The sequence below is a fragment of the Arthrobacter sp. 179 genome (assembly GCF_052379645.1).
In the GTDB taxonomy this organism is placed as follows: Bacteria; Actinomycetota; Actinomycetes; order Actinomycetales; family Micrococcaceae; genus Arthrobacter_H.
On sequence record NZ_JBQSYU010000002.1, the window covers coordinates 171,474 to 221,811 of the forward strand.

Below are 50,338 nucleotides of genomic sequence, written 5' to 3' on the forward strand. Positions count from 1 at the left end.
GCGTGGACACGGTCTCACTGACCACCGGCGGGCATTGGGAAGCAGCCAACGCCCTCTACACGACGATGGGTTTCCAGCGCGCCACCGACCGGGACTGGTTCGTCCCCGACACCGACATCCTGCTCAAGGTCTACATCCTGCCGCTCTAACCGGCAGCGGCCCGGCCGGCCCAAGCAAGTAGGGTCGGCCCATGCCCACCGCGTCGCCCCGTGCCCGAAGGACCTACCCGGTCTTCGTGCTTCTGGCCTTCGTCTCGATGGTCGGGGACGCGATGGCGCTCTTCGCCCTGACCCTGGCTGCGGCCGACCAGCTCGGGTCCTGGGGTGTCACGATACTGTTCCTCACGGGGTTGATCCCCCCGATCCTGGCGGCCCCGCTGGTGGGCCGGCTGGTCGACGGGACGAACCTGCGCAGGATCTGGGTGGCCAGCCTGCTTGCCCACGTCCTGCTCTTCGCCCTGATGGCCCTCGTCGATGACCTGCGGGTCAGCCTGGTGTTGATGTGCGGGGCCAGCATCAGTGCCGTCATCAACGCCTCGGCGATCTTCAAACTCATTCCCTCCCTCCGGGGGCCGCTGCCGCTGGCGCGGGCCAGCAGCCTGATCGTCTCCGCCGGATCGTTGGCGGGCATCCTGGCACCGCCGATCGCCGCCCTCGCCTATACCGCCTGGGGTATTGGCCCTCAACGCCCTGGGCTTCACGGTGCTGGCCCTGGGGGCGGGGCTGGTGGTGCCGCGCCGTGCGGTACGGGTCGACCTCAAGGAACCTCGCGCCGGTGGCGTCGGAGCCGGAGCACGGATCCTGTTCACCGACCGGTTGCTGGCCCTCCTGCTGATCCCCATGGCCGCCGTCGTGCTGTTCACCTCCGCCGAAGGAGTCGCAGGGGTCTTCTATCTGCGCTCGGTGGCCGGGAACGACACCCTCTATGCGGTGATGCTCGGGGCCTGGTCGGTGGGCGCGCTCATCGGCGCCCTAACCGGCGGGAGCAGGTTCCTGGGGGCACGGGTGAGGACCCCGGTGCTCCTGGGCGGTGTGCTCATCGGCGCAGCCATCCTGGCGGAGGGGCTGTGGCCAGACGCCCTGGTCATCCTGGCGGTGTTCCTGCTGGGCGGATTCGGCAACGGGATGCACAACACAGGGGTGCGCAACGCCGTCTATGCCCGGATCCCCGAAGCCCACCACGGGGCCGCCTGGGCGTACCTGACCGTGGTCTTCAAGATCATGGTCGGGCTGGGGTTCCTGCTGGGAACCCCCGGCCTGGTGGTGGACAGCGACCGCCTGATCATCATCGCCGCAGGAACCGGCTCGTTGGCCGCAGTGCTCCTGGCCCTGGTGGGGATCAGGGCGGCGAACCGGCACCGGCGGACGCCGGTCCTGAACTAGACTGGTGGGGAAAACCCACCATCCATGAATTCGGGGAGATACATGCCTGCGATCAGTCGTGAGGAAGTTGCCCATCTGGCGCAACTGGCCCACCTGGAGATGAGCGAGACCGAGCTGGAGAAAATGGCCGGCGAACTCGGTGTCATCGTCAACGCGATCAAATCCGTGAGCGAGGCCGCCGGCGACGACGTCCCGGCCACCAGCCACCCGCTACCGCTGACCAACGTGATGCGCGAAGACGTGGTCGGCCGGACGCTGACGCAGGATCAGGCGCTGCAGAACGCGCCCGACGCCGAAGACGGCCGATTCAAGGTTCCGGCCATCCTGGAAGGGGAGTAGGGCATGAACGAGATCATCAAGCTCTCCGCCGCCGAACTGGCGGCAAAACTCCGTGACGGATCGCTCACCTCCGTCCAGGCCGTCCAGGCCCACCTGGACCGCATCGCAGCGGTCGACGGCGGGGACCGCGGGATCCACGCCTTCCTTCACCTGAACGGGGAGGAGGCGCTCGCCGTGGCCGCCGAAGTCGACGCGATTCGCGGCGCGGGAGGGGCCGAGGCCGAGGCGTTGCACCCGCTGGCCGGCGTACCGATCGCCATCAAGGACCTCATCGTCACCCAGGGCCAGCCCACCACCGCGGGCTCGAAGTTCCTCGAGGGATGGATGAGCCCCTACGACGCCACCGTGATCGAAAAGATCCGTGCCGCCAAGCTGCCGATCCTGGGCAAGACCAACCTCGACGAATTCGCGATGGGTTCCTCCACCGAACACTCGGCCTTCGGCGACACCCGCAACCCGTGGGACCTGGACCGCATTCCCGGCGGTTCCGGCGGCGGTTCCGCGGCGGCGCTGGCCGCCTACGAGGCGCCGCTGGCGCTGGGCACCGACACCGGTGGTTCGATCCGCCAGCCGGGCGCCGTCACCGGCACCGTCGGGGTCAAGCCCACCTACGGGTCCGTCTCACGCTACGGGGCCATCGCCATGGCCTCCTCGCTGGACCAGATCGGCCCGGTCAGCCGCACCGTACGCGATTCCGCCCTGCTGCACGAGCTCATCGGCGGGCACGACCCCAAGGATTCCACCTCCATCGATGCACCGGTCGGCGGACTTGCCGCGGCCGCCGAACAGGGTGCCACCGGGGACCTGACCGGTGTGCGCGTCGGGGTCATCCGCGAACTGCAGGGCGAGGGCTACCAGGCCGGGGTCCAGTCGCGCTTCGACGAGTCCCTCGAGGTGCTCAAGGCCGCCGGCGCGGAGATCGTCGAGGTCTCCTGCCCGAACTTCGAGTACGCGCTGGGTGCCTACTACCTGATCATGCCCTCGGAGGTCTCCTCCAACCTGGCCAAGTACGACGGCGTGCGTTTCGGCAACCGTGTCCTGCCCACGGAGGGGCCGCTGACCATCGAACGCGTCATGGCCTCCACCCGTTCGGCGGGCTTCGGCGACGAGGTCAAGCGCCGGATCATCCTGGGCACCTATGCCCTGTCGGCGGGCTACTACGACGCCTACTACGGGTCGGCGCAGAAGGTCCGTACGCTCATCCAGCGTGACTTCGAGGCGGCGTTCGCCCAGGCCGACGTCCTGGTGTCCCCGACCTCCCCGGTCGTCGCCTTCGAACTGGGTTCGAAACTCGACGACCCGCTGGCGATGTACCTCAACGACGTCGCCACCATTCCCGCCAACCTGGCCGGCATCCCCGGCATCACGGTCCCCGGAGGGCTCTCCGAGGGGCTGCCGGTGGGCATCCAGTTCCTGGCCCCGGCCCACGAGGACGCCCGGCTCTACCGTGCCGGCGCGGCCTTGGAGAAGCTGCTGGAGGACCGCTGGGACGGTCCGCTGATCAACCAGGCCCCCGAGCTGGCCGAATCGTCCAAGGAAGGTGTCGCCTGAGATGGCCCATGCAACTGAAGAACTCGTCGACTTCGACGAGGCCCTGGAGCGGTACGATCCGGTCCTCGGCTTCGAGGTGCACGTCGAGCTGAACACCGCCACCAAGATGTTCTCCGACGCCCCGAACGCCTTCGGCGACGTCCCCAACACCAATGTCACCCCGGTGGACCTCGGCCTGCCCGGCGTGCTGCCGGTGGTGAATAAGAAGGCGGTGGAGTACTCCATCAAGATCGGTCTGGCGCTGAACTGCCAGATCGCCGAGTACTGCCGCTTTGCGCGCAAGCACTACTTCTACCCGGACACCCCGAAGAACTTCCAGACCTCGCAGTACGACGAGCCCATTGCCTTCGACGGGTATCTGGACATCGAACTCTCCGACGGCAAGGTCTTCCGGGTGGAGATCGAGCGGGCCCATATGGAGGAAGACGCCGGGAAGCTGACCCATATGGGGTCGACCGGGCGCATCCAGGGCGCGGATTCCTCCTTGGTGGACTACAACCGGGCCGGCGTGCCGCTGGTGGAGATCGTCACCAAGCCCATCACCGGGGCCGGCGAGCGCGCCCCCGAGCTGGCCAAGGCCTATGTGGCGGCGATCCGCGAGATCGTGAAGACCCTGGATGTCTCCGACGCCAAGATGGAACGCGGCAACGTCCGTTGTGACGCCAACGTCTCGCTGATGCCCAAGGACGCCACGAAGTTCGGCACCCGCTCGGAGACGAAGAACGTGAACTCCCTGCGCGCGGTCGAACACACCGTGCGCTTCGAGATCGAACGCCACGCAGCGGTCCTGGACGCCGGCAACCTCGTGGTCCAGGAGACGCGCCACTGGCGGGAGGACACCCGGACCACGACGTCGGGCCGTCCCAAGTCGGACGCCGATGACTACCGTTACTTCCCCGAACCGGATCTGGTGCCGATCGTCACGACCCGCGAATGGGTCGAGGAACTGCGCGCCCAGTTGCCGGAGCCGCCGGCCGAACGCCGCAAGCGCCTGCAGGCCGATTGGGGCTATGCCGACGCCGAGTTCCGTGATGTGGTCAATGCGGGATTCCTGGACGCCATCGAAGAGACCATTGCCGCCGGTGCGACCCCCGCGGTGGCCCGCAAATGGTGGATGGGCGAGATCTCCCGACTGGCCAAGAACGCCGACGTGGAGCCGATGGATCTCGGGGTCACCCCGGCGACGATCATCGAGCTCAACCAGCTGATCGAAGCCAAGAAGATCAACGACAAGATCGCCCGCCAGGTCCTCGAGTTCGTGGTGGCGGGGGAGGGGACGCCGACCGAGATCGTGGAGAAACGGTCGCTGGCCGTCGTGAACGACGACTCCGCCCTCGGTGCCGCGATCGACGACGCCATGGCCTCGATGCCCGATGTCGTCGCGAAGATCAAGGACGGCAAGGTCCAGGCCATCGGTGCACTCATCGGCCCGGTCATGAAGGCCACCCGCGGCCAGGCCGATGCCGGCCGCGTGCGCGAGATCGTGCTGGAGAAGCTCGGCGTCGAGGGCTGATCCGCCCCGGGCCCGCGACCCGGACGCCGAAACACCTGCCGAGGGGCGGGCGGAGGACCTTCCGCCCGCCCCTCGGCCTCTGCCGGGTGTGTAGCGTGGTCCCATGACCACCCAGGGCGCAGGACAACGACCCGGATCCGGGGTTCCGGCCCATGATGTCGAGGTCACCGACGCCCTGGTCCGTACCCTGCTGTTCGAACAGCACCCCGGGTTGGCCGGGTTGGACCTGGTCCGGGTGGCCAACGGCTGGGACAACATCGTCTACCGGCTGGGAGGGGAGCTGGCCGTGCGCCTGCCCCGGCGGGCCAGCGCCCACCAGCTGCTGCTGAACGAAGTCAGGTGGTTGCCCTTCCTGGCCCCGAGGCTGCCGTTGCCGATTCCGGCCGTGGTGCGCCGCGGCCGCCCGGGAAGCGGCTACCCCTACCACTGGGCCGTGGTGCCCTGGTTCGACGGGGAATCCGCCGCAAACCGTCCGGCTGCCGACCGGGATGGCTATGCCGCGGCCCTCGGCCGGTTCCTGCGCACCCTGCACGTCCCGGCCCCGGCAGACGCACCGCGCAATGCCGTCCCGGGCACCGCCCTGGCCACCCGGGCCGAGGCCTTCACCCGGCGACTGGCGGAAGCGGGCCGGCCGCTGCCCGGGCCCTGGCATGAAATCTTTGCCAACGGGGTGCAGGCGCCCGAACACCACGGCCCACCCCTGTGGCTGCATGGGGATCTGCATCCGCATAACCTCGTGACCGTGCCGGGTTCCGGCCCGGCGACGATTTCGGCGGTCGTGGACTTCGGGGACCTCACCGCCGGGGACCCCGCCTGCGACCTGGCGGCTGCCTGGCTGCATTTCACCCCGGCAGGCCGTGCCGCCTTCATCGCCGAACTCCCCCACGACGCGGACACCTGGGCGCGTGCCCGGGGATGGGCGGTGCACTTCGGGACCTTGATGGCCCTGATGCCCGAGGGCGACCCGCTGCACTCCGTGGGCCGGCATGCGCTGGGGCAGTTGGCAGTTGAGTGTGTCTGACGTGCATCATGGGAAGGGCAACGCATTCCGGCGTGGCCGGCACCGAACAGGAGAACACCAGCGGTCATGGCAACCCTAGATCCTGCTGTCGACTCCGGAATACGCAACGGTCGTGGTCATCGCGGCGATGATCTGCGGCGACTCAATACCGCGGCCGTCATGAAGCACGTCTTCGACCACCCCGGACTGTCTCGTTCGGAAGTCGCCCTGCAACTGGGGTTGAGTGCCGCATCGGTCACGAAAATGGTGGCGCAGCTGCTCGAAGCCGGCTTGTTGCGGGAGCTGGCACCACTCTCGGGCACCCAGGGGCGTCCGCGGGTGCCGTTGCAGGTCGATACGAAGACCCCGCTGGTGATGGGCATCCATCTGGGGCCTCGCACCACCGGCGTCGTACTCATGGGCCTGGACGGCAGCGAACATGCCTCGGTGTTGGTTCCCCATACCGGGATGCCACCGGAGGAGTCAATGGATTTGATCGTCGCGGCCGCCGATGAGCTGCTTGCGGAGGATACCCGCGGCCGGGTCGTCATCGGGACGGGGATCGCGACTGGCGGCATCGTGGATCGTGCCGCGGGACTGATCATCGACAACCCCGGCGCCGGGTGGAAGAACGTCGACGTCATGGCCCTGCTCGAGGGCAGGTTGCCCGGGCCGCTGATCCTGGAGAACAACGCCCGCGCAGCGGCCCAGTCCGAATTGCTCTACGGGCACGGGCAGCGGACCAACGACTTCGTGTTGATGGTGGTGACCGCCGATATCGGCTCGGTCATGGTCGATGCCGGCAGGATCCGGTCCGGGTTCAGCCAAACCGCTGGACAGATCGCCCATCTCTCCGTCGACGACGGTGCCCGACCCTGCCCCTGTGGCCGGACCGGATGCCTGGCGGTCATGGCGTCGGATGACGCCGTCGCAGACACCGCGGTGGAGCGAGGTCTGCAGGGGTCGCCGAACATCGACGAGATCCTGTTCCAGGCGGCGGAGGGGGAGTCGGGGGCCATCGCCCTGCTGGAGCAACGCAACCGGTGGGTCGGCCGGGCCGCAGCCCAGCTCATTGACATCCATGATCCCGAGCTGCTGGTGGTGGTCGGCACCCCGGCGGAATCACCCCTGGTGTTCGCTTCTCTCGTCGATGAAGTGGCCCGGAGGGCACAGACGGGTAAGAGAGCGGCCGAACGAGTGGTTCTTTCCACGGACCACGTCTTTTCGCTCTCCCTCTTCGCCGCGTCGACGCTGGTTGCCGCGGTGCTGGCGGACCCGTTGGGGATCACCGGGCTGGCCACTCCCGACCCGGTGTAAGGCCGAGCCCAGGAATCGTGCAGGGCAGGACCGTGTCACTCGTTGCCGTGCACCGAGCCGGTTTCAGCTGTCGAAGCCGCCGGTAACCTCCTTCGCCAATTGAGGTACTTCCTTGACAGGCTCTGCCGTATCTGATTTATTTTAGAGCATAAATTAACTAGGTGAAGCGGATCACATCTTGTCGTGCTCCGCCGGAGACCACCTAATCAGCTCGATCACCACAGATCATTTGAACGGGAGTGGAGCATGCCGAAAAAGAAGATGTTTGCCTTGGTCGCGGCATCATCAGCGTTGATGCTGATGGCCAGCGGCTGTGCATCCGGTGCGGGGAACGCAGCGGGGGCCGGGGAGGAAAGCGCCTTGTCCTTCCAACTCAGCGAACCCAAGTCATTGGTGCCGCATGAGGATCCGGGCAGCCAGGTCGCCATGGCCACCTGCGCGAACCTGATGGAGGTGAACACCGAATCCCAGGAACTGGAACCACTGGCTGCGACCTCGGTGACCAGTGATGATGCCCAACACTGGAAGATCGAGCTGCAGGACGGATGGACGTTCCAGGATGGCGCACCGGTGACTGCCGACTCGTTCGCCAAGGCCTGGAACAAGACGGCCACCGGTTCCAATGCCTGGCAGGGCAACGGCTCCTTCACCGCCTTCGAGGGGTATAAGGACCTGAACCCGTCGGACGGCTCCAAGCCCACGACGGATGAACTTTCCGGTGTCGAGGTCGTTGACGACCAGCACCTGGAAGTCGCACTCAACGCACCCAATGCCGACTTCCCCAAGCTCCTGAGCACCTCGGCCCTCTGCCCCTTGCCGGAACAGGCGTTCAGCGACCCGGAGGCCTATGAGGAGAACCCCGTGTCCAATGGGCCTTACCAGTTCGTCTCCTGGAACCACAACGAAGAAGTAGTGCTGGAGAAGTGGGACGGCTTCAAGGGGGCCGATGGCTTCTCCGGCGGCGCCGACAAGCTCACCGGCCAGATCTATACGGCGGTGGACGCGGCCTACACCGATATGACGGCCGGAAACCTGGACATGATCCGCAACGTGCCCGCCACGATGGTCTCCAAGGCCAAGAGCCAGTTGGGCGAGGATTCCCTCTACGAGGTCGAAACCGGCTCCAAACAGTACACGTTGCAGATCCCGGAGTACATCAAGGATTTGCGCGACCCGGATCTGCGGAAGGCCATCTCGATGTCCATCGACCGCGAATCCATCGCCAAGTCCCTATTGCAGGGCTACGCCTCGGCGTCGGACTCGCTGGTCCCGCCGTCGCTGGATTCCTATGAGGAAGGCGCCTGCGCTTCGTGCACCTTCGACGCCGACGAGGCGAAGAAGCTGCTGAAAAAGGCCGGTGGATTCGACGGAACCCTGGTGATCGAACACAACTCGGCATCCGACCAGCAGCTGGTCCAGGCCATCGCCAAGCAGATCAAGGAGAACCTGGGCATCAAGGTCCAGCTCAAGCCGGTTCTGGGTACCGAGCTGCAGTCGCGTCGCAACAACCAGGAACTCGATGGAGCCGTTTTCGGCCTCTGGGGCTGGTCCTATAAGAGCCCGGACCAGTACCTGAGCCAGTACGAAACGGGCGGCGACGGCAACGAGACCACGGGATATTCCAGTAAGCCGGTGGACAAGCTGGTCAGATCGGCACGGGCCTCGCAGGACGAAGCCACGGCAGCAAAGACGTACGCCGAGGCCGAGTCACTGATCGTCAAGGACATGCCGGCCATCCCGCTGTTCATTCCCACCGACTTCGGCTTGCACACCGAATGCGCTGATATGAAGGAAGTCCAGGGGGATCTGCAGTTCTACCGCGCGGGGTATGGCTGCTAGGTAGTGAATCATCCACGGGTCCGATGCGTCGCTGAGCAGTAGACACCGGCGCATCGGACCCCGTCCCACCACTCCCATCACACCGCGAAAGGACCATCCGCATGCTCGGCTACACCATACGCCGCATAGGGCAGATGATTCCGGTGGTCATCGGCGCCACCTTCCTGATCTACGCCTTGACCTTCCTCATGCCCGGAGACCCCATCGCGGCGTTGACCGGCGCCCGCCCCCTGCCCGAATCAACAGTGGCCCAGATCCGACAGGCCTACCATCTGGATGACCCGTTCCTGGTGCAATACGGAAACTACATGTGGGGCCTGTTGCACGGGAACTTCGGGATTGACTTCTTCGGTCGACCGGTTTTGGGCCTGATCCTGGAGCGACTGCCGACGACCTTCGCCCTGGCCCTGACGGCGTGGGTCCTGAAACTGGTGATCGGACTGGCCATCGGCGTCTACGGCGGGCTGCGTCACGGGCGTGCCGGGGACCACTTCGCACTGGTCTTCACCGTCGTGTTCCTCGGTGTGCCCGGATTCGTGATCGCCCTGGGCGCCCAGACGGTGTTCGGTGTCCAACTGGGCTGGGTCAACCCGGCGGGAATCAGTGCCGGGTGGCCGATGGCCTTCATCCTGCCGGCGTTGGTGATGGCCTTCGAAGCAGCCGCCGGCCTGGCACGACTGACCCGCACCTCGCTGGTGGGAGTCCTTCGGTCGGAGTACATGCGTACGGCACGAGCCAAGGGCCTTTCCCCGCGACGGGTCATCTGGGGCCATGCCCTGCGCAATGCCATGATCCCCGTGGTCACCTATCTCGGGCTGAGCCTGGCCGGGATGCTCGGCGGCGCAGTGATCATCGAGGCCATCTTCAACATTCCCGGCATCGGCGGGTTGATGGTGACCTCAATCAACAACAAGGAGGGGACCATCGTCGTGGGCATCGCCACGATGCTCGTATTGGTCTACCTCTTCTTCAACCTGCTCGTGGATCTCCTCTACGGCGTGATTGATCCGAGGGTACGAGTATGAGCCAGACCACCGAGCCGACCGCTTCCGCCGTTGCCGCCGGCGAACCGGCCACCTTCCCGCCGCGGCGGCGCAAGAAGACGAACCGGGGGCCCATCTGGTTGAGGCCGCGCTTCCTGATTTCAGGGACGATCGTGGCGCTGATGCTGCTCATGGCTGCTTTCCCCCAGCTCTTTGCCGGGTTCGGCAGCGACCCCAACGCGAACTGCAACGTGATGGAAACAAACCAGGCGCCCAGTAGCGAGCACATCTTCGGCGTCGACATCCAAGGATGCGATTACTACACGAACGTCATCTATGGTGCCCGCGCCTCGATCCTGGTGGGCATCGTGGTCACCGCGATCTCCTTCGTCGTTGCAGCCATTCTCGGAGCCCTTGCCGGCTACTTCGGCGGTTGGGTCGACGTCATCATCTCGCGGGCCTGCGACATGGCCTTCGGCCTTCCGTTCATCCTGGCGGCCATCGTCGTGTTGCAGCTGTTCAGCGAACGTACCGTCTGGACGGTGATCTTCGCGCTGGCCCTGTTCAATTGGCCAGGTGGCGTCCGCTTCATGCGCTCCTCCGTCATGGAGGTACGCAACCGAGAGTATGTCCAGGCCTCGATGCTGCTGGGTGCCAGCAAGACCAGGATCATCAAGTCCCACATCATCCCGAACTCGTTGACCCCGTTGCTGGTCCTGCAGACACTCGGAGTCGGCGGAGTGATTTCCGCCGAAGCGGGGCTGACCTTCATCGGCATCGGCCTCACCCCGCCCTCGGTGTCCTGGGGACTGCAACTGGCTGCGGCACGCGACTACATCTCCGCCGCCCCGCACCTGCTGGTCTTCCCGGCACTGTTCCTGACACTCACGGTGCTCGGCTTCGTGCTCTTCGGGGAAGCACTGCGCGATGAATTCGACCCGAAAGGCAAGTAAGTGAGAACGCAACAGACGCAACAACCCGACCCGGCGGGGGACCACCCGCTGCTCCGAGTCAGGGACCTCGACGTCGAATTCGACACTTCGAAGGGCATTGCCACCGCCGTCAGCGGCATGAACTTCACCGTCCAGCGCGGTGAGGCGCTGGGCATCCTGGGTGAATCCGGATCCGGGAAATCGGTCACCGCCCGAGCGGTGATGGGCATCCTGGACATGCCACCGGCCAAGGTCCCGCGTGGAGAAATCCTGCTTGAAGGGGAGGACCTTTTGACGATCAGTGCCAAACGGCACCGTGAACTGGTCGGATCCAGGGTCTCGATGGTCTTCCAGGATGCCCTGACGGCACTGAACCCCGTCCACCCGGTCGGACGCCAGATCGGTGAGTTGTACCGGGTCCACCGTGGATACTCCCGCAAGGATGCCAAGGCAGCAGCAATCGACATGATGGACCGGGTGCGGATCCCGGCCGCTGCTTCTCGGGTGAATGACTATCCCCACCAGTTCTCCGGCGGCATGCGTCAGCGCATCGTCATCGCCATGGCCCTTGCCCTGGACCCTGTGCTGCTGATCGCCGATGAGCCTACTACGGCACTGGACGTCACCGTTCAGGCACAAATCCTCGAGCTGCTCAAGGAACAACAGGTGGAGAGGAACATGGGGCTGATCCTCATCACCCATGACATCTCGGTGGTCAAGGAAGTCACCGATCAAGTGGCGGTGATGTATGCGGGACGCATCGTCGAGCATGGAGCCACCGATGAGGTGCTCAACCACCCGGGGCACCCCTATACCCAGGGACTCCGTGCATCGGTTGCCGGCGAGGAGCTGAAGGGGCAACGCTTGCCGGCGATTCCGGGCACACCACCGGATTTGCTGCGTTTGCCCGACGGGTGCTCCTTCGCCAACCGGTGCCCCTTCGTCACGGACGAATGCCTGGAACAGGTACCGCCGTTGGAGTCGGTGGGCGCCGGGCGTCAGAGCGCTTGTTTCCACACCGAGGAGGTCTTGGACCATGTCACTGCCTGAAGCAACGATCCAGAACGGTACGCCCGGGAGGGCGGCCGCCCCGTTGATGGAAATGCAGGGGATCAAACAGCACTATCCGGTACACCGCCATCTCCCGATCGGACCACAGAAGGTGGTCAAGGCCCTGGACGGGGTGGACCTGGACGTGCGTCCCGGGGAAACCATGGGCGTCATCGGGGAGTCGGGCTGTGGAAAATCAACGTTGGCCCGGGTCATGTCGGGTCTGGAAAAGCCGACCGAAGGGCGGGTGCTTTTCCGGGGGCAGGACATCAATGAGCTCAAAGGGGCGGAAAAGCGCGAGATGCGTCGGAACATCCAGCTGATCTTCCAGGATCCGTTCTCCTCGCTCAACCCGCGCATGACCGTTGAAGAGCTGGTCGGTGAGCCCTTCGCGATCCATTCCGAAATCGAGCCCCGGGCCGGGCGACGGAACAAGATCCGCGAACTCCTGGAGCTGGTCGGTTTGAACCCCGACCATGCGGACCGATACCCGCATAACTTCTCCGGAGGCCAGCAACAACGCATCGGGATTGCGCGGGGAATCGCGCTGAACCCCAAGATGCTCATCTGCGATGAACCGGTCTCGGCACTGGACGTCTCCGTCCGGGCCCAGATCGTGAACCTGCTCGACACGCTGCAAAAAGAGTTGGGCCTGAGCTACCTTTTCATCGCCCACGACCTGCAGATCGTCCGACACATCTCCGACCGGGTCGCCACCATGTACCTGGGCAAGGTCGTGGAACTGGGCCGCTACGACGAAGTCTACGACCGCACGGGCCACCCGTATACCCAGGCGCTACTCTCCGCGGCGCCGGAATTGCGCAAAAACGACGGTGCCGACCGCGAACGCATCGTGCTCCAGGGTGACCCGCCCTCGCCCATCGACCCGCCGTCGGGGTGTCGGTTCCATACGCGGTGTCCGCTGGCCCAGGCGATGTGTGTCGACCAGGAACCCGAGCCCGTCGAAATTTCCGGAACCCATGCCGCCCGATGCCATTTCGCCGACACAGTGTCGGCGCAGTGAAGGCAACCGGCGGCACCTGCGGCGACATTTTCATCAATAATTAAGGAGTTAGATTCGTGGATCTCAAAGTAGGAGTGGTCGGTTTCGGCCTGCGCTCGGGACTGTTCCGGCAGGCGCACCGCCCCGGTGAAGGGTCGGTCGTCACCATGGTGTGCGATACCAGCGAACGCGGCCGCGCAGATGCGGCAGCCAAACTGCCCGAAGCCACCGTCACCGCGGACCTCGATGATCTGTTGACGGCCGGACTGGACGCCGTTTTGGTACTGACCCCGGACAACCAGCATGCCGCCGTGGCTACGCGCACCCTGGAGGCAGGCATCGCCACGTTCTGCGAGAAGCCGTTGGACGTCACGCTCGAGGCCGTGGATTCCCTCCTCGACACTGCTTTCCGGACCGGGACCAAGCTCTACGTCGGACACAACATGCGCCATATGCCGGTGATCCGCCAGATGCGCGAGATCATCCAGGCGGGAACGATCGGGGAAGTCAAGGCCGTCTGGTGCCGTCATTTCGTGGGGAACGGCGGTGACTACTACTTCAAGGACTGGCATGCCGCGCGGGCGAACAGCACCGGTCTGCTGCTGCAGAAGGGCGCCCACGACATCGACGTCATCCACTGGCTGGCCGATGCCTACACGGAACGCGTATCGGCCGTCGGCACCCTGGCGGTCTACGGCGATGTGACGTCACGGCGGGATAATTCCGACCGGCGCATGGGCGACTGGTTCTCGCTGGAGAACTGGCCGCCGTCCGCGCAGCAGGACCTCAACCCGGTCATCGACGTGGAGGATGTTTCGATGATGAACATGGTGCTGGAGAACGGCATCCTGGCGTCCTACCAGCAGTGCCATTTCACCCCCGACTACTGGCGGAACTACACGGTGATCGGTACGCGCGGTCGATTGGAGAACTTCGGGGACCATGCGGGGGACCGGATCAAGGTGTGGACCAGCAGGACCCAGGACGGCTACGTGGAGGCCGACCAGGAGGTGGTCATCGCCGACGCCGATGGTGGGCATGGCGGGGCCGACCCGTTGCTGATCGGCGAGTTCCTGCGTTTTGCCACCGAGGGCGGCCCGACGGAGACCTCGCCGGTCGCCGCCCGGGCTGCCGTCGCGGCCGGGGTCCTGGCGACGGAGTCGTTGCGCGGGGACGGGGCGGCACGGGAGGTCCCGCCACTGGACGAAGGCTTGCTGCGGTATTTCGCGGCCAACCAAGAGCGGGAAACGGCGGATAAGTTCGCCCTGTGAAGTAGCCCGCATCTGTCCTAGGCTGGAAAACCGGACGAAAGGAGCACGACATGAAGAAGATCCTCATGGTCCTGACCAGCGTTTCCGAACTCGGCGATACGGGTGAAAAAACCGGATACAACGTCGCCGAAGCAGCGCATCCGTGGAAGGTGTTCGCCGATTCCGGTCATATCGTGGACTTCGCGTCCATCCAGGGCGGGCACCCTCCGCAGGACGTGGTCGACAAGGAGGACCCCATCCAGGTGGCCTTCACCGAAAGCGAGACCACGCGGGCCGGGCTCTACAACACGGCCCGGGTCTCGGTGGTCGATCCCGAGCAGTACGACGGCGTCTATCTGGTGGGCGGCCACGGCACCATGTGGGACTTCCCGGACAGCGAGGGCCTGCAGCAGCTGGTGGCCGGTGTCTATGATGCCGGCGGCGTCGTCGGGGCCGTCTGCCACGGACCGGCCGGACTGGTGAACGTCGAATTGGCCGATGGTTTCCGTCTGGTCTCCGGACGCAAGGTGGCGGCTTTCACCAACGAGGAGGAAGTCGCTGCCGGCAAGGACAAGATCATCCCGTTCTTCCTTGCCGACCGGCTCGAGGAGCAAGGGGCGACCCACGTCCAGGCCGACGTCTTCGAGGAGAAGGTGGTCGTCGATGACCGGCTGGTGACCGGGCAGAACCCGGCCTCGGCCGGCGGGGTGGCCAAGGAGATGGAAAAGCTCCTGGCCAATGTCATCCATCAGGAGAAGGCGGAGGAGGAATTCGAGGCCCACGCCCTGCGCGAAGCCAAGGACGCGGAGAAGGCCGCCGAGAAGGCCGCTGCGGAGGAAGCCGGGCACTGACACGTAGAGCTGACCGGAACACGGGGGACGGGCTGTCTGGAGGGCTCTCGGTCCCGTGACCATCCGATATGGGTCGATGGCCCCCCCGCACCCGTCGGCGTGGGGGCCATCGCCGGCTCTGCCGGCTACCTCACTTCCGTGGGGGAGGGCGCAAGAGAATGACGGCTGTTCCCAGGATCGTGGTCAGGACCGCCAGTGCGGAGGTGAGCCAGACCTGGTACGGCTCGTGCGTGCCGAATAGCGGGGGAATCGTCAAGATGAGGACCGCCGCAGCCACGGCGAATGCAAGGATGGCTCCTGGGAACAACCAGGTGGGTTCATGGCTCAGGGCGGCTCCTTGGAATCAGCTGGGAATGCCCATGATGCCCAGCATGGATTTGAGACAGGGACCAGGGTCTCGACGTCAGGTGGACCCTACCATGGCCGCAGGCCGTGGCCCTTGGGCTCGGAGCATGTGCGGAGGCCAGGCAGCAAATCCCGAGGAGGCAGCCGCCCTCCTCGGCAGTACGAACCGGGAGGCCGGGCGGGAGTGCCTTCGGCAATCAATGATCGTGGGTCTCCGCGGCGCGTTCGGCCATGGTCTCCCTCAGGGCGTCGGCGACCCGCCGTACCGAGAGCCGGCGCAACGACTCGGGACGGGCCAGCAGGTCGATGCGGCGCCGGTTGGCGATGCCCTCCAGTGGCAGCAGCACCACTCCCTGACCTACCGAGGCGCCTGCCGTGTAACGGGGGATGACCCCCAGGACGTTTCCGGTACCGACCAGCTCCGCGACGGTGGCGTAGTCGTTGATCCGGTGGACTATTTCGGGGGCACCGCCGGAGACGGCGGCAATGGCCCCCAGGATGTCCGCGGGGGAGTACCCCTCGCGGCTGACCGCCCATCGCTCACCCCTCAGGTCGGCGGGGGTCACGCTCCGGTGTCCGGCCAGCCGGTGTCCGGTGGGTACGGCGATGTCCAGCGGCTCGTGGGCCAGGGGCACCACGGAGACTTGTTGTCCGGGCCAGGGTGGGGTGTGGTCCATCCGGTGGGCCAGGACCAGATCATAGCGGGACGTCAGAGCCGGGAAATCGTCCTGGGCGACGTCCTCGTCGGAGAAGAGCAATTGCGGCCCCTGGGCCGCCTTCAACCGGGCCAACAGCGGCGCGAACAGGGACTGTCCGACCGAGTGGAAGCCGGCGAGGGTGACGGGGGCGGCGGCGTCGTTCTGGTAGTTTCCGATCGCCGCCCGGGCCTCGGCCATCGAGGAGATGACGGCGGCACCGGCGTTGGCGAGGATCCGGCCGGCCTCCGTGAGCACCAGGGTCCTGCCCTCCTTGCGGGTCAACGGGACGTCGACACCGCGTTGAAGCAGGGCCAATTGCTGGGACACCGCGGAGGGGGTCACGAACATCGAGGCGGCGACGGCCCGGACGCTGCCGAGGTCACCGAGTTCGCGGAGGATCTGCAACTGATGGACTTCCATTAGTCCATCCTAAATCGTCGCTTCAGATAATGTCGTATGTTCTTAACCGTTGAAGTCGTCCTCCCGGTGTCAGACTGGGGACGGAGGCGGTGTTCGACTGCCGCCCGACGTCTGTAGCCAGTAAGGATCCCATGAAGGCACTGTATAAATCCGGTCCGCACGAGGGCCTGGAGCTTGTTGATCGTCCCGAACCCGTCACCGGCCCGCATGAGGTCAAGATCCGGGTGGAGACCGCCGGCATCTGCGGCACCGACCTGCACATCCTGGCCTATGACGATGCCGCCCGCTCCATGATCGACGCCCCGCTGATTCCCGGCCACGAGTTCTACGGCGAGGTCGTGGAGGTCGGCGAACTGGCGACCCACGTCCAGCTCGGCGACAAGGTCTCCGGCGAGGGCCACGTGGTCTGCGGGATGTGCCGCAACTGCCGCGCCGGACGACGACAGATGTGCATCAACACCGTCTCCGTCGGCGTCCAACGCGACGGGGCCTTCGCCGAATACGTGGTGATCCCCGAAACCAACGCCTGGGTCCACCGCGACGAATCCATCACCCCCGAACTCGGTGCCATCTTCGACCCCTTCGGCAACGCCGTGCACACCGCGCTGGCCTACCCGCTGGTGGGCGAGGACGTGCTGATCACCGGGGCCGGTCCGATCGGGCTCATGGCCGCCGAAGTCGTCCGCCATGCCGGGGCCCGCAAGATCGTCATCACCGACGTCTCCGCCGCCCGGCTGGACCTGGCCCGGAGCATGGGCATCGATCTGGCCGTGGATGTCTCCGCGAACCGGATCCGTGAGGCGCAACAGGAAATGGGCATGGTCGAGGGCTTCGACATCGGCCTGGAGATGTCGGGTCACGCCACCGCGCTGCCGGAGATGATCGACAACATGAACCACGGCGGCAAGATCGCCATGCTCGGTCTGCCCAGCACCGCCATCGACATCAATTGGGGCAAGGTCGTCACCCATATGCTCACGCTCAAGGGCATCTACGGACGGGAGATGTACGAGACCTGGTACGCCATGTCCGCCATGCTCGGTTCCAATGCCCAACTGCGCGAGCGCATCTCCTCCATCGTCACCGACCGGCTTCCGGCCACCGAATGGGAAGCCGGATTCGAAGCCGCCCGGGCCGGCCAAGGCGGAAAAGTCATTCTCGACTGGACCGTGTTCAACTAAACGTCTGTTCCGAAAGGAAGAACCATGTACTCCACCCTCAAGGACCAGCTCACCGCCGAACTGGCGGAAATCAGCGACGCCGGAACGTTCAAGCACGAACGCCGGATCGACTCCGCCCAGTCCAGCCACATCGCCGCCGGGGCCCTTGGCGCCCCGGCGCGCGCCGTGCTGAACTTCTGCGCCAACAACTACCTGGGGCTGGCCGATGACCCCCGGCTCGTCGAAGCGGCCAAGACCGCGCTGGATGAGCGCGGCCTCGGCATGGCCTCGGTGCGCTTCATCTGCGGCACCCAGGACCTGCACCTGGAACTGGAACGGAAGGTCTCGGAGTTCCTGGGCACCGAAGACACCATCTTGTTCTCCAGCTGCTTCGACGCCAACGGGGGAGTGTTCGAATCCCTCTTCGGCCCTGAGGACGCCGTGATCTCCGATGCCCTGAACCACGCCTCGATCATCGACGGAATCCGTCTGAGCAAGGCAAAGCGGTTCCGCTATGCCAACCAGGACATGGACGACCTGCGCGGGAAGCTGACCGAGGCCGCGACCATGAACGACGGGGCAGGGCCCCGCCGATCGGTCATCGTCACCGACGGGGTCTTCTCCATGGACGGCTTCCTGGCCCCCCTGCAGGAGATCTGCGACCTGGCCGACGAATTCGGGGCCCTGGTGATGGTCGACGACTCCCACGCCGTGGGCTTCATGGGGGCCACCGGTGCCGGGACCCCGGAACACGCGGGGGTGTCGGAGCGGGTCGATATCTACACCGGGACCTTCGGCAAGGCCCTCGGCGGTGCCTCCGGCGGCTACGTCGCCGGTCGCTCCGAGATCGTGGCGATGCTGCGCCAGAAGGCCAGGCCGTACCTCTTCTCCAACTCGTTGGCCCCGGCCATCGTCGCCGCGACACTGAAGGCGTTGGAACTGGTCGTGGATTCGGGGGAGCTGCGCACCCGGCTGTTCGAGAACGCCGCACTGTTCCGTCGGCGGATGACCGAGGAGGGCTTCGAACTGCTCGACGGCGAACACGCGATCATCCCGGTGATGTTCGGTGACGCCGCGAAGGCCGCCGCCGTGGCCGACACGATGCTCGAGCACGGGGTGTACGTCACGGCGTTCAGCTTCCCGGTGGTCCCCCGCGATGCGGCCCGCATCCGCGTCCAGCTCTCGGCAGCGCATTCACCGGAGGACATCGAGGCCTGCGTGCAGGCCTTCATCTCCGCCCGGTAGCCGGGGCACCGCACCATGAAGGAGGCCGATCCGCAGTAGCGGATCGGCCTCCTTCGTCCCTGCCTACGGGTGGGTGGCGGTGTTCGGTGGCAGATCCGGCTCAACCGGGGCCGCATGGACTCCATGCGGCTTCGCCTTGGCTGCCTTGCGTTGTCCACGCTTCTCCAGCCGGCCTTCGACCAGCTGGTACAACACCGGGACCAGGATCAACGTCAGTGCCGTGGAGGAGACCAGCCCACCGATGACCACGATGGCCAGGTCCTGGGAGATGAACCCGCTGGATCCGGTCACGCCCAGGGCCATCGGCGTCAGGGCGAAGATCGTCGCCAGCGCGGTCATCAGGATCGGACGCAACCGCTGCCGGGCCCCGTTGATCACGGCATCCCGGACGCTTTGGCCCTGGCGTCGGTACTGGTTGACCAGGTCGATCAGCACGATCGCATTGGTGACCACGATGCCGATGAGCATCAACAAGCCGATCATCGAGGCCACCCCCAACGGCTTGCCGGAGGCCAGCATGAGCAGGATCGCCCCGGTGGCCGCGAACGGGATCGACACCAGCAGGATCAGCGGCTGGAGCAGGGACCTGAACTCGGCCACCATCAGCAGGTAGACGATCGCGATGGCGACCAGCATGGCCAATCCCAGCTGCTTGAAGGAGTCCGTCTGCTGGGCGCTGACTCCACCGATCTCCACCGAGGCCCCCGCCGGCAGGTCGATGTCATCGACGGCGTCCGTGACCGAGGAGGTCACCGCTCCGAGTTCGCCATCTTCGGGGGTCAGCGAGACGGTGGCCACGAGCTGGCCGCCCTGCCGGCTGACCGAGGCGGGCACGCTGGTGGATTTGATGTCGGCGAGCTGGGAGAGCTTCTTCATCCCCGTGGCGCTGGGGACCGGGGAGTCCTTGAGTTCCTTCAACGTGGACACCGAGGTCCCGCTGTCGACGTAGACCGAGAGGTCCTTGCCGTCGAGCCGGATGCTGTCCACGGCCTGCGGGTTGGCGGCGGAGGCCACGATCCCCGAGACCTGCATTTCGGTCAGCCCGGACTTCGCGGCCTTCGCGCGGTCGACCACGACCTCGATCGTCGGCTGGTCGGCCGCCAGGTCGCTGGCGATATCCGTGGTGTGGGCGGTGTCCTTGAGCGCGGAGAGCACCTGGTCGGAGGCCTTGGTCAGGGCCTTCTTGTCGTCGTGGGCCTTGACGATCACGTCCACCGTGCTGCTGCCGTAGGCGGCAGCTTCCCCCACGGAGATGTCCTCGCCGTCGGGCAAGGCATCTAGGCGCTTCCGGATGCCCTCGCTGATGGCGCTCTGGTCCCCATCCGGATCGGTGTTCACCGTGTACGACGTCGAATCGGCGCCGCCGCCGAGCATGGCGGCTAGGCCTTCGCCGCCCACCCCCGCGGTGAGCAGGACGCTCTCGACGCCGTCGGAATCCAGCAGGGCCTTTTCGGTGGCCTCGGCCTGGCTGCTGATCGTCTTCAGATCGGCCCCGGTCTCGAACTCCTGGGTGACCTGCAGGCTGTTCTGCCCGGTGCTGCCCAGGAAGTCGACCTTCAACAAGGGCAGGATGCCGGCGGTCAGGACCAGGATCATCACGGCGCCGACCAGTGTCCAGACTGGGTGGCGCTGGGTGCCACGCAGGATCGGCAGGTAGGCGCGCTGCAGCCGGCTCTTGCGTTCCTTCACCTCGGAGGCGGCGCGGACCTCTGCGGGGTCGACGTCCTGCTGGGGCTGGTGCATGAACCAGTAGGCGAGGATCGGGACGATGGTCAGCGCCACGAACAGCGAGGAGAGCATGGCGATGGCGACCGTGAGGGCGAAGGGCCTGAACAGTTCCCCGACCACATCGCCGACCAGGGCGATGGGAAGGAAGACCATGATCGTGGTCAGGGTCGATGCGGTGATCGCCCCGGCCACCTCCTTCACCGCGGTCAGGATGGCGTGGCGTTTCTCCTCGCCGTAGCCCAGATGTCGTTTGATGTTCTCGATGACCACGATCGAGTCGTCCACCACACGGCCGATGGCGATGGTCAAGGCGCCCAGGGTGAGCATGTTCAGCGAATAGCCGCCCACATTGAGTCCGATGAACGTCACCAGCACGGAGATCGGGATGGAGATCGCGGTGACCAGCGTCGAACGCACCGAGAGCAGGAAGACCAGGATGACGATGACGGCAAAGGCCAGTCCCAGCAGGCCCTCAATGGCCAGGTGGTTGATCGACTGCTCGATGAAGGGCGCCTGATCGAAGATCGGGGTGATGGCGGCGCCGGCGCCCAGCGCGTCCTTGAACCCATCGAGCTTGTCGTTGACCGCGTGGGAGATGGAAACGATGTCGGCATCGGGCAGCGCGGTGACCTGGACGGAGAGGCTGGGCTCGCCGTTGGTCCGGGTGATGGAGGTCTGCTTTTCGTTGGTCACCTTCACCGAGGCGACGTCGCCGATGGTTTTCACCGGCCCGCTGGCGGGGGCCGCGGGGGCGGCAGGGGCCTGGCCCTCCGGGGCCTCCGAGTCCTGACCCGGGGCACCCTGACCCGGGGCATCCTGCCCCGGACCCTCCTGGCCGGGGGCTCCCTGGCCGTCGGCACCGGCGGCCGGGGCGGAGGGCAGCAGGGGCAGTGACTTGAGCGCATCGAGGGATTCGATCGCGTTGCCGGCCTGGACCGACACCGACTGGTCGTCCTCGACGATGGTGCCTGCGGGCAGGGTCGTTCCATTGGCCTTCAGGGCGGAGGAGATCGCCTGCTGTCCCAGCCCGGCGGCAGCGAGCTTCTTGGCGTCGGGGTCGATCGTGATCCGCTGTTTCGTCTCACCGCTGAGCTGGACGTCACGGACCCCCTCGATGCCCTGGATCTCCGGCAGGACTGCCTTCTCCAGGCTGTGGCTCAGGTCTTCGGCGGAGGCGTCGGAGGACGCCGTCAACATGACCACCGGAATATCCGAGGTGCTGCCGGCCAGGATCTCGGGGTCGGCCCCTTCGGGGAGTTTCGAGGAGACCGAATCGATGGCCTCGCGCAGACTTGATTCGACCTTGTCCTGGTCCAGGCCGTATTCGGTGGACACCGTGATGGTGGACACCGACGGGGCCGAGGACGCGGAAACGGTTTCGACCCCGCTGACGCCCTTGACGGCCTTGGACAGCGGCAGGCTGATCTGTTCGTCGATCAGCTCGGGGCTGGACCCGACGGCGGTGGTCAGGATCGTGGTCTGGGGAATGCTGATCGGGGGGATCAGCTCCTGCTTCAGCGAACCCATCGACACGAAGCCGGCCACGGCGATGATCAGGGTCAGGAGCGCGACGACAGCCCGGTTGGCCAGACTGAGGCGGGCGAGATGGTGCACGAGTGAATCCTTCGGCAGGCAGGGGGACGGGCAGCCGGTAAGCTGTGACCGAATAAGCATAGCTTGTGGCTAAGCATCAATGGGTATGGATGCTGCGGTCCAGGACGGAACGAGGGGCATGGACGAGCGGGAAGCACTGATGGGACGCATCGAGGCGCTGGAATCGAATGCCGACAGGATGAGTCGGGATGCCTCCCTGGAGGCGCTGCTCTCCCTGCCCCTGACCGTTCAGCAGCTCAAGGCCCTGGCCGTGGTGATCACCGCCAACGGGGATGCCACATCCCAGCGGATGTCCGAGATCCTCCACGTGTCCCTGGCCACGGTATCGGGGATCGTGGACCGGCTGGTCGGCCACGGGGTCGTGGAACGGATCCGCGATGAACGCGACGGCCGTTCACGCCGGCTGGTGGCCACCGATAGTGGCCGGCAGATGCTCCACTCGGTGATCATCGACGCCGACAGGTATCGCAAGGCCGCGATGGCCCGGTTGGCGGTCCCCGATCTGCGGGCCCTGGTCCAGGGGCTCGAGGCACTGGCCGCCGTCGCCCTGGTCGACGAGGGGACCGCGCCGGGATCCGTCTAGCGGCGGTCGTGGGAGACGACGGCGAGGAAACCCCGCCCGGAGATCTCCGGGGGCGCCGCATCGTTGCCGATGACGGTGTCGAGCCGTTCAAGTCCGAGGGGTTCCTCCCCCGGACCGCCCGACACCACCGCGTTGCCGTGGAGGAACACCGCGTGCTGGTCGTCGAAGACCGGGTGCGGGCGCTTCTTCGACAGTTCGAGGATGACCACGTGGCCCCGGTGGCCGGGCCCGGTGATCAGGTTCAGATCCCTGATCGGGCCCTCCGGCAGGGTGGCCCCGGTGTCCGCCCCGCCCTCGAAACGGAACGGCCGGTACTTCTGCAACCCGTGGTCGACGCCGTCGATGGTGAGCAGCATGAATTCCCCCTCGATGACCGTCAGGATCCTTTCGCACTCCGGGAACGCGGAGAAGGTGCCTGCGCGGGAGACCTCGGCGACGCTGAGACGCCAATTCCAGTCGGTACCGGGGGCCGGGGCCCCGGTACCGGATCCCGGCGGCTGTGAACGGGCGATCTCCACGGTGGAGCCACCCCCGTTGCGCCAGCGTTCGGCGCACAGGGAGGCGAAACGGATCAGGTGGGCCGGGGTGGGGGTGCTCATGCGCAGGTCCTGACGTCGGGGGTGTGGCGACTACTGTAGTGCCGACTCCGCGGCACCGTTGGCTGCTGCCAGCACCGTACCGTCGGCGACCAGGGTGTGGACCGCCTCGATTTCGGGGGCGAGGTAGCGGTCGGTGCCCGGGCCTTCAACCACCTGGCGGATCGCCGTGCGCACGGCGTCGACGACCGGGGAGGACTTCGAGGTCGCCAGACCGCCGTCGCGCATGTCCAGGGCGCGGGCGCTGGTGAGCAGCTCCACGGCCAGCACCCGCTGCAGGCCGTCGATCGAACGGCGCAGCTTCAACCCGGCGGACCACCCCATCGAGACGTGGTCCTCCTGCATGGCCGAACTCGGGATCGAGTCCACGGAGGCGGGGACGGCCAGGCGCTTGAGTTCGGAGACGATTCCGGCCTGGGTGTATTGGGCGATCATGTGCCCGGAGTCCACCCCGGGATCATCGGCGAGGAAGGCGTTGAGCCCGTGGCTGCGGGCCTTGTCCAGGAACCGGTCGGTGCGTCGCTCGGCGATGGAGGCCAGATCGGCCACGGCGATGGCGAGGAAATCCAGGACGTAGCCGACCGGGGCGCCGTGGAAGTTGCCGTTGGATTCGACCCGTCCGTCGGTGGTGACCACCGGGTTGTCGATGGCCGAGGCCAATTCCAGTTCGGCCACGGATTCGGCGTGGGCCAGGGTGGCGCGCACGGCGCCATGGACCTGGGGGGCGCAGCGCAGCGAGTAGGCGTCCTGCACGCGGGTGAAGGCGTGCGAGCCTTCCTTCTGTTCGGCAATCAGTGTTGAACCGGACAGTACGGCGCGCATGTTCGCGGCCGAGGTGATCTGCCCCGGATGCGGGCGCAGGGCGTGCAGATCGGCGGCGAAGACATCGTCGGTGCCCAGCAGACCCTCGATGCTCATGGCCGCGGACAGGTCGGCGGTGGCGACCAGGCGGTGCAGGTCCTCGGCGGCCATCAGCAGCATCCCCAACATGCCGTCGGTGCCGTTGATCAGTGCCAGGCCTTCCTTTTCGGCCAGTACGATCGGTTCGAGGCCGGCGGCGGCCAGGGCCTCGGAGGCCTCGACGCGTTCCCCGGCGGCGTTGTGGACCTTGCCCTCGCCCATGACGGCCAGCGCGCAGTGCGACAGTGGCGCCAGATCCCCGGAACAACCCAACGAACCGTATTCCCCCACGACCGGGGTGATTCCGGCATTGAGCACTGCGGCGTAGGCGCGGGCGACCTCGGGGCGGACCCCGGTCCGCCCGGTGGTCATGGTGTGCAGGCGGTTGAGCATCAGTCCCCGCACGATCTCCCGGTCGACTTCGGCGCCGGAGGAGGCGGCATGGGAGCGGATGAGTGAACGCTGCAGCTGGGCCCGGAGCTCGACCGGGATCTGCTTGGTGGCCAGGGCGCCGAAGCCGGTGGAGACCCCGTAATGCGGCCGGGTGTCGGTGACCAGCCCGTCGATGACCCGACGGGATTCGGCCATGGCGGACAGCGATTCCCCGGAGATCTCGACCCGTGCCTCATGACGGGCGACCTGCACGACGTCGTGGGCGGCCAGTGGCGCTGGGCTCAGGGTGATGGTCTCTGCCATGGGGTGTTCCTCTCGTTGGGTGCCTCCCGGATAGAAGGGCTTGCCAAGTAGTGGCATTCACGTTTCAATAAGTGAAACGTAAATTTTGTCTGGTGGCAAGACAGTGAACCGTCTGATCCACCCGGAGGCAACGAACCAGGAGGAGACATGGCCGAACCGTCCACCCGCACGGTGGAGCGGGCACTGCACCTGCTCGGTTCCGTCTGCGACGCGGGGCATCTCAGCCTCGCCGAGGCGGCCCGACAGACCGGGCTCTCCGCCTCCACCGCCCTGCGCTTATTGCGCACGCTGGAATCCAGCGGATTCGTCCGCCGCGAACCGGAAGCCGGCTACCGGCCGGGAATGCGGATCGTCCAGCTCGGTGCCCAGGCGCTGAGCCACGAATCCCTGGTCTCGCTGGCGATGGAATCCCTCCGTCATCTGGTGGCGGCCACCGGGGAGTCCGCCTATCTCAGCGTCCCCTCGGTCGGCGGAACGGCGGCGCGGCACAGCATCTACATCGCGGTGGAGGAGGGGACGCATTCGGTGCGCCACACCTCCTGGGTCGGCCGGAGCGTCCCGCTCGACAACAGTGCCGTCGGGGCCGTCCTGCGGGGCAGGACCCCAGCGGCCGGGTACGTGGTCGTGGACCGCGGCGTCGAAAAGGACGTCACGGCGATCGCCGCCCCCATCACCGTGGGCCGCGGGGACGAAACCCGGGTGATCGCTGCCCTGTCGGTGATTGCGCCGTCGTACCGGATGGACCCCGAACTGGTCACCCGGATCGGCCGCCAGGTCGCCGCCGAAGCCCACAGCATCCTCACCACCCACCAACTCGACACCGAAGCCGGCGACGACGCCGACAGCAAGGAGCAGACGGCATGAGCCAGTCCTTCACCCAGCACGACCCCGCCCGCACCATCCGTGCCGCCCGCGGGACCGGGCTGACCGCCAAGTCCTGGCAGACCGAGGCGCCGCTGCGCATGCTGATGAACAACCTGGATCCCGAGGTCGCCGAACGCCCCGAGGACCTGGTCGTCTATGGCGGCACGGGACGGGCCGCCCGGTCCTGGGAGGCCTACGACGCCATCACCCGCACGCTGGAGACCCTGGAGGACAACGAGACCCTGCTGGTCCAGTCCGGCAAACCCGTCGGGGTGTTCACCACCAATAAATGGGCCCCGCGCGTGCTGATCGCCAACTCCAACCTGGTCGGGGACTGGGCCACCTGGCCCGAATTCCGCAAGCTGGAGGCCGAAGGCCTGATGATGTACGGGCAGATGACCGCCGGCTCCTGGATCTACATCGGGACCCAGGGGATCCTGCAGGGCACCTACGAGACCTTCGGGGCCATCGCCCGCAAGCTCACCGGGGACCAGGACGGTACCTTGGCCGGCACGCTGACCCTCACCGGTGGCTGCGGCGGCATGGGCGGGGCCCAACCGCTGGCCGTGACGCTCAACGGCGGGGTCTGCCTGATCGTGGATGTCTCCGAGGAGAGGCTGCGCCGCCGCGAAGGCAAACGCTACCTCGACGAGGTGGAGACCGACCTGGACACCGCCCTGGCCAAGGTCCTGGCCGCCCAGGCCGAGCAGCGTGCGCTTTCCGTCGGTTACGTCGGCAACGCCGCCGAGGTCTTCCCCGAGCTGCTGCGCCGACACCGGGCGGGGGAGCTGAGCATCGACATCGTCACCGACCAGACCTCCGCCCACGATCCGCTGTCCTACCTGCCGGTGGAATACACCCTGGAACAGTGGGACGCCGAGGCGCAGGCCGATCCGATCGGCTTCACCAAGAAGGCCCAGGAATCCATGGCCGTCCACGTCGAGGCGATGGTCGGATTCCAGGACGCCGGAGCCGAGGTCTTCGACTACGGCAACTCCATCCGCGACGAGGCCCGCCAGGGCGGCTTCGCCCGGGCCTTCGCCTTCCCCGGTTTCGTCCCGGCCTACATCCGTCCGCTCTTCTGCGAGGGGCTGGGCCCCTTCCGCTGGGTCGCGCTCTCGGGGGACCCGGAGGACATCCGCGTCACCGATCAGGCGCTGAAGGAACTCTTCCCGGACAACGCCCACCTGCACCGTTGGCTCGACGCCGCCGCCGAGCACGTGGAGTTCGAGGGCCTGCCCGCCCGCATCTGCTGGCTCGGCTACGGCGACCGGGCCAAGGCAGGGCTCCTGTTCAACCAGCTGGTCGCCGACGGCAAGGTCTCCGCCCCCATCGTCATCGGCCGTGACCATCTCGACGCCGGGTCGGTGGCCAGCCCCTACCGCGAAACCGAAGCCATGGCCGACGGCTCCGACGCCATCGCCGACTGGCCGCTGCTCAACGCCCTGACCGCCGCCTCCTCGGGGGCCACCTGGGTGTCCATCCACCATGGGGGAGGGGTGGGCATCGGCCGCTCGATCCACGCCGGGCAGGTCTCCGTCGCCGACGGCACCGAGCTGGCCGCCGCCAAACTCGAGGCCCTGCTGACCAACGACCCGGGCATGGGCGTCATCCGCCACGTCGACGCCGGCTACGACCGCGCCTCCGAAGTCGCTGCCGAACGCGGCGTGCGCATCCCGATGGCGGAATAGCATGAACGAGATCAGCACCGTCAATTCACTGATGGCGGCCATCGCGGACACCGGACGCGATCGGCGCCGCGGCGGCTACACCCGCCCCGTCTACTCCACCCCCGAGCTGGAACTGCGTGAATGGTTCACCACCGAGGCCACCCGCCGTGGTCTCGCCGTCGAACGCGATCCCAACGGCATCATCTGGGCCTGGTGGGATCTGCCCGGCGCCGCATCCACCGAGGGGCGCCGCGGGGCCCTGGTCACCGGTTCGCATCTGGACTCGGTCCCCGGCGGCGGGGCCTTCGACGGCCCGCTCGGGGTCGCCTCGGCGCTGGCCGCCCATGACGTGTTGGCCGCCCGTGAAGCCGCGGGGGACCTGCAGCGCCACCGGGCCATGGCCATCGCCGTGTTCCCCGAGGAGGAGGGCTCCGCGTTCGGGGTCGCCTGCCTGGGGTCGCGGCTGCTCACCGGGGCGATCGAGCCGACGCGGGCGCTGAACCTGCGCGACGGATCCGGCACCACCTTCGCCGAGGCCTCGAAGGCCCAGGGGCTGGACCCCGCGGCCATGGGACGCGATGAGGCGGCACTGGCCCGGATCGGCGACTTCGTCGAATTGCACGTCGAGCAGGGGCTGGGGCTCAATGGTGAGGACCATGTCGATGCGGCCGGCCGCGGACCCGCGGTGGCCGTGGCCTCCTCGATCCTCGGACACGGCCGCTGGCGGTTCTCCGTGTCCGGGCAGGGAAACCATGCGGGAACCACCTTGATGACCGACCGGGCCGATCCGATGGTCGCTGCCGCCCAGATGGTGTTGGCCGTCCGGAAGACCGCAGCAGGCCAGACCGGGGCGCGGGCCACCGTCGGACGATTGGAACCACTCCCCGGCGGGACCAACGTCATCGCCTCCCGGATCGATTTCTGGATGGATGTGCGCCACCCCGACGATGCGGTCACCGCCATGCTGGTGGAGCGGATCCACGGCCAGGCACAGAAGATCGCCGCCTTCGAAGGCTGTTCGGTGACCATGACCGAGGAATCCTATTCGGGCACCGTGCATTTCGATGCCACCCTCACCCGGACCCTGCAGAACTCGGTGCGCCGCACCACTGCTGCGGCCCCCGCCCTGTCCACCGGTGCCGGGCACGACGCCGGGGTGCTGGCTGCCGAGGTCCCCACCGGGATGCTCTTCGTGCGCAACCCCTCGGGCATCAGCCATTCGCCCGAGGAGCACGTCGAGGACGAGGACGCCACCGCCGGCACCGTGGCCCTGGCCGACGCGCTGGAGGACCTGCTGTGAGCGGGGCCGCGGAAGACCTCGTGAAGGTGCCGGGCCCGGTGAACGCGCATTCGCATGCCTTCCACCGGATCCTGCGCGGGCGCACCCATGAGGGGGCGACCGGTGGGGCCGGGGACTTCTGGACCTGGCGCGAACGGATGTATGCCGCCGCCGACCAGCTGGATCCGGCCGGCTACGAACAGCTGGCCACCGCGGTGTTCGCCGAGATGGTGGTCAGCGGGTTCACCGCCGTCGGCGAATTCCATTACCTGCACCATGGCCCCGATGGCACCCCCTATCCCGACCATGACATGGAACGCGCTCTGGCCCGGGCCGCCCGGGCCGCGGGAATCCGACTGGTCCTGCTGGACACCTGCTATTTGTCCGGCGGACTCGATGCCGAGGGGGCCCCGGTGGAGCTCAATGCCACCCAACGACGCTTCTCCGACGGAGACGCCGCCGGGTGGGTGGGCCGCCATGCCGCCTTGCGGGCGGCCCTGGCCTCCGAGGAACCCGCCACCGGGGCCGACGGGGCGGGCCTGGTGACTCTGGGCGCGGCCCTCCACTCGGTACGGGCCGTCCCTCTCCAGGCCCTGCCGGTCATCGCGGCGGCCCTGGAACCGGGCGAGCCGCTGCATGTGCACCTCTCCGAGCAGCCCGCGGAGAACCAGGGGTGCCTGGCCGCCCACGGGGTGAGCCCCACCGCCCTGTTGGCCGGGCAGGGGCTGTTGGGTCCACGCCTGTCGGCGGTCCATGCCACCCACCTCACCGAGGCCGATATCGCCGCCCTGGGGGCCGCCGGCTGCTCGATCGTGATGTGCCCGACGACGGAGGCCGATCTGGCCGATGGCATCGGCCCGGCGCGGGCCCTGGTCGACGCCGGGGCGAACCTCGCCCTGGGCACCGACCAGCATGCGGTCATCGACCCGTATCTGGAGATGCGGGCCCTGGAATACGGTGAACGCCTCCGCAGCGGGATCCGCGGCCGCTTCGCCCCGGCGGAGCTGTCGGCGGCTTCGCGGGCCGGGGGGCTGCGCAGCCTGTCCCTGCCCGGCAACGACGACCACCTCCTGGTTGACGCCGGTAGTCTGCGCACCGCCGGTAGCCGGGTGGCCCAGCTGCCCTTGACGGCCACCGCCGCCGACGTCCACGCTGTGGTCATCAATGGCGTCGAGGTCGCCCGGGAGGGAATCCACACCCGGCTCGGCGATCCTGCCGCCTTGTTGAGGACCTTCATCTACGAGCATCGGGAGTTCGCATGAGTGCCACCTTGGTGACCAATGTCGGGGAATTGACCACGCTGGACCCTGACGCACGGGTATTGGCCGGTGCCGCCGTGGTCATGGACCGGGGGCGTATCGCCTGGATCGGGCATCCCCGCCAGGCCCCGGCGGTGGATACCGTGTACGACGCCGGGGGCCGGGCCGCGCTGCCGGGCTGGGTGGATTCCCATACCCACCTGATGTTCGCCGGGGACCGGGCCGCCGAATTCGAGGCCAGGATGGCCGGCGCCGACTACGCGGCCGGGGGGATCAGCGTCACCATGGAGGCGACCCGGACCGCCACCGATTACGAACTCACCCGACTGCTCATGGGCCGGGTGGCCGAGGCCGCCGCCGGGGGGACGACCTACCTGGAGACCAAGACCGGCTACGGCCTGGATGTCACCGAGGAAGCCCGCCACGCCCGGATCGCCTCCACGATCGTGGACCAGGTCACCTATCTGGGCGCCCATCTGGTCCCGCCGGGCGCCGACGCCGAACAATACACCGATCTGGTCTGCTCCGACATGCTCTCCGCCGTGCGCCCCTACGTGAAATGGGCGGATGTGTTCTGCGAACGCGGCGCCTTCACCGAAGACCAATCCCGCAGGGTCCTGGCCGCCTCCCGTGATGCGGGCCTGGGCCTGCGGGTCCACGGCAACCAGCTCGGTCCCGGGCCGGGGGTGCGGTTGGCCGTGGAATTCGGGGCCGCGAGCGTGGACCATGTGAACCACCTCGACGAGGCGGATGTCGACGCGCTCGCCGGATCCTGGTCCGGTTGGGATGCCGCGAGCGGAACGGGGGAATCCGGGACCGTGGCGACCTGCCTGCCCGCCTGCGACCTCTCGACCCGGCAGCCGCTGGCCGAGGGGCGCCGGCTGCTCGACGCCGGCGTCCAGATCGCCCTGGCCTCGAACTGCAACCCGGGGACCAGCTACACCAGTTCGATGGCCTTCTGCGTTTCCACGGCGGTGCTGCAGATGCGCCTGTCCCTGACCGAGGCCCTGCAGGCCGCGACGATGGGCGGGGCCCTGGCCCTGGGGGTGCAGGACCAGGTGGGCAGCATCGAGGTCGGCAAACGGGCGGATCTGCAGCTGCTCAACGCACCGTCGGCGGCCCATCTGGCCTACCGACCGGGCATGCCGTTGACCGGGGCCGTCTGGCGGGCCGGGCAGCGGGTGGATCGGACCGCCGTGGGGTCCGCGCCACTGGCCTAGTATTCACCTATGCGTAGCAAGAGCCTGTGGCCGGAAATCCTGATCGTCCTGGGGCTCTCGCTGGGGCAGTCCGCCCTCTACGCGATCGTTTCGCTGATCGACAAGCTCAGCCGCGGCCCGCTGGGATCACAGACGACCACGCTGAATAATTCGCTCAGCAACCGGCAGTACTTTGATCTGACCTACCAGCTGATGGACATCATGTTCGCCCTGGTTCCGGTCGCCCTGGTGTTCTACCTGTTCTATCTGGCCGGCAGGAACGGGTTCCGTGCGCTCGGATTCGATCTGCGCCGGCCCGGAAAGGATTCATGGCAGGGGGTGGGGCTCTTCGTGCTGATCGGGGTCGGCACCCTGGGGCTCTACGCCGTGGGCCGGACGCTGGGGGTGACCACGGCCCTCGTCCCCGAGGCGCTGGAACCATATTGGTGGACCATCCCGGTGCTGGTGCTCTCGGCCATCCGGCACGGGATCCTGGAGGAGACGATCATGATCGGGTACCTCTTCGACCGGTTGCGGCAGCTGGGCTGGGGGACCTGGCCGATCATCCTCACCAGCGCGGTGGTGCGGGGCAGCTACCACCTCTACCAGGGGTTCGGTCCGTTCCTGGGCAACGCCGTCATGGGGGTGATCTTCGGCTGGATCTACACCCGGACGGGCCGGGTCATGCCATTGGTCATCGCCCATGCGCTGCTGGATATCGCCGGTTTCGTGGGGTATTCGCTCATCGGTTCGGCGATCGGGTTGGGAACCTAGCCACCCCTGGACCTACAGCTTGTAGGCAAACGCCTACAGGGTGTAGGTTCAATGCATGAAACGTGCACCCCTTCACCAGGCAGCAGTGGTCCAGGCAGCCGCCGAACTGGCTGACCGGGATGGCTTCGAGGCCATCACGGTCTCGGCGTTGGCCCGGGAGGTGGGCGTCCGCCCGGCCAGCCTCTACTCGCATGTCAAGGATCTGGCAGCCCTGCTGGACGGGGTGCACGAACTCGTCCTCGGCGAGGTGGCCGAGGCGGTGGCCGCGGGGATCGCTGGGCGCTCCGGATACGAGGCGCTCGTGGGTCTGGGTGAAGCCCAGCGCGACTTCGCCGGGCAGCACCCCGGCCGGTGGGCCGTCCTGGCACGGCCCGCCACGCCGAAGACCGCACGCTCCGCGGGGGCCATCCGCCTCGTTGACCTCACCTTCTCGGTGCTCCGCGGCTACCGCCTGCCGGAGACCGAACTGGTGCACGCGACCCGATTCATGGGCGCCACGGTCAACGGGTTCCTGGCCCTGGAACGGGCCTCCTCCTTCGAGCACCGCGACGAGCAGACCCGGACGTCTTGGCATCGCGCCCTGGAAGCCCTCGACCGCGCCCTGGCTAGCTGGCCCACCACCACAGAGCAGGAGCACTGATGATCACGACCGACCTCACCACAGACCTCGTCCGGGGCGCCGCCGAACTCGAGCAGACCCCCGACGGGATGCGGATCCACCGGCTGCCGGCCTGGGTGCGCCGGCAATACCCTGAACAGACCCTCATGGACCGTGAATCCCAGCCCGCGGGCGTCCGCATTGTCGTGAGGACGACTGCGACCCGGATCAAGCTCGTCTCCCATTCGACGCACACCGCGTTCCGGGGGAGCGAAAGGCCCCGTGGCCGCATCGACGTCTTCGTCGACGGCAGCCTCCAGCTCGGCGACGAACTCACCGGCGGGGACGCCGTGGAAATCGACATGGCCGCCGGCTCGATGCACCACGTGGCCGGGCCCCACCACACAACCGTCGTGGAGGGCCTCGCGCCAACGGAGAAGACGCTCGAATTCCACCTCCCCCACAATGAATCCCTGGAGTTGATCAGCCTCTGCTCCGACAAGCCGCTCCACCCCGCGCCCCGGACCCGTCCGCTGTGGGTCCACCACGGCAGCTCCATCAGCCAGGGATCGAACGCGGCATCCCCCAGCGGGATCTGGCCCGCCGTGGCAGCCCGCCGGGGCGGGGTCGAACTGCACAACCTCGGCTTCGGGGGCAGCTGCTTCGTGGACCCCTTCATGGCGCGGGTGATCCGCGATGCGCCAGCGGACGTCATCAGCGTCAAACTCGGCATCAACATCGTGAACCTGGATGCCATGCGCGTGCGGACCCTGGTCCCGGCCATCCACGGATTCCTTGACACCATCCGCGAGGGGCATCCCACCACGCCGCTGGTGTTGATCTCCCCGATCTTCTGCCCGATTCACGAAAGCACGTCGGGCCCCGGCACGATCGTCCCGGAGAGCCTGGGGACCAGCCAGGTCAAGTTCAGCGCGACGGGGACCCCAGGGGATGAATCGGCGGGACGGCTGACCTTGGAGGTCATCCGCCGCGAGATGCGCTCCCTGGTCGAAGACCGGGCGGACGATGCGAACCTGTACTTCCTGGACGGACTCGAGCTGTATGGGGCCCCGGACGAGGCCGAGCTGCCGCTGCCGGACAACCTGCATCCGGATTCCGCAACGCATCAGCTGATCGGCGATCGCTTCGCCGATCGGGTCTTCGCCGCCGACGGACCCTTCGCGGCGGTGCCGCGGCACTGATCCGGGACGGCACAGAGCGAAAACGACGGCGGCCCGCGGGCCGCCGTCGTTCGGTGTTCCACCTCCGTGAGCGGATCAGAGGGTGATGGTCCCCGAGGGGGTCTCGAAGGTCACCGTCATGATTCCCGGGGTGCCATTGGGGGCCTCCCACTGGACTTCGACATCGCCCAACGGCGACTCCGAGGGGGTGCCCAGCCATTCGCGGACCCGTTCGACCGAACCGGCGATCGCGATCCCGGAGATATGCCCCTGCGGATCCAATGCCCGGGAGGGGTGCAGGTCCTCGGTGCCGGTATCCCAGCGCAGCATGTAGGGCACCTGCGGGTCGGCGATCAGGCCCTTGATGCCGATCTGCTGCCACGTCAGTTCTTGGCCGTCGGGGAACTTGCGGTTGCCCGGGACCGATGACCGGCCCAGACGTTCCTCGAACGGGGCCAGGTCGTCAACGGCGACGCACCAACCCATCCATCCGCCACCCATCTCCGATCGGGCCCGGACGGCCTGGCCGAACGGCGCCTTGTCCGAGGACGGGTGGTCCAGGACCTCCACGACCTCCAGGTACTGGGTGTTCTTCAACGGGAAAATGACGTTCCTGGTCCCGAAGCGGGGATGAATGCCTCCCTTGACGGACTCGATCCCCAGAGTCTTGCCGACACGGGCGGCCGTCGCGGCCAACCCGTCTGGTCCACATGCGTACGAAACGTGATCCAACCTCATCATGGCTTCATGATCGCACTTTGTGAGGTGCGTCTCGACTTAGGGTGCCCTAAATCACCATGGTTCGTATTTTCCTCGACCCGTTTCCCGGGCCTCCATCGCGGCCGTCAGGAGGGGGACCGGACGGGGGAGGGGGAGGAATGTTGCGCCCTGCGGTCATATTGACGCCGCGTTGTTGCGGCGGCCGCCCCGATCCACAACACTGGAGGCAGGTCATGAGTGCCAGCGCGAAACCCCGGTTTGCTGGCCGGCAACCCTCCACTCGCGGTGGGGTGCCCCGGGTGAAGACCTGGTTCGCCTCCACAAGGAGAACGGACAAGCGCGGGTCACCTCCCGGCGTTCCCTTCCGGGACCGCCGTGGAACAGGGGCCCCTGAGTCGTAGAAGGGGACAGAAATGTCTGCATCATGGTCTTTTGAAACCCGCCAGGTCCACGCCGGACAGGCACCGGATCCCACCACCGGGGCCCGGGCGCCGCCGATCTACCAGACGACGTCGTATGTCTTCCCCAGCGCCGAGAGTGCCGCAGCACGCTTCGCGCTGAAGGAACTCGAGCCGATCTACACCCGCATCGGCAACCCGACGCAGGAAGCCGTCGAAACCCGGATCGCCGACCTCGAAGGCGGGGTCGGGGCCCTGCTGCTGGCCTCGGGCCAGGCGGCGACCACGCTTTCGATCCTCAACCTCGCGGGAGCCGGGGACCATATCGTGGCCAGCCCGAGCCTCTACGGGGGAACGCAGAACCTGTTCAAGCACACGTTGAAGCGCCTCGGCATCGAGGTCACCTTCGTGGAGGATCCCGACCACCTGGATTCCTGGCGGGCCGCGGTGAAACCGAACACCAAGGCATTCTTCGGTGAGGTCATCTCCAATCCGCGCCAGGACGTCCTGGATATCGAGGGCGTCAGCACGGTGGCCCACGAAGCCGGGGTCCCGCTCATCGTGGACAACACCCTGGGCACCCCGTACCTGGTCCGCCCCATCGAATTCGGTGCCGACATCGTGGTGCACTCGGCCACGAAGTACCTGGGCGGGCACGGAACCTCCGTCGCCGGGGCCATCGTTGATTCGGGCAACTTCGACTTCGCGGCCGACCCGGAACGCTTCCCGGAATTCAATACCCCCGACGAGTCCTACAACGGGCTGGTCTTCGCCCGCGATCTGGGGGTCGACGGCGCCCTGGGGGCGAACCTGGCGTTCATCCTCAAGGCGCGCGTCCAGTTGTTGCGCGATCTGGGTTCGGCGGTCTCCCCGTTCAACGCCTTCCTGATCGCCCAGGGCCTGGAAACCCTGAGCCTGCGCATGGAACGCCATGTGGCCAACGCGCAGAAGGTCGCCGAATGGCTCGAGGCCCACGCCCAGGTCGACTCCGTCGCCTTCGCCGGCCTGCCCTCCAGCCCCTGGTACGAACTCGGCCGCAAATACGCCCCGCGGGGCGTCGGCGCGGTCCTGGCCTTCGAGATCTCCGGCGGCGAACCGGCCGGCCGGGCCTTCGTCGACGGCCTCGAACTGCACTCCAACGTCGCCAACATCGGCGATGTGCGCTCGCTGGTGATCCACCCGGCCTCCACCACGCACTCCCAGCTCTCCGACGCCGAACGCGCCGCGGCCGGGGTGGGAGCCGGACTGGTGCGCCTGTCGGTGGGCATCGAGCACATCGACGACATCATCGCCGACCTCGAGGTCGGTTTCGCCGCCGCGGCCGCCGCCGGGGACGAAGCCGCAGAGGCCGCCCCGGAAGTCCAGGCCGTCCGGTGAGCCAGGGCGTCGGCGACGTGAGGGAACGACGTCAGGCCCCCGGGGCGCCGTTGATCCGTGACGGCATCCTCAAATGCGTGCCCATCGGCGGCTACCGCTTCGAGACCGGCGGCTGGCTGCCCGAGGTGATGATCGGCTACGAGACCTGGGGGACCCTGGACGCCCGGGCCTCCAATGCGGTGCTGTTGCTGCACGCCCTGACGGGGGATACCCATGTCTCCCGGGGGCACAGCCAGGAAGAAGGCTGGTGGGAAGGACTCGTGGGTCCGGGAAAGACGATCGATACCGACAGGTTCTTCGTCGTGGCCCCGAACATGGTCGGCGGCTGCTATGGCTCCAGCGGGCCCTCCAGCCTCGACCCCGACGGGCAGGCCTGGGGCTCCCGGTTCCCGTTCACCACGGTGCGGGATTCGGTGCGCACCGAGGCCCGGTTGGCCGACTACCTGGGCATTTCACGCTGGCACTCCGTCCTGGGCGGTTCCCTCGGTGGAGCGCGAGCGTTGGAATGGGCGGTGGAATACCCCGAACGCGTGGCCCGGTGCGCCGTCATTGCGGCCACCGCGGTCGCCTCCGCCGAACAGATCGCCTTCGGGCAGATCCAGACGCAGGCCATCCGGCTGGATCCGGACTTCTCCGGTGGCGACTTCTACGGAGCGGCGCCCTCGGCCGGCGCCCTCGACGCCGTCGGCACCGTGGCCCGGGGCAGTGGCACCGGCCCCCTCGCGGGGCTGGGGATCGCCCGCCGGCTGGCCCACATCACCTACCGTTCCGAGCCGGAACTGGAGATCCGTTTCGGGCACGAGGGCCAGGCCGAGGAGGACCCCTTCGGCAGCCCCGGCTTCGACCGGGGCCGGTACCAGGTCGAAAGCTATCTGGACCACCAGGCCGGCAAGCTGGTGACCCGCTTCGACGCGAACTCCTACATCGTGCTCACCGAGGCACTGGTGGGGCATGACGTCGGACGGGGACGGGGCGGGGTCGAGGCCGCCCTGGCCCGGACCGGCGGGGTGGAATTCCTCATCGCCGCCGTCGACAGCGACCGGCTCTACGGCCCGCAGCAGTCCGAGCGCCTGGCCGCTGCCCTGCCGGAGACACCGCAGGTCCAGTACATCCATTCACCGATCGGCCACGATGGCTTCCTGACCGACATCGAACAGTTGAACCAGGTCCTTCGTTCGGGGTTCTACGCCTGAGGGCCCCGCCCCGGGAACCTAGTCCGCGTCGTTGCGCGGATCCCCGGCACCCACGCTGTGGGGGGTCCCGCCCGGGGAAAAGGGCATGGCCTGCGGGCGTTTGGCCGTGATTCCGTCACCGCTGGACTGGTGCCGAAGCCGCCGCAGCACCCAGGGCGCCAGATGCGTGCGCGCCCAGACCAGGTCCTCACGCCGGGCCACCCTCCAGGGCTTGGGCTCCGAGGGGCTCGGCTCCAAGGCCGTGAGCTCGTGTTCGACGTTGAGGGCATCCAGGGCCATCATCGCAATGGTGTGGTGGCCCAGCGGTGAGAAGTGCAGCCGGTCCGGGGCCCACATCCGGGGTTCGTGGAGCTGGCGCATCGCCCACATATCGGCGACGACCGCGTCATGGCGGGCGCCGATGGCCCGCAAGTTCTCGTTGTAGATGGCCACCCGGCCGCGCATCGAGCCCAGGACCGGGGTTTCACCGATATCGGGGCCGTTGAACAGCAGGACCGTGGCCCCGGTGGCCGAGAGCTCGCCGATGAACCGGTCCATGGTCACCGCCAGGGCATCGGGATCCCCACCGGGGCGCAGCACGTCGTTGCCCCCGGCGCAAATGGTGATCAGGCCCGGGCGGAGTTCCAGGGCGGGTTCCAGCTGCTCCTCATGGATCTGGTCCAGCAGCCGGCCGCGGATCGCCAGGTTGGCATAGGCGAAGTCCTCCGCCTGCCGGCTGAGCTGCTCGGCGACACGGTCGGCCCAGCCACGGTGTCCGCCGGGGCTCTGCGGATCCGGATCCCCGATGCCCTCGGTGAAGGAGTCGCCGAGGGAGACCATGCGGCGCCAGGGGTGGCGGATCGCGTCGCCGGGGGACGTGGACGAGGGGTCGGACTGGTCCGGTGCGGAGGAAGCATCATTGTTACTCACGGGTACATCATTTCACCGGGCGCCCGGGTTTACCACCCCGGGACACGACCGGCAGGCACGCCGGAAGCGATGCCGCGTCCTGTGGCCGGGCGCGCCGGCGTGATTCAATGGCCGCATGACTGAGACTTTGCCCCAGCCCGTCGTTGCCTGGTCCCGCCCCGAATCCGAGCGGGAGGGCACCCCCCCTGCTGGTCCTGTTCCATGGCTACCTTTCCCATGAGAAGGACCTGATCGGCCTGGCCCCGATGCTGCCGGAGGAATTCACCCTGGCCTCGGTGCGTGCCCCCTACGCCATGGGCCCGGGCTACACCTGGTTCCCGCTGATGGAGGACCTGGACTACTCGCTGGAGAAGGTCGTGGAGTCGGTGCAGCAGGTGTGGGCCTGGCTGGAGGAGGTGAAGGAACAGCACGCATCGGTGACGCTCCTGGGCTTCTCCATGGGGATGGCCGTGGCGACCTCGGTCCTGCGCCACCGACCGGAGGAGATCGACGCCGTCGTCGGACTGTCGGGATTCGCGATCCAGGCCGCCGGACACGAATTCTTCAACGACCAGGCCACGAAGGCGGCCCGGACGCCGATGTTCTGGGGACGCGGACAAGCCGACCCGGTGATCACCGAGGAGAAGATCGATTTCACCCTGGACTGGGCCGGGGAACACACCGACCTGACCAAGATGCTCTATGCCGGAATGGGCCACAGCGTATCGGAACCGGAAATGAAGCATGTGGGCGAGTTCCTGCGCCACCACGTGCTGGACTAGGACCCGGCGGAGTCGCGCCTACTCGGAGGTGACGATCACCGACTCGTCGGCCAGGGCGATCACATCGTCGATCTTCAACTGCCGGCCCCGGCGGGTCTCGATCTCACCGTTGACCTGAACCATCCCGTTTTCGATGAGCTCCTTGGCATGGAAACCGTCCTCGGCCAGGCTCGCCAGCTTCAGTAGCTGCCCCAAACGGATCGAATCGTCGCGGATGCTGATGGGCCGGGGCTGTTCTGCTGTCATGAGACCATCTTGCGTCACGAGCAGGTCCGGCCGCCACCGCGGCGATAGCATGTCCAACGATGACCCCAGTGATTGCTCCGCGGGCGAAGGCCCGGCACCTTCCGTTATGGGCCGGTCTGGTCCTGGCCATCATCGGGGGACTGATGATGCCCATCCAGGGCCGGATCAACGGCGGGCTCGCTGAACGGATGGGGGACCCGAACGCCGCGGCGGCCATCAGCTTCGCCGGCGGGACCGTGGTCATGATGCTGGCCTCGGTCCTGCTGCCGCGGGGGCGGGCCGGACTGGTGGCCATGCGCCGGGCCGTGGCCGGACGAGAATTCCCACGCTGGTACCTGCTGGCGGGGATCAGCGGCGGCTACATCGTCTTCGGACAGAGCCACGCGGTGCCCCTGATCGGCGTCGCACTGTTCACCGTGGCCATCGTGACCGGACAGACCATGAGCGGGCTGATGGTCGACCGGGTCGGATTCGGCCCCGGGGGCAAACGCTTCATCACCGCCCGGCGGATGGCCGGGGCCGTACTGATGATCATCGCCGTACTGTGGGCGGTATCGCCCCGGCTGGAATCCTCCGCCGACGGGCTCTCCTGGCTGGTGCCGGTGCTCCTGCCGTTCACCGCAGGGCTGTTCATGGGGTTCCAGCAGGCCATGAACGGGACCCAGACCGCCGCCTACGGCACCCCCATCACCGCCACCCTGGTCAATTTCCTCGTCGGGGGAACCGCCCTGTTCATCCTGTGGGGCCTCAGCTCCCTCGGGGGTGAACACCAGCTGTCCTTCCCCGCCGAATGGTGGCTCTACACCGGAGGGGTCTTCGGCTGCGTGTTCATCGCCATCGGCGCCCTGCTGGTCAAATCCCTGGGCGTGCTGATCTCCGGATTATGCATGATCGCCGGACAACTCGTCGGCTCGCTGGCCATCGACCTGATCCTGCCGGCCCCGGGCACCGTCATCGCCGTGGCGACGTTGCTGGGCACCCTGCTGACCCTGGCCGCCGTCGTCCTGGCCAGCGTCCCGGCCGGACGGCTGGCCCGGCCCACGCGGGGGCGCCGGTAGGTGAAATTGCCTGCGGACACGGCGATCACGTTAGGCTTGGCCGATATTGTTACCCCGCTACGGACCGCAACCAGCGGCCTCGTAAACCATTGGAGTTGAATTCATGGCGCCCCAGTCCCCGCTCGATCAGGTCATCTCCCTCGCCAAACGGCGCGGCTTCGTCTTCCAGGCCGGTGAGATCTACGGTGGATCCCGCTCCGCCTGGGACTACGGCCCGCTGGGGACCGAACTGAAGGAAAACATCAAGCGCGAGTGGTGGCAGTCCTTCGTGCGCGGCCGCGACGACATGGTCGGCCTGGACTCCTCGGTCATCCTGCCCAAGGCGGTCTGGGAGGCCTCGGGGCATGTGGCGACCTTCACCGACCCGCTGGTCGAGTGCACCAGCTGCCATCGACGCCACCGCGAAGACCACCTCATCGAGGCCTTCACCGCCAAGAAGAAGCGCGACCCGGTCGATGGCATGTCGGAGATCGCCTGCCCGGATTGCGGGAACAAGGGCGGCTGGACCGAACCGCAGCTCTTCTCCGGCCTGGTCAAGACCTACCTCGGCCCGGTGGACAACGAAGCCGGGCTGACCTTCCTGCGCCCCGAAACCGCCCAGGGCATCTTCGTGAACTTCAACAACGTGCTCACCACCTCGCGCAAGAAGCCCCCGTTCGGCATCGGCCAGATCGGTAAGGCCTTCCGCAACGAGATCACCCCGGGCAACTTCATCTTCCGCACCCGCGAATTCGAGCAGATGGAGATCGAGTTCTTCACCGCCCCCGAAGACGCCGGGCACTGGTACCGGGAATGGATCGACGCCTGCTGGGCCTGGTTCCTGGATCTGGGCATCAACCCGGAGAACATGCGCCAGTACGACGTTCCCGACGGGGAACGCGCCCACTACTCGGCGGGTACCGTCGATTTCGAGTACCGCTTCGGTTTCAAGGGCTCCGAATGGGGCGAGCTGATGGGGGTGGCCAACCGGACCGATTACGACCTGGGGGCCCACACCGCAGGCTCGGGCACCGAACTGAGCTACTTCGACCAGGCCACCGGCGAGCGGTTCACCCCCTACGTCATCGAGCCCTCCTTCGGCTTGACCCGCGCGATGATGGCATTCCTGGTGGATGCCTACACCGAGGACGAGGCCCCGAACTCCAAGGGTGGCGTCGATAAGCGCACCGTGCTCAAGCTGGACCCGCGGCTGGCCCCGGTGAAGGCCGCGGTGCTGCCGTTGAGCCGCAACGAGGAACTCACCCCCAAAGCCAAGGAACTGGCCGCCGAGCTGCGCAAGCACTGGAACGTGGACTTCGACGATTCCGGGGCCATCGGCCGCCGCTACCGTCGCCAGGATGAGATCGGCACCCCGTTCTGCATCACCGTGGACTTCGACACGCTCGAGGACCACGCGGTGACCATCCGTGAACGCGACACCATGAACCAGGAACGAGTGGCCCTGGACCAGGTGAAGTCCTACCTGGCCACGCGTCTACTCGGCGCCTGAGCCCCCACGGGCCGGCCACCCCACGGTGGCCGGCCCGCAGTCGTTTCACCACCTCCAACTCGCATCAGGAGCATCATGAGCAACCTCACCTACCGGCCGTGGCAAGAAGGCGACGACCTGGCCCTCCTGGAGATCCTCGGGGATCCATCCACACCACAGGCCCATATCGACCGCACGATGCTCCGTGCCGATGGTGATGACCCGTGGGCCCGCACGCTCGTCGCCGTCGACGAGGGCGTCCCGGTCGGCGCCGGCACGCTGTTCGAGTCCTCGCTGCACCCCGACCGGCTGTGGTTCTTCGTGGAGGTCGCCCCGGGCCTGCGCCGCCAGGGGGTCGCCACCGAACTGCTGCGGCGGCTGCGCGAATTCCCGGCCCCGTCGGGGGTCACCGCACTGAAGTCCAGGTACACGGTCGAAGGCGCCGAAGGTGAAGCAGCGGCCGCCTTCACGGTCTCCCTCGGCCAGGAACAGATCCAGAGGTCCCGCGGGGTCGTCGTGGAACCGGACTCCTTGCGCCTGCCGGTCTTCGAGGACGAAGGACTGACCCTGGAGGAGGCCGCCACCGGGTCGGTGGAGCTCTCCCAGGTGGTCGCGGACTTCTACAACGCGGTCCACGAGTGGGACCGGGCGCAGATGACCCTGGGCCGTGCCCAGACCATGCTGCTCAACGAGGCCACCGGGGCCAAGGGCGCCATCGTGCTGCGCGACAAGCCCAAGGAATCCGGCGGCAAGATCCTCTCCTTCGCGATCAGCTACGAGCCCGACCGCGTCGACGCCCCGGCCGATGTGCTCATGGGCTGGGACCCCTCCCTTTCCGACTCCGAGGCCCGTGAGGCGGTCCGCGGTCTGCTGGCCATGCTGGCCCACCAGTACCCGGTCAAGCTCGAAGTCGACGACGCCATGGCCCCGCTCGCGGATCTGACCGATGAACTGATCACCGCCGGATCGGCGACCGTGGTGACCACGACGATCATCGTCGCCAACTAATGCACCCAGGCCGCCGGGGAGGGCCCTTCCCGGCGGCGGCATTCGGAGGATCGGCCCGTTCTTGACACAATGGGGTCGTGAGCGTGATTACCCCCGATACCCCGACCCCGCCCCAACTGATGCTGCCCCCGCTGCAACTGGGCCATCTCACGGTGGACACCCCCGTCGTCCTGGCCCCGATGGCCGGCATCACCAATGCCGCCTTCCGGCGCCTGTGCCGGGAGTACGGCGGCGGGTTGTTCGTCTCCGAGATGGTGACCTCCCGCGCGCTGGTCGAACGCAATGAACAGTCGTTGCGGATCATCTCCCACGATGACGACGAAGGCATCCGCTCGGTCCAACTCTACGGGGTGGACCCGGCCACCGTCGGCGCCGCGGTGCGGCTGATCGTCGAGGAGGACCGCGCGGACCACATCGACCTGAACTTCGGCTGCCCGGTCCCCAAGGTCACCCGGCGCGGTGGGGGAGCGGCCCTGCCGTGGAAGACGGATCTGTTCACCTCCATCATCCAAGCCGCCACCCGCGAAGCAGCCCGCGGGGACGTCCCGCTGACCATCAAGATGCGCAAGGGCATCGACGAGGACCACCTGACGTTCATCGAGGCCGGGAAAATCGCCCGTGATGCCGGCGTCGCCGCCGTGGCCCTGCACGGGCGCACGGCGGGCCAGCATTATTCCGGGAAGGCCGACTGGGACGCGATCGCCGAACTGCGCAACGCCCTGCCCGATATCCCCGTGCTAGGCAACGGGGACATCTGGAGCGCGGAGGACGCCGTCGCCGTGGTCGAGCAGACCGGGGTCGACGGCATCGTCGTGGGCCGTGGCTGCCAGGGCCGGCCCTGGCTCTTCGGGGACCTTCAGGCCGCCTTCGAGGGATCCGATCGCCGGTTCCGTCCCGGGCTGGCCGAGGTGGCCACCAGCTTCCAACGCCACGCCGAACTGCTGGTCGAGTACTTCGAGGACGAGGGCAAGGCGCTTCGGGACATCCGCAAACACGTGGCCTGGTACTTCAAGGGCTACGCGGTCGGCGGGGACCTGCGGGCGGCCCTGGCCGCCGTGGAGACGTTGGACTCGCTGGCCGAGTTGCTCGCTGAACTCGATGCCGACGTGCCCTACCCCGGGGGCGGCGCCGAAGGCCCCCGCGGCCGGGCGGGATCGCCGAAACGCACGCATCTGCCCGACGGGTGGCTGGACAGCAGGTCCATGGACGAGGAGCACCGTGCGATGATCTCCGCCGCCGAACTGGACGTGTCAGGTGGTTGAGCGGCAGACCCGCCGCAGCCCGGCCGGCTACACGCCCTTCGACGAGGAACGCTGGGTCGGCGAACCGGAGAAGCTCGCTTACCGCACCAGCTTCGAACGCGACCGGGCCCGCGTCCTGCACTCCTCGGCACTGCGCCGGCTGGGGGCCAAGACCCAGGTCGTGGCCCCCATGTCCGATGATTTCGTGCGCACCCGGCTCACGCATTCGCTCGAAGTCGCCCAGGTCGGCCGCGAACTCGGGGCCACCCTGGGCTGCGACCCCGACGTCGTGGACACCGCCTGCCTTTCCCACGACCTGGGGCATCCGCCCTTCGGCCACAACGGCGAGAAGGCCCTGAACCAACTGGCCGCCGGCATCGGCGGATTCGAAGGCAACGCCCAGACCCTGCGGCTGTTGACCCGGTTGGAAACCAAGAAGTTCCGTGATGACGGCGAACCCGCAGGTCTGAACCTGACCCGTGCCACCCTCGACGCCGCCTGCAAATATCCGTGGCGGCGGAGCGAGGCCCCCATCGTCAACGGCCGGCAGACCGGAAAATTCGGTGTCTACGAAGATGACCTGCCCGTCTTCGACTGGCTGCGCTCGGGGCACGACGGCGGTGCCACCGTGTCCCCGGAGCCGCGGCAGAAATGCGTGGAGGCCCAGGTCATGGATCTGGCCGACGACATCTCCTATTCGGTCCACGATGTGGAGGACGCGATCGTGGCCGGCCGTTTCCAGTTGCGGTGGATCCGTGATGCGGACCAGCGGGCGCGGGTCATCGACTGCACCCAACGCTGGTATCTGCCCGAGGTCGATACCGCGACCATCGACGGCGCCCTGGCCCGGCTGGAGGCCACCGGTGAATGGGTCGAGCACTACGACCAGTCCCGCAAGGGCGCAGCCGCATTGAAGGACATGACCAGCCAGTTCATCGGCAGGTTCTGCCAGTCGGCCTTCGACGCCACCCGGGCGGTCTATGGGCCGACCCGGCTGACCCGGTTCAACGGCCACCTCATCATCCCCGAGGAAACCGATCACGAGATCGCCGCGATGAAGGGGCTCGCCGCCGCCTACGTGATGACCAGCCAGGAACGCCAGCCCATCTACCAGCGCCAGCTCGAGGTGCTGGGTGAACTGGTCGGGTTGCTGGAGGACACCGGGGACCGTTATCTCGAACCGCTCTTCGCCGAGGACTGGGCCAGCGCCACCGACGATGCCGGCCGGCTGCGGGCGGTCATCGACCAGGTCGCGAGCCTGACGGACTCCTCCGCCAAGGAATGGCACGCCACCCTGGTGCAGGGCCATTCCTTCAGCCTCGAGCTCTTCTAGACCTCCTTCAGCCAGCCCGAGACCGGTCCGCCCTGGACCAGACGTTCCAGGGGGACGTCCAGGCCCTGCTTCTTGAGCTTCATGACCAACTGGATGAACCGCACCGAGTCCAGACCCAGATCGGCCAGATCGGAGTCGGCAGTGATCTCCGCGGCGGGAATGCCCAGCAGGGCTGCGGACTCGCGGATCACGGTCTGCAGCTTCCACTGGCCGCCGAGGTGCTGCATCGTCGTCACGACGCCGCAGCGTGCCGAAACCCATTCCAACGCCCGGGCGTGGTCCTCGGCGGTGAAATCCGCTACGGCATCGGCGACGATGAAGGACTGGACATCTGACATGAATCCCTCCAGGGCCGTGGCCAAGCAGCCGATGAAGGCATAGACCCCGGTGATGACCAACTGGTCGCGCCCTTCCGCGCGCAGGCGTTCCAGCAGATCGGTGCGCTGGAAAGCGCTGTAGCGCCATTTGCGCATTACTTCGGAAGCGTCCGCGGGAGTCAGGGACCCCACGATCCCGGTATCCGCGGTGCGAGGGCCGTAGCCCCAGAAATCGGTCAGAAGGGCACGTTCGTCGGGATCCTGGTCGCCGGGCTGGGCACTGTAAACCACCGGAATACCCAGTAGGCGTGCCTGGGCGATGAGCTCGGCGATGTTCCCCAGAACGGTGTCCATCGGTTCGGCGTCAGCAGCATACTTATCCACGAAGTGGTTCTGCATGTCGTGAACGAGGAGGATGCTGCGCTCCGGGCAGGAGATCCAATCGCCTACCCGGTTCACCCCGTCCCAGCGCGGCAAGTCGTAGCGAAGCGCCTCGGGGATTTCGAGGTTCGTCGTGTCCATGGTGTTGGTGCTCATGCGTTGGTGCTCCTTTGCTCGCGCAGCAGTGTCCGCAGGCGAACCCGGCTGATTTTTCCTACCCCGGTGACGGGGAACTGTTCGGTGGTCTCGATCCGATCGGGAACCTTCATGACATCGACGCCGCAGTCCCGCAGATGGGAGGCGATCGACTTCCGGTCCACTCCGGAATTCGCGCTGGTGCCCGCACGTGCCGGGACGATGATGGCGACACTGCGTTCGCCGAGGTATTCATCGGGCTCGGCCACGACGACGGCATCGTCGATGGCGGGATGGGCCAGCAGGATGTCCTCGACCTCCTCGGCGGAGATCTTTTCCCCGCCGCGGTTGATCTGGTCCTTGGACCGCCCTTCGACGATGAGGGAGCCGTCGGCGCGCTGTCGCACGATGTCACCCGTGCGGTAGAAACCGTCCTCGGTGAACGCCTGGCGGTTGGCCTCCGGTGACCGGAAGTACCCGCGGATCGTATAGGGGCCCCGGGTCAGCAGGTGGCCGCGGTGCCCAGAGGCGACCGGGCGGTCCTGCTCGTCGACGATCCGGATCTCGTCGGCAGCGCTCATGGGCCGGCCCTGCGTGCCGATGACCGTGTCGGCATCGTCGTCGGGCCGGGTATAGCAGACCAGTCCCTCGGCCATGCCGAAGACCTGTTGCAAAGTCCCGGGGACCAGCTCCATGAGCCGTCGGGCCAGTTCGGGGACCAGCTTGGCGCCACCGACCTGCAGGAGCCGCAGGCTCGAGAGCTGTCCGATGGCGTCAGGTTCCAGCTCGGCATGGTTGACCCACAGATGCGCCAGCGGCGGAACGAGCGGGACCACCGTCACCCGGTGGAGGGCCACGAGATCAAATACGGCCCCGGGAAGTTGGTCTTCGGTCAGGACCACGGTGCCGCCGGCCAGCAGCACGCCCAGGAAGCCGGGGGAGCTCATCGGGAAATTGTGCACGGCCGGGATCACCGATAGGAAGACGTCCTGGGGCGTCAGTCCACACACCACGTTGCTCCGGCGGATTGAATACAGATAGTCGTCGTGGGTGCGGGGAATGAGTTTGGGCAGACCCGTGGTTCCCCCGGAGAGCTGCAGGAAGGCGATGTCGTCCGTCCCCGAGACGCGGTAGGTCTGCTCGAGCTCCCGGCCGGTGATCGAGGCGCTGCGGAGTTGCTCCGCGGTCATGACCCACCTGGCTGAAGCGACCTGTTCGACCACGTCGGCGGCGACCCGGGCAGCGTCGTAGTCCGCGGTCATGTCGCCAACGATGAGGGCAACGGCCTTCGCCCGGTCGGCGACGGCCGTGAGCTCGCGTTCACGACTGCTGCCCAGACAGTAAACGGGAATGGCTCCGATGCGCATCAGGGCCAGGGCGCAGACGACGAGTTCGATTCGGTTCGGGAGTTGGAGGATGACCCGGTCCCGATCGGTGAGCCCCCGGTGGGAGAACACCGCAGCCAGTCGGCTGATCCGGGCGCCGAGCTCGGCATAGCTGAGCTGTCCGTGGTCATCCACCACTGCAGGGTGATCCGGGGTGGCTCGAATCGCGGCCTCCGCGATGCGATCCAGCCGTTCTCCGGTCCAGTACCCGTCACGGCGGTAGGCCGCTGCTGCTTCGGCTGGCCAGGGCCGGCCACCGGCGGCCAGCAGGGGGGTCGCTGAGTTCATGGTCTGTGGGTTCATCGATTGCCGCCTTCCCCGAGCCCCAGCGCCGCGAGGACGGTGCGCAACTTGGCCCCGGTCTCCGCGGCCTCCGATCGGGGATCGGAGCCGGCGACGATGCCGGCTCCCGCCGAAATGAGGGCCGTGGGGCCGTCGACCAGGGCCCCACGGATGGCGACCACCCACACCCCGTTTCCCGCGCGGTCCTGCCAGCCGACGGCGCCGGTGAAGTAGCCGCGGCTAGCTTCAAAGCGTCGCAGAAGGGCGCGGGCCTCGGAGGTCGGCGTGCCGCATACGGCAGGGGTGGGGTGCAGGGTGCGGGCCAGGGCGGCGGCCGATGGCCGGTGACCCGAGGTCCCGGGGGCAGAGAGGTCCCCACGGATCCAGGTGCCGAGATGGAGCATGGAATCCGTCGTGGTGGTGTCCTGGGCCTCGACACGTACATTGGAGCAATTCGGGGCCAGACCGGAAGTGACGGCGTCGACGACCAGTCCGTGTTCACGGGCATCCTTGCTCGAGGTGCGCAGGTCTGCGGCGCGTTTCCGGTCTTCGTTGTCCTCGCCACTCCGCGGGCGGGATCCGGCCAGGGGGTGGGAGCTGACGGAGGAGCCGTCTCGTTCGAGCAAGAGTTCGGGACTCAGGCCCACGAAGGAGCGCCCGTGTTCAAGCGGGATGTGGTAGCCGAAACCATTTTCGGAGGAGGACAGGAGCCGCTCCAGGAGCCCATGGGGGTCGATCGGGCCATCGGCGGCCACCAGCTTGGAACGGGCCAGGACGACTTTTTCGAGCTGTCCGTCACCAATCAACCGCAGAGCTTCTTCGACGCGGCGTTCGTATCCGGCCACGTCCGGGATCTCAACGAGGGACTGGATGCGGGGAGTCCGGCTGTCCGGGGCCACATCGCCGGTGGCGCCGGAGTATGCCTCATTGGCACCGCAGATGAAGACGGCGGGCTCGGTGGCGTCAAAGGGCAGGCAGCCGATGACGACATCGGCATCGGGTTGCGTCTCGAAGGCCCGGGCGATCGCGTCCTCGAAATCGGGAGAAGGGACCAGATTCAGGGCTCCGCTGACCTGTCCGGTGAACCCGGGGGAGACAAATCGGGCGGTCCGGACAGCGGTGACCGTGCCGCGCCCCGATGGGGCGGCGGCGTGTTCGTTCCGGGGTGGTGCCACGCGGAGGGTGTCGGTGGTCGTACTCATCATTGACTTCCTAGGTGTACTCGGCCGGGAGGTTGGTGACGGTCCCGGGCTCTTGACGTAGCGAAGACCTCCGGGTGCGGTGGGTGATGTCTAAGTCGCCAACCGTCCGGAGGTCTTCATGTCCCACCGTAATGCCCGGCTGAACTTGCGTGGCCGGCAATTGCTCGTAGAGCGGGTCTGTGTCCAGGGGTGGGCAGTCGCGCATGCTGCGCGAGCCCAGGGTGTGTCTCGTCAGTGCGCGCACCGATGGATCAATCGGTTCCGTAGTGAGGGTTCTGCGGGCCTTCTCGATCGGTCCTCGCGCCCGCACCACAGTCCACGCCAGACCTCGGTCGAGGTTGAGGAAAGAATCGTGGCGCTGCGCCACGAGCAACGATACGGCCAGGACTGGATCGGCGCTGACCTCAACATCCCAGCTCGCACAGTCTCGCGGGTGCTGCGCCGCCACGCGGTCCCCTATCTACGCGAGTGTGACCCGTTGACCGGTGAGGTGATCCGGGCCTCGAAGACCACAGCGGTGCGCTACGAACGCGACCGGCCCGGTGAGCTGGTCCATGTCGATGTGAAGAAGATCGGCAAGATCCCTGACGGCGGTGGGTGGAAAGCCCATGGCCGCCAGATGGGGTCAACCGCGGCGAAGAAGAAGGCCCGGATCGGCTATGACTACGTGCACTCGATGGTCGACGACCACTCCCGGTTGGCGTACTCCGAGATCCTCGGTGACGAAAAGGGCACCACCTGTGCGGGGTTCTTGCGACGTGCAGCGGTGTTCTTTGATGTCCATGGCATCGCCCAGATCGAGCGGGTGATCACCGACAACCACTGGTCGTACCGCCGCTCAGAAGACTTCGCTACCGCCATCAGCGATCTGGGCGCGAAGCACAAGTTCATCAAACCGCACTGCCCATGGCAGAACGGCAAGGTCGAGCGGTTCAACCGAACCCTGGCCACCGAATGGGCCTACCGCCAGATGTTCACCACCAACGCCGACCGTAGCGCTGCCCTTGCCCCATGGCTCGAGGTCTACAACACTGTCCGACGCCACACCGCACTCGGAGGCAAACCCCCGACCAGCCGCCTGTCACCAACCTGATGGCCGAGTACA

The 50,338-nt window shown here is 67.2% G+C and carries 45 protein-coding genes and 1 riboswitch (1 of these 46 running past the window's edge); of the genes, 34 read left to right on the plus strand and 11 right to left on the minus strand.

What is annotated here, in order from left to right; genetic code table 11:
- On the plus strand, positions 1-149 hold the 3' portion of the coding sequence (locus tag ACT3UE_RS02375; protein WP_444561639.1) for a GNAT family N-acetyltransferase. The gene continues 370 nt to the left of window position 1, outside the view; the window shows 149 of its 519 coding nt (coding positions 371-519); its start codon lies off the left edge, out of view; it ends in the stop codon at positions 147-149.
- Between the two features lie 73 nt (positions 150-222).
- On the opposite strand, the gene ACT3UE_RS02380 is transcribed toward ACT3UE_RS02375, so the two are convergent.
- Positions 223-555: a hypothetical protein gene (locus tag ACT3UE_RS02380; protein ID WP_444566221.1), complete on the minus strand. Its 333-nt coding sequence runs from the start codon at positions 553-555 to the stop codon at positions 223-225.
- Between the two features lie 119 nt (positions 556-674).
- Between ACT3UE_RS02380 and ACT3UE_RS02385 the strand changes: the two genes are divergently transcribed.
- The 13 genes from ACT3UE_RS02385 (at position 675) to ACT3UE_RS02445 (ending at position 15,010) form a co-directional block, all read left to right on the plus strand.
- Positions 675-1,382 (plus strand): hypothetical protein, encoded by a 708-nt coding sequence (locus ACT3UE_RS02385; RefSeq protein WP_444566222.1) that lies wholly within the window; start codon positions 675-677, stop codon positions 1,380-1,382.
- Between the two features lie 42 nt (positions 1,383-1,424).
- A complete protein-coding gene (gatC, locus tag ACT3UE_RS02390) occupies positions 1,425-1,721 on the plus strand; it encodes an Asp-tRNA(Asn)/Glu-tRNA(Gln) amidotransferase subunit GatC (RefSeq protein ID WP_444561637.1) in 297 nt (98 codons plus the stop codon).
- 3 nt (positions 1,722-1,724) lie between these two features.
- A complete protein-coding gene (gatA, locus tag ACT3UE_RS02395; RefSeq protein WP_444561636.1) occupies positions 1,725-3,272 on the plus strand; it encodes an Asp-tRNA(Asn)/Glu-tRNA(Gln) amidotransferase subunit GatA in 1,548 nt (515 codons plus the stop codon).
- 1 nt (position 3,273) lies between these two features.
- Positions 3,274-4,785, plus strand: a complete 1,512-nt coding sequence (gatB, locus tag ACT3UE_RS02400) for an Asp-tRNA(Asn)/Glu-tRNA(Gln) amidotransferase subunit GatB (RefSeq protein WP_444566223.1) — start codon at positions 3,274-3,276, stop codon at positions 4,783-4,785.
- A 103-nt stretch (positions 4,786-4,888) separates the two neighbouring features.
- The gene (locus ACT3UE_RS02405) at positions 4,889-5,806 is read left to right on the plus strand and encodes an aminoglycoside phosphotransferase family protein (protein WP_444566224.1); all 918 of its coding nucleotides are present in this window, start codon (positions 4,889-4,891) and stop codon (positions 5,804-5,806) included.
- A gap of 66 nt (positions 5,807-5,872) precedes the next feature.
- Positions 5,873-7,102 (plus strand): ROK family transcriptional regulator, encoded by a 1,230-nt coding sequence (locus ACT3UE_RS02410; RefSeq protein ID WP_444566225.1) that lies wholly within the window; start codon positions 5,873-5,875, stop codon positions 7,100-7,102.
- 246 nt (positions 7,103-7,348) lie between these two features.
- Complete coding sequence (locus ACT3UE_RS02415; protein ID WP_444566226.1) at positions 7,349-8,941, plus strand: peptide ABC transporter substrate-binding protein; 1,593 nt, start codon at positions 7,349-7,351, stop codon at positions 8,939-8,941.
- Positions 8,942-9,042: 101 nt separating this feature from the next.
- Complete coding sequence (locus ACT3UE_RS02420; protein ID WP_444561631.1) at positions 9,043-9,966, plus strand: ABC transporter permease; 924 nt, start codon at positions 9,043-9,045, stop codon at positions 9,964-9,966.
- Positions 9,963-10,877, plus strand: a complete 915-nt coding sequence (locus ACT3UE_RS02425; RefSeq protein WP_444561630.1) for an ABC transporter permease — start codon at positions 9,963-9,965, stop codon at positions 10,875-10,877. Before ACT3UE_RS02420 ends, ACT3UE_RS02425 begins: the two co-directional genes overlap by 4 nt.
- On the plus strand, positions 10,878-11,906 hold the full coding sequence (locus ACT3UE_RS02430) for an ABC transporter ATP-binding protein (RefSeq protein WP_444561629.1): 1,029 nt from the start codon (positions 10,878-10,880) through the stop codon (positions 11,904-11,906).
- Positions 11,893-12,930, plus strand: a complete 1,038-nt coding sequence (locus tag ACT3UE_RS02435; protein ID WP_444561628.1) for an ABC transporter ATP-binding protein — start codon at positions 11,893-11,895, stop codon at positions 12,928-12,930. Before ACT3UE_RS02430 ends, ACT3UE_RS02435 begins: the two co-directional genes overlap by 14 nt.
- Before the next feature lie 56 nt (positions 12,931-12,986).
- Complete coding sequence (locus tag ACT3UE_RS02440; protein ID WP_444561627.1) at positions 12,987-14,180, plus strand: Gfo/Idh/MocA family protein; 1,194 nt, start codon at positions 12,987-12,989, stop codon at positions 14,178-14,180.
- 50 nt (positions 14,181-14,230) lie between these two features.
- Positions 14,231-15,010: a type 1 glutamine amidotransferase domain-containing protein gene (locus tag ACT3UE_RS02445; protein WP_444561626.1), complete on the plus strand. Its 780-nt coding sequence runs from the start codon at positions 14,231-14,233 to the stop codon at positions 15,008-15,010.
- Between the two features lie 542 nt (positions 15,011-15,552).
- On the opposite strand, the gene ACT3UE_RS02450 is transcribed toward ACT3UE_RS02445, so the two are convergent.
- Positions 15,553-16,473 carry a LysR family transcriptional regulator gene (locus tag ACT3UE_RS02450; RefSeq protein WP_444561625.1) on the minus strand — a complete coding sequence of 307 codons (921 nt, stop codon included), beginning with the start codon at positions 16,471-16,473 and terminating at the stop codon, positions 15,553-15,555.
- Positions 16,474-16,604: 131 nt separating this feature from the next.
- On the opposite strand from ACT3UE_RS02450, the gene tdh reads away from it, so the two are divergent.
- Together tdh and ACT3UE_RS02460 are read left to right on the plus strand one after the other, a co-directional pair.
- On the plus strand, positions 16,605-17,654 hold the full coding sequence (gene tdh / locus ACT3UE_RS02455; protein WP_444561624.1) for an L-threonine 3-dehydrogenase: 1,050 nt from the start codon (positions 16,605-16,607) through the stop codon (positions 17,652-17,654).
- A 24-nt stretch (positions 17,655-17,678) separates the two neighbouring features.
- Positions 17,679-18,878 (plus strand): glycine C-acetyltransferase, encoded by a 1,200-nt coding sequence (locus ACT3UE_RS02460; RefSeq protein ID WP_444566227.1) that lies wholly within the window; start codon positions 17,679-17,681, stop codon positions 18,876-18,878.
- Between the two features lie 63 nt (positions 18,879-18,941).
- Here ACT3UE_RS02460 and ACT3UE_RS02465 read toward each other — a convergent pair whose 3' ends face one another.
- On the minus strand, positions 18,942-22,220 hold the full coding sequence (locus tag ACT3UE_RS02465) for an efflux RND transporter permease subunit (RefSeq protein ID WP_444566228.1): 3,279 nt from the start codon (positions 22,218-22,220) through the stop codon (positions 18,942-18,944).
- 118 nt (positions 22,221-22,338) lie between these two features.
- On the opposite strand from ACT3UE_RS02465, the gene ACT3UE_RS02470 reads away from it, so the two are divergent.
- Positions 22,339-22,803 carry a MarR family winged helix-turn-helix transcriptional regulator gene (locus ACT3UE_RS02470; protein ID WP_444566229.1) on the plus strand — a complete coding sequence of 155 codons (465 nt, stop codon included), beginning with the start codon at positions 22,339-22,341 and terminating at the stop codon, positions 22,801-22,803.
- Here the strand turns inward: ACT3UE_RS02470 and ACT3UE_RS02475 are convergent.
- Both ACT3UE_RS02475 and hutH read right to left on the minus strand, forming a co-directional pair.
- Positions 22,800-23,402 (minus strand): HutD/Ves family protein, encoded by a 603-nt coding sequence (locus ACT3UE_RS02475; RefSeq protein WP_444566230.1) that lies wholly within the window; start codon positions 23,400-23,402, stop codon positions 22,800-22,802. The two genes, ACT3UE_RS02470 and ACT3UE_RS02475, sit on opposite strands and share 4 nt — an antisense overlap.
- A 30-nt stretch (positions 23,403-23,432) precedes the next feature.
- Positions 23,433-24,995, minus strand: coding sequence for a histidine ammonia-lyase (gene hutH / locus ACT3UE_RS02480; RefSeq protein WP_444561619.1), 1,563 nt, complete (start codon positions 24,993-24,995; stop codon positions 23,433-23,435).
- Positions 24,996-25,142: 147 nt separating this feature from the next.
- Here hutH and ACT3UE_RS02485 point away from each other — a divergent pair, with 147 nt between their 5' ends.
- The 8 genes from ACT3UE_RS02485 to ACT3UE_RS02520 are packed head-to-tail and all read left to right on the plus strand — an operon-like array spanning position 25,143 to position 33,840.
- The gene (locus tag ACT3UE_RS02485) at positions 25,143-25,859 is read left to right on the plus strand and encodes an IclR family transcriptional regulator (RefSeq protein WP_444561618.1); all 717 of its coding nucleotides are present in this window, start codon (positions 25,143-25,145) and stop codon (positions 25,857-25,859) included.
- A complete protein-coding gene (locus tag ACT3UE_RS02490; RefSeq protein ID WP_444561617.1) occupies positions 25,856-27,550 on the plus strand; it encodes a urocanate hydratase in 1,695 nt (564 codons plus the stop codon). Before ACT3UE_RS02485 ends, ACT3UE_RS02490 begins: the two co-directional genes overlap by 4 nt.
- A gap of 1 nt (position 27,551) precedes the next feature.
- Positions 27,552-28,829, plus strand: coding sequence for an allantoate amidohydrolase (locus ACT3UE_RS02495; protein WP_444561616.1), 1,278 nt, complete (start codon positions 27,552-27,554; stop codon positions 28,827-28,829).
- Positions 28,826-30,070 (plus strand): formimidoylglutamate deiminase, encoded by a 1,245-nt coding sequence (locus ACT3UE_RS02500; protein ID WP_444555259.1) that lies wholly within the window; start codon positions 28,826-28,828, stop codon positions 30,068-30,070. Before ACT3UE_RS02495 ends, ACT3UE_RS02500 begins: the two co-directional genes overlap by 4 nt.
- Positions 30,067-31,287 (plus strand): imidazolonepropionase, encoded by a 1,221-nt coding sequence (hutI, locus tag ACT3UE_RS02505; RefSeq protein ID WP_444561615.1) that lies wholly within the window; start codon positions 30,067-30,069, stop codon positions 31,285-31,287. The genes ACT3UE_RS02500 and hutI overlap by 4 nt, the downstream gene beginning before the upstream one ends.
- 9 nt (positions 31,288-31,296) lie before the next feature.
- The gene (locus tag ACT3UE_RS02510; protein WP_444555261.1) at positions 31,297-32,040 is read left to right on the plus strand and encodes a CPBP family intramembrane glutamic endopeptidase; all 744 of its coding nucleotides are present in this window, start codon (positions 31,297-31,299) and stop codon (positions 32,038-32,040) included.
- A 55-nt stretch (positions 32,041-32,095) separates the two neighbouring features.
- On the plus strand, positions 32,096-32,680 hold the full coding sequence (locus ACT3UE_RS02515; RefSeq protein ID WP_444555262.1) for a TetR/AcrR family transcriptional regulator: 585 nt from the start codon (positions 32,096-32,098) through the stop codon (positions 32,678-32,680).
- On the plus strand, positions 32,680-33,840 hold the full coding sequence (locus ACT3UE_RS02520; RefSeq protein ID WP_444561614.1) for a GDSL-type esterase/lipase family protein: 1,161 nt from the start codon (positions 32,680-32,682) through the stop codon (positions 33,838-33,840). The genes ACT3UE_RS02515 and ACT3UE_RS02520 overlap by 1 nt, the downstream gene beginning before the upstream one ends.
- Positions 33,841-33,915: 75 nt before the next feature.
- Here the strand turns inward: ACT3UE_RS02520 and ACT3UE_RS02525 are convergent, their stop codons facing one another.
- Entirely contained in the window at positions 33,916-34,560 is a 645-nt protein-coding gene (locus ACT3UE_RS02525; protein WP_444555264.1) for a VOC family protein, read from the minus strand.
- Positions 34,561-34,768: 208 nt separating this feature from the next.
- A riboswitch (SAM riboswitch) is annotated at positions 34,769-34,885 on the plus strand.
- Positions 34,886-34,952: 67 nt separating this feature from the next.
- Between ACT3UE_RS02525 and ACT3UE_RS02530 the strand changes: the two genes are divergently transcribed.
- Together ACT3UE_RS02530 and metX are read left to right on the plus strand one after the other, a co-directional pair.
- Positions 34,953-36,314: a bifunctional o-acetylhomoserine/o-acetylserine sulfhydrylase gene (locus tag ACT3UE_RS02530; protein WP_444566231.1), complete on the plus strand. Its 1,362-nt coding sequence runs from the start codon at positions 34,953-34,955 to the stop codon at positions 36,312-36,314.
- A 17-nt stretch (positions 36,315-36,331) separates the two neighbouring features.
- Complete coding sequence (metX, locus tag ACT3UE_RS02535) at positions 36,332-37,507, plus strand: homoserine O-acetyltransferase MetX (protein WP_444555266.1); 1,176 nt, start codon at positions 36,332-36,334, stop codon at positions 37,505-37,507.
- Between the two features lie 18 nt (positions 37,508-37,525).
- Here metX and ACT3UE_RS02540 read toward each other — a convergent pair whose 3' ends face one another.
- Positions 37,526-38,416 (minus strand): SGNH/GDSL hydrolase family protein, encoded by an 891-nt coding sequence (locus ACT3UE_RS02540; RefSeq protein ID WP_444566232.1) that lies wholly within the window; start codon positions 38,414-38,416, stop codon positions 37,526-37,528.
- Between the two features lie 143 nt (positions 38,417-38,559).
- On the opposite strand from ACT3UE_RS02540, the gene ACT3UE_RS02545 reads away from it, so the two are divergent.
- Complete coding sequence (locus ACT3UE_RS02545) at positions 38,560-39,177, plus strand: alpha/beta hydrolase (RefSeq protein WP_444566233.1); 618 nt, start codon at positions 38,560-38,562, stop codon at positions 39,175-39,177.
- Between the two features lie 18 nt (positions 39,178-39,195).
- On the opposite strand, the gene ACT3UE_RS02550 is transcribed toward ACT3UE_RS02545, so the two are convergent.
- On the minus strand, positions 39,196-39,423 hold the full coding sequence (locus tag ACT3UE_RS02550; protein WP_444555768.1) for an RNA-binding S4 domain-containing protein: 228 nt from the start codon (positions 39,421-39,423) through the stop codon (positions 39,196-39,198).
- 59 nt (positions 39,424-39,482) lie between these two features.
- Between ACT3UE_RS02550 and ACT3UE_RS02555 the strand changes: the two genes are divergently transcribed.
- The 5 genes from ACT3UE_RS02555 (at position 39,483) to ACT3UE_RS02575 (ending at position 45,531) form a co-directional block, all read left to right on the plus strand.
- Positions 39,483-40,481 carry a DMT family transporter gene (locus ACT3UE_RS02555; protein ID WP_444561612.1) on the plus strand — a complete coding sequence of 333 codons (999 nt, stop codon included), beginning with the start codon at positions 39,483-39,485 and terminating at the stop codon, positions 40,479-40,481.
- Positions 40,482-40,584: 103 nt separating this feature from the next.
- The gene (locus tag ACT3UE_RS02560; RefSeq protein ID WP_444555717.1) at positions 40,585-41,970 is read left to right on the plus strand and encodes a glycine--tRNA ligase; all 1,386 of its coding nucleotides are present in this window, start codon (positions 40,585-40,587) and stop codon (positions 41,968-41,970) included.
- Positions 41,971-42,045: 75 nt separating this feature from the next.
- A complete protein-coding gene (locus tag ACT3UE_RS02565) occupies positions 42,046-42,957 on the plus strand; it encodes a GNAT family N-acetyltransferase (protein WP_444555716.1) in 912 nt (303 codons plus the stop codon).
- A 119-nt stretch (positions 42,958-43,076) separates the two neighbouring features.
- The gene (gene dusB, locus ACT3UE_RS02570) at positions 43,077-44,219 is read left to right on the plus strand and encodes a tRNA dihydrouridine synthase DusB (RefSeq protein ID WP_444561665.1); all 1,143 of its coding nucleotides are present in this window, start codon (positions 43,077-43,079) and stop codon (positions 44,217-44,219) included.
- Positions 44,212-45,531 carry a deoxyguanosinetriphosphate triphosphohydrolase gene (locus ACT3UE_RS02575; protein WP_444555715.1) on the plus strand — a complete coding sequence of 440 codons (1,320 nt, stop codon included), beginning with the start codon at positions 44,212-44,214 and terminating at the stop codon, positions 45,529-45,531. Before dusB ends, ACT3UE_RS02575 begins: the two co-directional genes overlap by 8 nt.
- Here ACT3UE_RS02575 and ACT3UE_RS02580 read toward each other — a convergent pair.
- The 3 genes from ACT3UE_RS02580 to ACT3UE_RS02590 are packed head-to-tail and all read right to left on the minus strand — an operon-like array spanning position 45,528 to position 49,233.
- Complete coding sequence (locus ACT3UE_RS02580) at positions 45,528-46,385, minus strand: isochorismatase family protein (RefSeq protein ID WP_444561611.1); 858 nt, start codon at positions 46,383-46,385, stop codon at positions 45,528-45,530. The genes ACT3UE_RS02575 and ACT3UE_RS02580 overlap by 4 nt on opposite strands.
- Positions 46,382-48,052, minus strand: a complete 1,671-nt coding sequence (locus ACT3UE_RS02585; RefSeq protein ID WP_444555714.1) for a (2,3-dihydroxybenzoyl)adenylate synthase — start codon at positions 48,050-48,052, stop codon at positions 46,382-46,384. The genes ACT3UE_RS02580 and ACT3UE_RS02585 overlap by 4 nt, the downstream gene beginning before the upstream one ends.
- Positions 48,049-49,233: an isochorismate synthase gene (locus ACT3UE_RS02590; RefSeq protein ID WP_444555713.1), complete on the minus strand. Its 1,185-nt coding sequence runs from the start codon at positions 49,231-49,233 to the stop codon at positions 48,049-48,051. Before ACT3UE_RS02590 ends, ACT3UE_RS02585 begins: the two co-directional genes overlap by 4 nt.
- Before the next feature lie 118 nt (positions 49,234-49,351).
- On the opposite strand from ACT3UE_RS02590, the gene ACT3UE_RS02595 reads away from it, so the two are divergent.
- Positions 49,352-50,326, plus strand: a complete 975-nt coding sequence (locus ACT3UE_RS02595) for an IS481 family transposase (RefSeq protein WP_444566234.1) — start codon at positions 49,352-49,354, stop codon at positions 50,324-50,326.
- The last annotated feature ends 12 nt before the right edge of the window (positions 50,327-50,338 follow it).

What these genes read in the sequence shown, in the direction of transcription:
- ACT3UE_RS02510 (WP_444555261.1), top strand. Translation starts at nt 31,297, where the DNA reads ATGCGTAGCAAGAGCCTGTGGCCGGAAATCCTGATCGTCCTGGGGCTC.
- ACT3UE_RS02405 (WP_444566224.1), top strand. Translation starts at nt 4,889, where the DNA reads ATGACCACCCAGGGCGCAGGACAACGACCCGGATCCGGGGTTCCGGCC.
- ACT3UE_RS02525 (WP_444555264.1), bottom strand. Translation starts at nt 34,560, where the DNA reads ATGATGAGGTTGGATCACGTTTCGTACGCATGTGGACCAGACGGGTTG.
- ACT3UE_RS02560 (WP_444555717.1), top strand. Translation starts at nt 40,585, where the DNA reads ATGGCGCCCCAGTCCCCGCTCGATCAGGTCATCTCCCTCGCCAAACGG.
- ACT3UE_RS02420 (WP_444561631.1), top strand. Translation starts at nt 9,043, where the DNA reads ATGCTCGGCTACACCATACGCCGCATAGGGCAGATGATTCCGGTGGTC.
- gatC (WP_444561637.1), top strand. Translation starts at nt 1,425, where the DNA reads ATGCCTGCGATCAGTCGTGAGGAAGTTGCCCATCTGGCGCAACTGGCC.
- ACT3UE_RS02565 (WP_444555716.1), top strand. Translation starts at nt 42,046, where the DNA reads ATGAGCAACCTCACCTACCGGCCGTGGCAAGAAGGCGACGACCTGGCC.
- ACT3UE_RS02595 (WP_444566234.1), top strand. Translation starts at nt 49,352, where the DNA reads ATGTCCCACCGTAATGCCCGGCTGAACTTGCGTGGCCGGCAATTGCTC.
- ACT3UE_RS02460 (WP_444566227.1), top strand. Translation starts at nt 17,679, where the DNA reads ATGTACTCCACCCTCAAGGACCAGCTCACCGCCGAACTGGCGGAAATC.
- ACT3UE_RS02470 (WP_444566229.1), top strand. Translation starts at nt 22,339, where the DNA reads ATGGACGAGCGGGAAGCACTGATGGGACGCATCGAGGCGCTGGAATCG.
- ACT3UE_RS02520 (WP_444561614.1), top strand. Translation starts at nt 32,680, where the DNA reads ATGATCACGACCGACCTCACCACAGACCTCGTCCGGGGCGCCGCCGAA.
- ACT3UE_RS02490 (WP_444561617.1), top strand. Translation starts at nt 25,856, where the DNA reads ATGAGCCAGTCCTTCACCCAGCACGACCCCGCCCGCACCATCCGTGCC.
- ACT3UE_RS02475 (WP_444566230.1), bottom strand. Translation starts at nt 23,402, where the DNA reads ATGAGCACCCCCACCCCGGCCCACCTGATCCGTTTCGCCTCCCTGTGC.
- ACT3UE_RS02590 (WP_444555713.1), bottom strand. Translation starts at nt 49,233, where the DNA reads ATGAGTACGACCACCGACACCCTCCGCGTGGCACCACCCCGGAACGAA.
- ACT3UE_RS02495 (WP_444561616.1), top strand. Translation starts at nt 27,552, where the DNA reads ATGAACGAGATCAGCACCGTCAATTCACTGATGGCGGCCATCGCGGAC.
- gatA (WP_444561636.1), top strand. Translation starts at nt 1,725, where the DNA reads ATGAACGAGATCATCAAGCTCTCCGCCGCCGAACTGGCGGCAAAACTC.
- ACT3UE_RS02530 (WP_444566231.1), top strand. Translation starts at nt 34,953, where the DNA reads ATGTCTGCATCATGGTCTTTTGAAACCCGCCAGGTCCACGCCGGACAG.
- tdh (WP_444561624.1), top strand. Translation starts at nt 16,605, where the DNA reads ATGAAGGCACTGTATAAATCCGGTCCGCACGAGGGCCTGGAGCTTGTT.
- hutH (WP_444561619.1), bottom strand. Translation starts at nt 24,995, where the DNA reads ATGGCAGAGACCATCACCCTGAGCCCAGCGCCACTGGCCGCCCACGAC.
- ACT3UE_RS02425 (WP_444561630.1), top strand. Translation starts at nt 9,963, where the DNA reads ATGAGCCAGACCACCGAGCCGACCGCTTCCGCCGTTGCCGCCGGCGAA.
- ACT3UE_RS02415 (WP_444566226.1), top strand. Translation starts at nt 7,349, where the DNA reads ATGCCGAAAAAGAAGATGTTTGCCTTGGTCGCGGCATCATCAGCGTTG.
- gatB (WP_444566223.1), top strand. Translation starts at nt 3,274, where the DNA reads ATGGCCCATGCAACTGAAGAACTCGTCGACTTCGACGAGGCCCTGGAG.
- ACT3UE_RS02410 (WP_444566225.1), top strand. Translation starts at nt 5,873, where the DNA reads ATGGCAACCCTAGATCCTGCTGTCGACTCCGGAATACGCAACGGTCGT.
- ACT3UE_RS02585 (WP_444555714.1), bottom strand. Translation starts at nt 48,052, where the DNA reads ATGAACCCACAGACCATGAACTCAGCGACCCCCCTGCTGGCCGCCGGT.
- ACT3UE_RS02445 (WP_444561626.1), top strand. Translation starts at nt 14,231, where the DNA reads ATGAAGAAGATCCTCATGGTCCTGACCAGCGTTTCCGAACTCGGCGAT.
- ACT3UE_RS02580 (WP_444561611.1), bottom strand. Translation starts at nt 46,385, where the DNA reads ATGAGCACCAACACCATGGACACGACGAACCTCGAAATCCCCGAGGCG.
- ACT3UE_RS02515 (WP_444555262.1), top strand. Translation starts at nt 32,096, where the DNA reads ATGAAACGTGCACCCCTTCACCAGGCAGCAGTGGTCCAGGCAGCCGCC.
- ACT3UE_RS02550 (WP_444555768.1), bottom strand. Translation starts at nt 39,423, where the DNA reads ATGACAGCAGAACAGCCCCGGCCCATCAGCATCCGCGACGATTCGATC.
- ACT3UE_RS02450 (WP_444561625.1), bottom strand. Translation starts at nt 16,473, where the DNA reads ATGGAAGTCCATCAGTTGCAGATCCTCCGCGAACTCGGTGACCTCGGC.
- ACT3UE_RS02435 (WP_444561628.1), top strand. Translation starts at nt 11,893, where the DNA reads ATGTCACTGCCTGAAGCAACGATCCAGAACGGTACGCCCGGGAGGGCG.
- ACT3UE_RS02555 (WP_444561612.1), top strand. Translation starts at nt 39,483, where the DNA reads ATGACCCCAGTGATTGCTCCGCGGGCGAAGGCCCGGCACCTTCCGTTA.
- dusB (WP_444561665.1), top strand. Translation starts at nt 43,077, where the DNA reads ATGCTGCCCCCGCTGCAACTGGGCCATCTCACGGTGGACACCCCCGTC.
- ACT3UE_RS02485 (WP_444561618.1), top strand. Translation starts at nt 25,143, where the DNA reads ATGGCCGAACCGTCCACCCGCACGGTGGAGCGGGCACTGCACCTGCTC.
- ACT3UE_RS02380 (WP_444566221.1), bottom strand. Translation starts at nt 555, where the DNA reads ATGAGTTTGAAGATCGCCGAGGCGTTGATGACGGCACTGATGCTGGCC.
- hutI (WP_444561615.1), top strand. Translation starts at nt 30,067, where the DNA reads ATGAGTGCCACCTTGGTGACCAATGTCGGGGAATTGACCACGCTGGAC.